This window comes from Burkholderia sp. PR2 (assembly GCF_052372875.1).
GTDB lineage: Bacteria > Pseudomonadota > Gammaproteobacteria > Burkholderiales > Burkholderiaceae > Burkholderia > Burkholderia diffusa.
In genome coordinates this window covers 285,822-343,492 of the sequence record NZ_JBQRWH010000001.1, presented here as the reverse complement: position 1 = coordinate 343,492, position 57,671 = coordinate 285,822, and the positions used below count along the sequence as shown (strand labels likewise).

The following is a 57,671-nucleotide window of genomic DNA, read 5'->3' as shown; positions in this document are numbered from 1 at the left end:
TCGGCCGCCGTGATCGGCTACGCAGGCGGCCTGCTGTGCCTGATGCTGCAAGGCGCATACGCGAACAACCTGAGCTGGGAGCACGCGGGCGACAGCCTGTTGATGACTGTGCTCGGCGGCGTCCACCAGTTTCTCGGGCCGCTGTGGGGCGCGATCGCGTTCATCCTGCTCGAGGACAAGCTCAGCAGCCTGACCGAGCACTGGTGGCTGATCTTCGCGCCGATCATCATCGCGTTCGCGTTCTTCTCGCCCGAGGGTATCCACGGCATCGTGCAGCGGTTGCTGCGACGCCCGCGCTGGACCCTCGTGCGCGACACGATTCCCGCGCGTCCCGACACGATCGCGCCGTATCGCGCCGGCGGCATCGACACCGATTCCGACAAGCCCGTGCTGAGCGTGCGCGGGCTGTCGAAACATTTCGGCTCGCTCGTGACCGCCGAACAGATCGACCTCGACGTCCATCCGCGCCGGCTGCACAGCTTCATCGGCCCGAACGGCGCGGGCAAGACCACGTTCTTCAACATGCTGACGGGCGTGCTGTCGCCGACGGCCGGCACGATCACGTTCGACGGCCGGGACGTGACGAAGCTCGCGATGTTTCGCCGCGTGCGGCTCGGCATGAGCCGCTCGTTCCAGATCCTCAGCGTGTTCCGCAACCTCACCGTGTTCGAGAACGTACGCGTGGCCGTACAGGCCGCGCAGCACGATCGCCTCGGCATGTGGCGCGACGCGCACACGCTCGGCGAACAGAATGCGCTGACCTGGTCGCTGCTCGCGGCGGTCGGGCTGGACGATCGCGCGGCGCACGGCTGCGAAAGCCTGTCGCATGGCGAGCAGCGCCTGCTCGAAATTGCGCTGTCGCTCGCGACCCGCGCGCGCCTGCTGCTGCTCGACGAACCGCTCGCGGGGCTTGCCGAGGCCGATCGCGTGCGCGTGGCGGCGATCATCCGCGAGCTGGCCAACCATCATGCGGTGCTGCTGATCGAGCACGACATCGATCGCGTGCTGACGATCTCCGATCGCGTCAGCGTGCTCCATCGCGGCCGGCTGATCGCGGACGGCTCGCCTGCCGAAGTCGCGCGCCATCCCGAGGTGGTCGAAGCCTATCTCGGCCACGCGAAGGGCGAGCGGCCGGTCGATGCGCGGCTGGCCGCACGACGCGGCGCGCAGCACGAAGAAGCCGCGCCGGCGCGACGCCCGCTGCTGCGCCTCGAAGGCGTGAAGGCCGGTTACACCGGCAACACGATCCTCGACGGCATCGACCTCACGCTCCACGAAGGCGAAGTCATCGCGATCCTCGGCCGCAACGGCGTTGGCAAGACGACGACGTTGCGCGCCGCGACCGGCGTCGCCGAAGTCACGGCCGGGCGCATCGTGTTCGACGGCCACGACATCACCGGGCGCCCCGCGCACGAGATCAATCGCCTCGGGCTCGCGATGGTGCCCGAAGGCCGCCGGCTGTTCCCCAACCTCACGGTTGCCGAGAACCTGCGGCTCGCCGCGCGCAAGGGCGGCGCGAGCGTCGACGAAATGTTCACGCTGTTCCCGCGCCTCGCGGCGCGCAAGGATGCGCGTGCCGAACACCTGTCCGGCGGCGAACGGCAGATGGTGGCGATCGCCCGCGCGCTGATGGCGCCGGCGAAGGCCATCCTGCTCGACGAGCCGTTCGAAGGGCTCGCGCCCGCCGTCGTGCAGGAAGTGCTCGACGCGGTCGTCAAGCTACGCGAGCGCGCGAGCGTCGTGATCGTCGAGCACCAGGCCGACATGGTGCTGCCGATCGCCGATCGCGCATACGTGCTCGTCAACGGTCACGTCGCGCACGAAAGCAGCGCGGTCGCGCTCGAACAGGACCCCGCCACCCAGGCGAAATTGCTCGGCATCGTACACAACGAAGCCGGTTCCACCCAGGAGATGAAAACAGCATGATTGCCCCCTTGACCCCGACCACCCCGGTTTCGCTCGACGAAGGCCTGAGCGGTGCGACCCGTGTCCACTTCATCGTCGGCGATCCGATCGCGCAGGTCCGTTCGCCCAAGGGCGTGACGGCCGCGCTGCGCGAGGCCGGACTCGACGCGCTGGTCGTCCCCGCGCACGTCGCGCCGGACGATCTCGCGGCGTTCTTCGCGGGCATCACGCCGATGCGCAACGTCGACGGCGTGATCATCACGGTGCCGCACAAATTCAGCGCCGCCGGCTTCTGCACGAGCCTGTCCGACGAAGCAGCATTCCTCGGCGCGGCCAATACGCTGCGCCGCACCGCCGACGGTGGCTGGCACGGCGGCATGTTCGACGGCACCGGCTTCGTCGCCGCGCTCGGCGACGCAGGCTGCGACCTGCGCGGCAAGCGCGCGCTGCTGGTCGGCGCGGGCGGCGCAGGCTCGGCGATCGGCCATGCGCTGGTGATGGCGGGCGTCGCATCGCTCGACGTGCGCGACAACGATGCCGCCCGCACCGCGTCGCTGGTCGACCGGCTGGCGACGCTGCAACGCGGCACGGTGCGCGTCGCCGCCGCGGACGTCGCGCCCGAATCGTTCGACGTGATCGTCAATGCGTCGCCGATGGGCATGCGGGCGGACGATCCGCCGCCCGTCGACGTATCGCGCGTGCCGGCCACCACCTTCGTCTGCGACGTCGTCACGAAGCCGCCGCTCACGCCGTTCATCGAAGCGGCGCGTGCCCGCGGCTGCCGAACCGTCACGGGCACGCAGATGTTCTCGCGGGTCTGCGACCGGATGGTCGCGTTCCTGATCGATACCGCCGCCTGAGCGCGTGCGGGCGGGGTGCGAGCGCCGTGCGCGGCGCGCCCCGCCGAATCCCGTTCGCCACCACGGGCAGCGGCCACATCATCGACGCGACCGCCACGCTCGGCGACGGCTTCAACTCGGCGCCGTCGTCCACGCGCAGCCAGTTCGCGGCCGGCGTCGGCATCGTGCACCGCTTCTGAACGTCGCCGCACGCCGCTTCACCCACTTTTTAGAACACTATTCCACTTTGCCACTTATTGGAATAACATTCCATAATTATCGGAGCATCTTCCGCCGCGCATCGAATCCGGGCGCGCGACGGAACGACATGAAGGAGACGTGGACATGGTTGCGGTGCAACAGGACTGGGACGAGGAAGTGGACCTGCTGGTATTCGGCGCGGGGGCGGCGGGCATGACCGCCGCGCTCGTCGCGCATCACGAGGGGCTTGCGGTCCTCGTCTGCGAAAAAACAGCCGTGGTGGGCGGCATCACGTCCACGTCGGGCGGCACGACGTGGGTGCCGGGCACCCGCCTGAGCGTCGACGCGGGCGTGCCCGACAGCGTCGACGATGCGCGCCGCTTCCTGCAGTCGGTGGTCGGCGCACGCGGCGGCGACGACGCACGCGAAGCCTTCCTGCAGAGCGGCCCCGATGCGATCGACGAGCTCGCGCGCATCAGCGAAGTCAAGTTCGTCGCCGCCGCCGCGCATCCCGATTACGTGAACGGCCCCGGCGCGGCCTATGGCGGGCGGGCGCTCGTGCCCGCGCCGTTCGATGCGCGCGTGCTCGGCCGCGCATTCGCGCGCGTGCGCCCGCCTCGCAAGGAGTTCATGGGGCTCGGCGGGATGATGGTCGCGCGCGCCGACCTCAATGCGCTGCTCGCGCCGTTCGCATCGGCCGCGAACTTCAAACGCACGGTCGCGGTCGTCGGCCGCTATGCGATGGACCGCCTGCGTTTTCCGCGCGGCACGCAGCTCGTAATGGGCAACGCGCTCGCCGCGCGGCTCTATTACAGCCTGCTCAAGCGCCAGGTCGAGATTCGCTTCGACACGCCACTACTCGAACTGGTACGCGACGACGGCCGCGTCACCGGCGCCATCGTCACGACGCCGGACGGCGGCCGCAGGCGAATCGGCGCGCGGCGCGGCGTGGTGCTCGCGACCGGCGGCATCACGCGCCATCCGTCGCTGCGCCAGCAGTTCTTCCCCGCCGCGGCCCGGCCGCTGTCGCTTTCGCCGGCGACGCACACTGGCGACGGCGTCGACCGCGCGCAGCGCGTCGATGCGCGGGTCGAAAACGGCGGCGACAGCCCGGGGCTGTGGATGCCGTGCTCGATTCGCCATGCCCCGGGCGGCGACGGCGACAGCGTCTGGCCGCACATCATTCTCGATCGCGCGAAACCCGGCCTCATCGCGGTCAACAGCCGCGGCGAGCGCTTCGTCAACGAGTCGGACTCGTATCACGACTTTGTGATGGGCATGCTGCGCGACAGCGGCAACGGGCCCAGCGTGCCGGCCCATCTGATCGTCGATGCGGCGTTCATCCGGACCTATGGCCTCGGCCTGCTGATGCCGGCGCGCAGCGCAGCGCGCATCGCGGCGTTCGAGCGTGCCGGCTATCTGGTCAAGGGCGCGACGCTGGCCGAGCTGGCAGCGAAATTGCAGGTGGATGCGAACGGCTTGGCGCGTACCGTCGCGACCTACAACCGCGACGCCACCAACGGCGAGGATCCGGCGTTCCAGCGCGGCAGCAGCCCGATGAGCCGCTTCAATGGCGACCCGGCGCAACAGCCGAACCCGTGCATTCGCCCGATCGGCGCCGGGCCCTACTATGCCGTGACCGTATGGCCCGCCGACCTCGCGTGCAGCGCGGGGCTGAGCGGCACGGCGAACGGCGAGGTGGTCGACGTCGACGGGCGCGTGATTCCCGGCCTGTTCGCGTGCGGCAACGATCTCGCGTCGATCTTCCGCGGCACCTATCCGGGCCCCGGCACGACGCTCGGCCCGGCCATCGTATTCGGCTGGCGCATCGCGAAATTCGTCGCGCGACGCGACGCGGGGTCGACGGGCACATCGGCCGCGACCACCGCGCATCGCTCGACCTGCGACAGCGCCCACGGCTGACGAACGCGCCGGCACGGCACAGGCAAGCCGAGCCGGCTCAACCCATCGAGGAGGAATCGTTCATGCAATGTATCGTCAACCGCCACGCGTTGAACATGCCGAAACTGGGGCTCGGCACGTGGCCCATGCTCGGCGACGACTGCACGCGCGCGGTCGCGCTCGCGCTGGAGTCGGGTTATCGGCACCTCGATACCGCGGCCGCGTACGAGAACGAAGCGGCGGTCGGCGAGGCCATCGCGGCGTCGAACGTCCCGCGCGAGCAGATTCACGTGACCAGCAAAGTGTGGTGGGACCAGTTGAGCCCCGAACGCATGCGGAAATCGCTCGACAACACGTTGCGCGCGCTGCGCTCCGACTACGTGGACCTGTTCCTGATCCACTGGCCGGCGCCCGACTGGAATCTTGCCGAGACGATCGACACGCTCGTGTCGTTCAAGGAGCAAGGACGCGCCCGGGCGATCGGCGTCGCGAACTTTCCGCTTCCGCTGTTGCGCGATGTCGTTGAAAACCGGCAGGCACCGCTGGCCGCGATACAGGTCGAGTACCACGTGCTGCTGGGTCAGGCGCGGCTGCTGCAATTCGCGCGCGAGCACGACATGGCGCTGATCGCGTACAGCCCGCTCGCGCGCAACCGCGTGTCGGAGATTCCGGAGCTGCAGCGGATCGCCGACAAGCATCGCGTGCTGCCGACCCAGGTCGCGCTGAAATGGCTGCTTGACCAGCCGAACGTGGCCGCCGTGCCGAAGGCGGCCGGACAACGCAATCAACTCGCCAACCTGGCATCGCTCGACGTGGGCCTGGACGACGCCGATCGTGCGCTGATCGGCGGCCTGCCGAAGAACCAGCGCCTCGTCAGCCCGGCGTTCGCGCCGCAGTGGGACCCGGCTGAATGAAGAACCGGGGTGGGGCATTGCGCACGCCCCGAGGTCCGGCGCTCAATGGATTCAGCAACCAGAGTGCGACTCCGTTTTCGAGATTACAGAGTCGCGCCCGTTGATAGGACAGATGCTTTTATCAGGTGAATGGCCAACAAACGGTATGCCGAACCTCCCGTTCTGCTGGCGACTCGAGAGTGATACGGTGAACGCCGAATGGCTGCATCGCGTGCGCTGCCTGCATTCGCAAAGGCACGCCGCTCCCGCGCTGTCCAAGCACCAGCCGCGCGACCTCCGCTGCCCACGCTCGCTCTATTCGAGCGAGATCATGTCAACGCGCCGCTCCCGCCCCCCCCCCAGACCACGCGCTTCCCGCGTGATCGCCGCCGCAGCGCTCCCGATCCCGACGAGCGCCAGTTGCGAAATCCGACAACACACTTTCAACCATCCAGACAACAATCGAAGAAAAAAAGGGCGAGCAAAATCCGCGGCTCGCCCTTAAAATGCACCGCTTAGTTAATTTCTACAGCTAACCAGGCTGCACGATCAGGATCTGCGAAGCCCGCATCCGCGCATGCATGCAACGCGGCGCCGCCTCCATGTGATCGAACAGGGCCACCCGCTGCGCCCTCTTCCTGCCTTCGATGCAGCCCAGGCGCAACCGGATAGAAGACACTCATGTCCAAGCAATCAACTGCAGGGCCGATTCATGCTTCGGCCCGAATCGGCCTGATCGCCGCGGGATTGGTCTCGCTGCTTCTCGGGCTCTATTTCATCATCGGCGGCGGCATGCTCGTCGCACGCGGCGGTAGCTGGTATTACCTGCTGGCAGGGCTCGCGCTGTGCGCGACCGGCGTCCAGCTCGCCCGCCGTCGCTCCAGCGCGGTCGCGATCTACCTCGTCATGCTGATCGCCACGGCGCTGTGGGCCGTCTGGGAAGTCGGCTTCGCGTTCTGGCCACTCAACGCGCGGATCTTCATGTTCTCGATGATCGGCATGCTGCTCGTGACGGTCTGGCCGCTGCTGCGCCGTGCCGAAGGCAAGGCGCCCGCACGAGGCGCGGCATGGGGCATCGCCGCCGTGCTGCTCGCCTGCAACGGCGTGTTCGTCTACGGGATGTTCGTGCCGCACGGCACGTTCGGCACCGAGACGCCCGCGCCGGCGGCGGGCATCGCAGGCACCGAGGACTGGACGGCATACGGTCACTCGGCCGGCGGCGACCGCTTCGCGGGCTACACGCAGATCAACCGCGACACGGTGAAGAACCTGCAGGTCGCATGGACGTTCCACACCGGCGACACGCCGCTCAGCCCGGACGGCGGCGGCTCGGAAGACCAGGAAACGCCGCTGCAGGTCGGCAAGACGCTGTTCCTGTGCTCGCCGCACAACACGGTGATCGCCGTGGACGCCGCAACCGGCACCGAAAAATGGCGCCATGCGTTTCCGACCAAGACGACGGTCTGGGTGCGCTGCCGCGGCCTCGCCTACTTCGACGCGGACAAGCCGCTCGTGCAGCCGACCGTCGCCGGTTCGACGCCGGTCCTGCCGATCGCCGCGTCCGGCGATCCGGCCGTGTGCCGCCGCCGCATCTTCATGAACACGATCGATGCGAAGCTCGTCGCACTCGATGCCGACACCGGCAAGCTCTGCGACGCATTCGGCGATCACGGCATCGTCGACATGAAGGCCGGCCTCGGTAACGCGAAGAGCCCGCTGTACGAACTCACGTCGGCGCCGACGGTCGCGGGCACAACGGTGGTCACGGGTGGCCGCGTGGCCGACAACGTGTCGCTCGACATGCCCGGCGGCGTGATCCGCGGCTTCGACGTGATGACCGGCAAGATGAAGTGGGCGTTCGATCCGGGCAATCCGGACGATCACGCGGAGCCGGCACCGGGCAAGATCTTCACGCGCTCGACGCCGAACGTGTGGGCGCCGATGACCTATGACGCGACGTCGAACACGATCTACATGCCGGTGGGCAATGCGGCGATCGACCTGTGGGGCGTGAAGCGCACCGCGCTCGACGAGAAGTACGGTGCATCCATCCTCGCGCTCGACGCGACGACGGGCGCGGAAAAGTGGCACTTCCAGACCGTTCACCACGACCTGTGGGACTACGACGTGCCGATGCAGCCGACGCTGATCGACTTCCCGATGGAAGATGGCAAGCGCGTGCCGGCGCTGATCGTCGGCACCAAGATGGGCCAGCTGTTCGTGCTCGATCGCGCGACCGGCAAGCCGCTGACGAAGGTCGTCGAACATCCGGTCAAGACCGCGTCGATTGCGAACGAGCCGTATTCGAAGACGCAACCGCTGTCCGTCGGCATGCCTCAGATCGGCGCGGACGTGCTCAAGGATTCGGACATGTGGGGCGTCACGCCGATCGACCAGTTGATGTGCCGCGTGATCTTCCGCGGCATGCGCTACGACGGCCTTTTCACTGCACCGGACACCGATCGTTCGCTCAGCTTCCCGGGTTCGCTCGGCGGCATGAACTGGGGCGGCCTCTCGTATGATCCGAACGCGGACATGATCTACGTGAACGACATGCGCCTCGGCCTCTGGGTCCATCTGGAAAAGGAAAAGAACCGCAGCGGTACATCCAACGGCAACGAATCGGTGAACGCAGGCATGGGTGCGGTGCCGCTCGGCGGCACGCCGTACTCGGTGCTGAAGGACCGCTTCTTCTCGCCGCTCGGCATCCCGTGCCAGAAGCCGCCGTTCGGCAGTCTCACCGCGGTCGACCTGAAAACCCGTAGCATCGCATGGCAAGTCCCGCTCGGCACCGTGAAGGACACGCGCCTCTACGGCGTGCCGATGCACATGCCGTCGCCGATCGGCATGCCCACCATCGGCGGCTCGCTCACGACGGGCGGCGGCCTCGTGTTCTTCGCCGCGACGCAGGACTACTACCTGCGCGCGTTCGACAGCTCGACGGGCAAGGAAGTGTGGAAGGCACGTTTGCCGGTGGGAAGCCAGGGCACGCCGATGAGCTATACCCTCAACGGCAAGCAGTACATCGTCATCTCGGCAGGTGGTGCGCGCCAGTCGCCCGATCGAGGCGACTACGTGGTTGCCTACGCATTGCCGGACAACAAGTAAGCGCCTGATTCGACCGGATTGCGTGCGGCATGGTGCGGCAACCCTCGCCGCACCACGCCGCACGCGACGCGTCGCCCCACTGCCGAGGCTGCCCGCCTCCCTTGCCCATGAGTCATTCCCTTCCCGCTTCCCGCCCCCGACGTCACGATGCCGCGTCGGAAAACGGCCGAGCGCGCCGGCCGGCGGCCGGCACACGTGTCGCGCTCCGCATTGGTGTCGCAGCGGCGGCCATTGCCGCGCACGCATCCGTGGTCCATGCACAAAGCAGCGTGACGCTGTACGGTGCGATCGACACGAGCATCGAAATCACGAATCCGGGCTCCGGCTACGTCGCGCGGATGGATTCCGGTGCATATCGAGGCTCGCGCATCGGCGTGCGCGGCGCCGAGGATATCGGCAACGGCGTAAAGATCCTGTTCGATCTCGAGAACGGCTTCGGCTCGACGGACGGCAGTCAGGCCGTCGCCGGCACGTTGTTCAACCGCCAGGCCTGGATCGGCGTGAGCTCGCGCTACGGCACCGTGCGGATCGGCCGCCAGTATTCGCCGATCTACATCCCGTTCAAGGGGCAGCTCGATGCGTTCGGTGCTGGCACGATCGCGTCGGGCCTCGACAATCTGTCGAAAATCACGCCGTACGAAAGCAACGCGATCACGTACCTTTCACCCGAGGTCCATGGCTTCTCGACCACGATCATGGCGTCGTTGCGCGCGCCAACCGACGGCGATGGCAATGGACTGGCAGGCCACATCGAGACGTTCTCGTGGCATGACGGCCCGCTCCGCATTTCATATGCGCACCAGCAAACCCACGGCAGCGGCGCATTGCGCGCCAACCTCGGCGGCGCCTCCTATGCATTCGGCCCGGTGACCGGCTTCCTGTCGTATTTCAATGGCGACGGCGGAACGCCCCGCTACCACAACGACGGCGTGTCGGCCTCCGCGCGCTATGCGGTGAGCGCGCGTTTTCGCACGTCGCTGGGGTACACGTGGCTGCGTGACCGGTCGGGCGGCGACAACGACGCCGACCAGTTCAGCGCCGCGTGCGAATACGATCTGTCGAAGCGCGTCCTGCTCTATGCAAGCGCGGCCTGGCTGCATAACCGTGGCCAGGCCGCGTTCACGCTGAAAGGCGTGAACGTGATCGGCCTCACGCCGTCGTGGCCGGGGGCGTCGGTGCGCGGAATTCAGTTCGGGATGATCGACCGTTTCTAGAAGCCACCGCCAGTTGCCGCAAGCAAGGCGAGCAACTGATTCGCTGCCTGCAGCGCCTGCACGGACGTGAATCCCGCCAGACGCGTTCCCGGGTTCCCGAACGGATGCTGCGCGCGATCGCCTCGAGCGTGGCGATCGTATCGACCGACTCCGCTTCGGTGCTGCCGTTCCACTGCTCCCGGCCGAGCCGGACGGCGCGCACGAAGCGCTCGGTTTCCGCGAGGAGGCCGCTGTCGCCCGGCCGCACGATGGTTTCCCGCGGCGTCGTGGACGAAACGCCGCGGCGCAGATGAATCTCGGGCGGTCCGTCTTGTGGCGGGCTGTTGAGGAAGGTCGTCTCGAGGATGCCGTCGGTTCCCGTGATCCGCCGTGACGGGGAAACGCCGTGTTGAAGCTGCATGCGATCTGGCCCAGCACGCCGTTCGGCAACGCGAGGCAGGCAGTCACGGTGAGATCGACCTTCGTATCTGATCAGCGCGCAGCGGCACTGAACCGCACCGAATTGGGTGGAGGCGCGTATTCTTGAGAGAATCGAGCCATGAACAAGAAGGCAAGCACGTTTTCCCCGGATGTTCGAGAGCGTGCAGTGCGACTGGTACGCGAGCAGCGTAGCGAACATCCTTCGATGTGAACGGCAGTCGAATCGATTGAACCGATGATCGGCTGCACGCCGCAGACGCTTCTGGATTCGGTCAATTCAGACATGAATGCCCCCGGAAATTTGGTGGGTGAGATTTGGTTCTGGGGACTTGAGGGCACGCATCGTCAGATAAATGAAAGCCTCGCCGGTTGCGGGCATGACGCTTGCGCCCACCCTCAGTATCTTTCTCCATGCGCGGCCGGCGCCGATAATGCGTACGGCAGCGGCCGACGACACCGCACCGAGGCAAGGAGGCTCCCCGCATGACGACGCTGTTCAAGCCGGGCGACCACGTCCGCTGGAATTCCGAAGCCGGTTACGTGACCGGCACGATCATCGCGATCCACACGCAGGATTTCGACTACAAGGGCCATCGCCACCGTGCGTCGCCCGACGATCCGCAATACGAGATCAAGAGCGATCGCACCGACCACATCGCCGCGCATCGCGGGCGCGTGCTCGAACGCATTGCCGACAAGGACGACACGTGACGCTCCCGTTCTACACGATCGGCCATTCGAACCGCACGCTCGACGCGTTCGTCGGGATGCTCGACGCGGTCGATATCGCGCTGCTGGCCGATATCCGGAAGATGACGCGTTCGCGCACCAATCCACAGTTCAACGAAGCAACGCTCCCCGCCGCACTGGCCGCGGTCGACATCACGTACGAGCACATCGCGGCACTCGGCGGACTGCGCGGCAAGTCGCGCGGCGTTCCCGACGAGGTCAACGGCTTCTGGACGAACCGCAGCTTCCATCGATACGCCGACTACGCGCTGTCGCCCGAGTTTCGAACGGGCCTCGACCGGCTGATCGCGCAAGGGCACCGGCAGCGCTGCGCGATCATGTGTTCGGAAGCCGTGTGGTGGCGCTGTCATCGGCGCATCGTGTCCGATTACCTGATTGCGCGCGGCGAAACGGTGCTGCACATCATGGGCCCGAATCGCGTGGAGCCCGCGCGCCTCACGGTCGGCGCGGCGATCCGGGACGACGGGACGATCGTCTATCCGGACGTCGAAGGCGACGCGCCAGCAGACGAAGCCGGCGCGCAGCCAACCGCGTGACGCGTCACCGATCGTGCGCGTGATGCCGTGACGGCATGAAAGCGTGACGGTGCGTCATGCCCGACGCAACGCCCACGTCGATCGACCGTGCCCGCTGCGCACCCGATACGCTGCACGCTCACCCCGCTTTGCGCCGCCGCGATCCTGCATTACCATCGTGCGTCCACCGCGCGTACGCGCGCGCCCCGCCACCTCTGCACTCCCGCACCGATGCTCGCCCTCATCATCATCGCCGGCCTGTGGGCCGGCCTGCAGAACGCCCTCGCGGGCGGCGGCTCGTTCGTCACGCTGCCCGCGCTGATCGTGTCGGGGATGTCGCCGCTCGCGGCGAACATCACGTCGACGGTCGCGCTGTTCCCCGGCCAGGTCACGACTGGCTGGGCGAGCCGGAACATGGTGCGCGGCGCGGGCAAGCTGTCGTTTCGCGCGCTGTTCGCGATCAGCGTGGTCGGCGGCGCGCTCGGCGGCCTGCTGCTGCTGAAAACCCCGTCGTCGATCTTCTCGCACCTCGTGCCGTGGCTCGTGCTGTTCGCGACGGTCGTGTTCGCATGGGGCAGCTTCTTCCGCAAGCCCGGCGCCGGCACACAGCATCTCGGCCCCGTCACCGCCGCGATCTCGCAATTCCTGATCGCGATCTACGGCGGCTACTTCGGCGGCGGCATCGGGTTCCTGATGATGGCCGCGCTGACGATGGCCGGCCTGTCGCCGCGTCACGCGATGTCGACGAAGAATGCGCTCGCTGGCGTGATGAACGCGTCGGCGGTCGTGCTGTTCCTGACCTCGCCGCACCTGCACTGGCGCGAGGCCATCGCGCTCGGCGGCGGCGCGATCGTCGGCGGCCTGCTCGGTGCGTGGGCGCTACACCGCGTGAACGAGCGCGTGCTGCGGATCGCGATCGTCTGCATCGGCGCCGCGCTGACCGTCGGGCTGTTCGTCAAACCGATCTGACGCACACGCGCAGAGCGCGCGGATGGCACGCACGCCGTCGGTCGCGGCGGATTCGCAATCAATGGGCAAGCGGCCGTGCGCCGAGCGCTGGCGGAGTCACGCGCCCGCCTCGATGTCGCGGGCGCTTGCGACGACTTGCGCGCCGAGCGCTTCGATCCTTGCAGGCGGGTGCGTTCAGCCGAACGGCCGCACGCCGATCAGCGGGCCGTGCAGGAACAGCGCGAAGACGGCCCATACGACGAGCCCGGCGACGATCGTCACGGCATCGCCCGACAGCCTGCCCGCCGGATAGCGGACGCCGTCGAGGCGATCGCGTGCGCGCCACACGACGAAATCGACCAGCGACCACACGAAGAATGCGCCGAACAGCACGACCGCGTGCAGCGTGCCGTTCGCGAGCAGGTGCGCGATCGCCCACACCATCACGCCGGCCACCATCGGATGGCCGACGAGCGTCTTGATACGGTTGCGCGGCACGTAGGACGCGGCGATCAGCACGAACGCGATCGCGGTCAGCATGCCGGTGAGATGGCGAATGCCGACGGGCGACACCCACAGCAGCGTCCCGCCCTGGCGCGCAATCCCGTAACCCCAGACGATCAGCACGAAGCCGACGATCGACACGATCGCATAGGGGCCCTTCCAGCGTTTCTCGCCGATCCGCTCGATGGTCGCGGATCGCCAGCCGTCCGCGACGATCCGAATCGAATGCACACCGAGGAAGATCGCTAAACCGAGAATCAGGACGAGCATCGGCTATCTCCGTCTGGAACGATGAGTTGGGAATCATTCGCGCGGCTTTCGATGCGCCGTTCGCGAGGCCGGCAGCGAGACCGGCTCGGGTTGCGCCGGGCATGGACGCAATCGCGCCGATCATAAACGCCGGGGCCGCCGTTGTGAAGCAGCTGGAACATGCGGTGCGTCAAACCCGGCGCTTGCGTGCACCCGCGGTGGCTCGAAAGCAAGGAAAGGAAATGCGCGGCCGTACGCTCGGCGCTAGGTGCGCTTGCGTGTCGCTTCCGGTTTCGGCGCCGGCTTCGACTTCGGCCGTGCCTTGCGCTTCGGCGCCCCGGCCAGCAGCGCCGCGCGATACGCGCCGCGACACCAGTCGAACAGCGCGCCCGTGTCCTCGAGCACGTCGGCCGGCGTTTCGTAATAGCCCTCGAGTGCAACGGTGCGCGTGGGACGCTCATACGAGAACGGCCCCATCCCCGCCGCGACGAACGCGGGACGGTTCACGTCGTCGACGCGCAGGAACAGCGACCCGCGCGACATGAAACCGAACATCACGCCGTCGAGCCGCATCGCGGCGCCGCTGAAGAACCGCACGACCTGTACGTTGCCGAGCGGCGCGAGCCGATACGCGATCTCCTCGCCGTGCGCCTTCTCCGATTGCCAGCTCATGCGAGCCCCGTGCAGCGCTGCGTCCACACGTCGAGTTCCGCGTCGTCGAAACCCACGGCCGCCGCGCTCTCGCGGATCTGCCGCCACGTCGCACGATCGACCGGAATGCCGTCCGCGCCGCGCGCGGCGCGGCTCGCCTCCTCCGGCTCGCCGGGCATCCGCACCGGCGCGTCGCCCGCCCGCGGCGACGCCTTCGCCCATTCGACGAACGCATCGGCTTCGCGCTCCGCATCGGCCGCGTCGAACGCGTTCGGATCGATCAGCACCGACAGCATCCCGTTGACGATCGCGCTCGTCTTCTGCAGCGTGCCGCCGTAGGTCGTATGCCCGCCGACCAGCGCGCCGCCGAAGATCTCGCACATCGCCGCCAGCGCATAACCCTTGTGCAGTCCGAACGGCAGTAGCGAGCCGAACGGCTGCTCGTGCATGACTGCCGGATCGTCGGTCGGCCGGCCGCGATGATCGATCAGCGACCCGGCCGGCACGCGCTTGCGCTGGTTGTATGCCACCCGCGTCTTGCCATACGCGATCGCGCTCGTCGCGAAATCGAGCAGCAGCGGCGGCCGGCCCGCGCGCGGATACGCGGCGCAGAACGGATTCGTGCCGAAACGCGGATCGGTGCCGTGCAGCGGCGCGACGAGCAGGTCGCCCGGCACGTTGACGAAATGGAACGACACGAGCCCCGAGCGCGCGCACTGCTCGGCCCAGTGCCCGATGCGGCCGAGGTGATGGACGTCGCGCAGCCCGATCGCGCAGATGCCCATGCGTCGCGCGCGCTCGATCCCTTCGACCATCGCCTCGAACGCGATCACCTGGCCGAAGCCGCGCCCACCGTCGATCGTCAGCACCGCGCCGCCGTCGCGAACGATCGACGCGTGCCCGTTCAATTGCAGCTGCCCTTCCCGCCACGACGCCACGTAGTTCGGGATCATCCCGATCCCGTGCGAATCGTGCCCCGCCAGATTCGCGCCGACCAGGTGATCGGCAACGAGCCGCGCCTCGCGCTCGCTGCTGCCGGCCCGCTCCCAGAGTGCCGCGACGAATGCATGCAGCGGTTCGGCGCGCATGCTCAGCGGGTCGGTATCGGAAGTCGGCAGCGCGGTCATCGGCAAGGCTCCGTGAGGTCGGGGTGAATCCGGGTGAATCCGGTCGAATCCGTTCGGGTCGGGCAGCGCGAACGCTCAGCGCGCGGACGCGATCACGTCCGCCACCGCCGCGGTCAGCTTCTTCGCGTACGGCACGTGCAGGAACTCGTTCGGGCCGTGCGCATTCGACTTCGGCCCGAGCACGCCGCACACCATGAACTGCGCGGACGGGAAGCCGGCCTGCAGCACGTTCATCAGCGGGATCGTGCCGCCGAGACCCATGTACGCGCAGTCCGCGCCGAAGTGGCGACGCGACGCGGCGTCGAGCGACGACGCGAGCCACGGCGCGAGATCCGGCGCGCTCCAGCCGGTCGCGGCGCCCGCGTCCGGCTTGAACGTGACCTTCGCGTTGTACGGCGGATCGAGTTCGAGCAGTTCCTTCAGCTGCTGCACGGCCTGTGCGGCGTCGACGAGCGGCGGCAGGCGCAGCGACAGCTTGAACGCGGTGCGCGGACGCAGCACGTTGCCCGCGTCGGCGAGCGCCGGCAGACCGGCCGCGCCCGTCACGGACAGCGACGGACGCCACGTCGAATTCAGCAGCGCCTCGCGCGGATCGGTCGTGGTCGGCAGCACCGGCTTGCCGTCCGCGCCGCATGCCCACGGCAGCCCCTTCCACACGGCGTCGCCGAGGATCGCGGCGGCCGTGTCGGCTTCGCGTACGCGGCTGTCAGGAATCTCGCAATGGAACACGCCCGGCAGCAGGTTGCCGTTCTTCGCATCTTCCAGGCGCTCGAACAGCTGGCGCATCACGCGGAAGCTCGACGGCGCGATGCCGCCGAAGACGCCGGAGTGCACGCCTTCCTCGAGCACCTCGACCTGCAGGTCGCCGGACACCAGCCCGCGCAGCGACGTCGTGAGCCACATCTGGTCGTAGTTGCCCGCGCCCGAATCGAGGCACACGACGAGCGACACCTGGCCGAGCCGGTCGCGCAGCGCGTCGACGTACGGCAGCAGGTCGTAGCTGCCCGACTCCTCGCAGGTCTCGATCAGGCCGACGCAGCGCGGCCGTTCGACGCCCTGCTCGTCGAGCGCGCCGAGCGCCGCGAGGCTCGCGTAGATCGCATAGCCGTCGTCCGCGCCGCCGCGGCCGTACAGCTTGCCGTTCTCGTACTTCGGTGTCCACGGGCCGAGGTCCGCGCGCCAGCCGTCGAATTCGGGCTGCTTGTCGAGGTGGCCGTACAGCAGGATCGTGTCGGTGCTGCCCGAGCGCGTCGCAGGCGTTTCGAAGAAGATCACCGGCGTGCGGCCGGGCAAGCGCACGATCTCGAGCTTCAGGCCTTTCACCGGCTGGCGTTCGGCCCACTGCGCGGCATCGGTGACGACCCGCTCGAGATACCCGCGCTTCGCCCAGTCGGGGTCGAACGCGGGGCTCTTCGCCGGGATCGCGATGTAGTCGGTCAGTGCGTGGAGAATTTCATCGTTCCACTTGCGCTCGACGAAGGTAACGAGCTTGTCATGGTCGAGGACGGGGGTAGTGTCGACGGAGGTCATGGTGGGGTGCCTGGATAGGGCTGACGAAAAACCGGATGATACGCCGATGCCCCCGCCCCAGGGCGCTTTCCGTGGCCGTATTCAGGGGCCCGTTCGGGCCCGTTTCCCGCAGCGCCTGGCGCGCCCGCTCAAACGGCCTGCGGGAAGGCGGTATCGTCATCGGAATCACCGTTCGGTTAAAACAATCACGGGCGACGGCGAGCGCATTTCGAGTACTCGATAATAACCGACCAATTCGATCAAGACTTTCCGAGTCATTCAGCCCATAAATTGAATTAACCAGTTCGGCAAAAAACAATTATCCGTTCGATTTTCACGATACCTCGGCCGCGAACATGTCCCCGACCGGCTTGAGCGCGACGCCCAGCGCCATCCAGCCCCATCCGCCCCCATCCGGTCGCACCAAGACATTTCATCCTCATCAATGATGATAATCAATATTCAAGATATTAAATTACATCGTTTACTCTTACTCGAATTCAATTAAGAGATAAGATGCTGTCGTTCAATAAAACGACGGACCATTCCGGAATCGTCGACGGGCGCCGGGCCGCGCCACCTCAACCGCATCACGATCATTCAAGGAGCCTCGCATGTCCGATGCCAGCTCGTCCCCCTCCCGCTCCACCGTCGCGCCAGCCGCGACCGCCACGCCGAAAATCGGCGTCATCCCCGCCACGCTGATGGTTGCCGGCAACATGATGGGCTCCGGCGTCTTCATGCTGCCCGCGAACCTCGCCGCCACCGGCGGCATCGCGATCTTCGGCTGGCTGATCACCGTCGTCGGCGCCGTGTCGCTCGCGCTGGTGTTCGCGAAGCTCGCGGCAATCGACCCGGCCGCCGGCGGCCCGTATGCGTATGCGCGCAAGTCGTTCGGCCCGTACATCGGCTACCAGACCAATCTGATCTACTGGCTCGCGAACGTGCTCGGCAACGTCGGCCTGGCGGTCGCCGGCCTCGGTTATCTCACGCACTTCTTCCCGATGCTGCGCGACCCGCTGGTATTCGCGCTCGCGCAGATCTTCGTGATCTGGCTGTTCACCTACGCCAACATCCTCGGACCGAACGTGGTCGGCCGCGTGCAGTCGGTCACGACGATCTTCGCGCTCGTGCCGATCCTCGGGATGGCCGTGTTCGGCTGGTTCTGGTTCAGCAAGGACGTGTACTTCGCCGGCTGGAACGTGTCGGGTGCGAGCAGCTTCGGCGCGATCGGCGCGACCTTGAACTTCACGCTGTGGGCGTTCATCGGCGTCGAGAGCGCGTCGGTGTCGGCCGGTGTCGTCGAAAACCCGTCGCGCAACGTGCCGATCGCGACCGTCGGCGGCGTCGTGCTCGCGGCCGTCTGCTACGTGCTCAGCTCGACCGTGATCATGGGGATGATCCCGAACAAGGCACTGCTCGCGTCGAGCGCGCCGTTCGCGGATGCCGCGCGCCTCGCGCTCGGCGACACCGCCGCGAACGCGGTCGCGATCTGCGCGGCGCTCGGCTGCCTCGGCTCGCTCGCGGGCTGGACGCTGCTGGTCGGCCAGACCGCGAAGGCCGCGGCCGACGACGGTCTGTTCGCCGGCGTGTTTGCCCGCGTCAACTCGAAGAACGTGCCGTCGGCCGGCCTTGCGATCGTCGCGGTCATCATGTCGGTGCAGGTGCTCGCGACGATGTCGCCGAGCGCGAGCGAGCAGTTCGGCAAGATCGCGTCGATCGCCGTGATCATGACGCTCCTGCCATACATCTACTCGTGCATCGCGATCAAGGTGCTCGGCTACGGCAAGATGCCGTCGCACCAGTTCACCTTCTACACGATCGTCGGCCTGATCGGCGCCGTCTACGCGCTGTGGGCGATGGTCGGCTCCGACGGCCAGCAGACGCGCTGGTCGCTGATCTTCGTGATCGCGACGATCGTGTTCTACGAGCTGTCGATCAACCGTCAGCGCGAAATCGAGGAAACCCACATCCATCCGGGCGGCCGCTCGCCGCGCTGGGTGCGCTACCTCGCGCTCGGCATCACCATCGCCGCGCTCGTCGCGACCTTCTGGATCTCCGTGGGCCGACACACGGCCGACATCCTTCACGCACGCTCGCCGGCCGCGGGCGTCCAGGCAACCCAGCAAACGGGGGAATGACCCATGACCGCTTCCTTGACCCAACCGGCGTTCCGTCGCCTCGGCATGAAGGCGTTGCTCGTGCAGCACGACATCGACGAACGCACGGCCACCGGACGCGCGGCCACCGCGCTCGTCGAAGAATTGCGCACGCGGCTCGTCGACGTCGTGATCGCGACCTCCGCCGACGACGCGCGCGCGGTGGTCGACGCCGATCCCGCGATCCAGTGCCTGCTGCTCAACTGGGAGCTCGGCAACGATCCCGCCCATGCGCCCGCCCAGGCCGTGCTCGACGCGATGCGCGCGCGCAATGCGACGGTGCCGGTGTTCCTGCTCGCGAGCCGCGCGAGCGCAGCCGCGATTCCCGTCGACGCGATGCGCAAGGCCGACGACTTCATCTGGATGCTGGAGGACACCACCGCGTTCATCGGCGGGCGGATCGTCGCCGCGATCGAACGCTACCGCGAAACCGTGCTGCCGCCGATGTTCCGCGCGCTCGCGCAGTTCTCGCGCGTGTACGAATACTCGTGGCACACGCCGGGCCATACGGGCGGCACCGCGTTCCTGAAATCGCCGGTCGGCCGCGCGTACTTCGAATTCTTCGGCGAGGCGCTGTTCCGCTCGGACCTGTCGATCTCGGTCGGCGAACTCGGCTCGCTGCTCGACCACTCCGGTCCGATCGGCGAAAGCGAACGCTACGCGGCGCGCGTGTTCGGCGCGCACCGCACGTATCACGTGACGAACGGCTCGTCGATGTCGAACCGCGTGATCCTGATGGCGAGCGTCACGCGCAACCAGGTCGCGCTGTGCGACCGCAACTGCCACAAGTCGGCCGAGCACGCGATGACGATGTCCGGCGCGATTCCGACCTACCTGATCCCGTCACGCAACCATTACGGGATCATCGGGCCGATCATGCCGGAACGGCTCACGGCCGCCGCCGTGCGCCTCGCGATCGACGCGAACCCGCTGGTGCGCGGGCGTGACGGCATCGATCCGACGCCGGTGCATGCACTGATCACGAACTCGACGTACGACGGCCTCTGCTACAACGTCGCGCGCGTCGAGGAACTGCTCGGCCAGAGCGTCGACCGATTGCATTTCGATGAAGCGTGGTACGGCTACGCGCGCTTCAACCCGATCTACCGCGATCGTCACGCGATGCACGGCGATCCGTCGCAGCACGACGCAAGCAAGCCGACCGTGTTCGCGACGCAGTCGACGCACAAGCTGCTCGCCGCGCTGTCGCAGGCGTCGTTCATCCACGTCCGCGACGGCCGCAATCCGATCGAGCATGCACGCTTCAACGAGGCATACATGATGCATGCGTCGACGTCGCCGAACTACGCGATCATCGCGTCGAACGACGTGAGCGCCGCGATGATGGACGGCCCCGGCGGCGAGGCGCTGACGACCGACGCGATCCGCGAGGCCGTGTCGTTCCGCCGGATGCTCGCGCGGCTGCATGCGGAATGCGAGGAGAGCGACGACTGGTTCTTCAACGGCTGGCAGCCGGACACCGTGGTCGATCGCAAGACGGGCCGGCGCGTGCCGTTCCATGAAGCGGACGAAACGCTGCTCGCCACCGATCCGTCGTGCTGGGTGCTGCATCCGGGCGAGACGTGGCACGGCTTCGGCGAGATCGAGGACGACTACTGCATGCTCGATCCGATCAAGGTGTCGATCGTCACGCCGGGCGTCGCGCCGCACGGCGGGCTGATGCCGGTCGGCATTCCGGCGTCGGTCGTCACCGCGTATCTCGACCGGCACGGGATCGTCGTCGAGAAGACGACGGACTTCACGATCCTGTTCCTGTTCTCGATCGGCGTGACGAAGGGCAAGTGGGGCACGCTCGTCAACACGCTGCTCGACTTCAAGCGCGACTACGACGCGAACGCACCGCTCGAACAGGCGCTGCCGGAACTCGTCGCGCGCTATCCGGACCGCTACGGCAAGCTCGGCCTGCGCGATCTGTGCGACCTGATGTTCAGCGCGATGAGCGACCTGAAGACGACCGAGATGATGTCGCGCGGCTTCTCGACGCTGCCGCAGCCCGACTTCAGCCCGGCCGAGGCGTTCGAGCATCTCGTGCACAACGACATCGAGATGCTGGAGCTGTCCGAGATGGAAGGCCGCACCGTCGCGACAGGCGTCGTGCCCTATCCGCCCGGCATTCCGCTGCTGATGCCCGGCGAGAACGCAGGGCCCGCCGATGGCCCGCTGCTCGGCTACCTGAAGGCGCTCGAGCAATACGACCTGCGCTTCCCCGGCTTCACGCACGACACGCATGGCGTCGAAGTCGAGGACGGCGTGTACCGGATCGCGTGCATCAAGAAAACCGCGCGCGACACCAACACGCGCTGAGCATGCGCGCCGCGACGCCGCGCCGGCAGAACGCGGCCGGCGTCGCGACGCGTGACGACTCGCCGGTCATGCCGGCAAGCGACCGACCCACTCGGCGAGCTGCGCTTCGCCTTCTTCGTCGAGCTTGCCCTTCAGTTCGCCGTACCACGGCGCGATCGCATCGGCCGGCTGCGTGGCCTTCAGGATGTCGAGACTGTTCTCGAGGAACGACGAAAAGAACGGAATGCCGCGCATGTAAAGGAAGGTCGAATCGGTGATGCGCACGTGGCCGTACACGTCGCGCACCCACGCGAGATGCGGCAGCGCCTCGCGCAGGTGGCCGCTTTGCATCAGCGCGGAAATGAAGTTCACGCGCGCGGCGACGTCGGACTGCTCGTGCGTGTCGTGATTGATCTCGGCGGCCTTTTGCATCCACGCCTCGCCGCGCTCCACTTCGCCGCACATCACCGACGTCGTCGCGAGCTGCACCGCGTTGTGCGCGCTCGGCTCGCGGTCGAACAGCGCAAGCCAGTACGGAAACGCTTCCGGATAACGCTCCATCGCCGAGTACGACAGCGCGCACAGGCGCGCCGCATCGGCCAGTCGCTCCGCGTGCGGCGCGGCGGCCGCGATCACGGCGTCGTGCCGGCCGGCCTGGAATGCCTTCAGCGCGGGCGCGAGCTCGGGCGCGATGTCGGGGCCGTTCTGATCGTCCGCGCCTTCGGACGCGTCGGGTGCGTCGTTCGCGGACGGCGCGGGCGTCGCCGCTTCATCACGCGGTTTCTTTCCGAACAGCTTTCCCAGCAGGCCCATGGCGATTGTCCTTGTCGTTGTGATGGATGAATGGCGGCTGGTTGCAGCGGCGCACGAAGCGCGGCGCGCGTGAACCGGATCGCCGCACGGCGACCGCCATCTTACGCGCGCTCGAAGTCAGCAGGAAGTGAACGGCGGCAGGGCGCTGATGTAGCGAAGCAAGGCGCGACGCTCACGCGTCCGCGGGCCTCACGCCGCGATCCATCCCGCGCCGGTACGCGGCAGGGCTCGTCGCCGCGACGCGCCGGAAGTGCCGGCGCAACGACTCCTCGGAACCGAACCCCGCGCGCGCGGCAATCTGCGCGAGCGACATCCCGGGATGCGCTTCGAGCATGTCCTTCGCGACGTTCACGCGCTCGCGGATCAGCCACGCGAGCGGCGACATCCCCGTCGCGTCCGCGAACTGCCGCTGCAGCGTGCGCGTGCTCATCGCCGCCTGCGCGGCCAGCGACGCGAGCGTGTGCGGCTCGGCCGCATGCGCGCGCATCCAGTCGATCAGCTTCGCGAGCCGGTCGCTGCCGCCCGGTGCGACCGGTCGCGGCACGAACTGCGCCTGGCCGCCGTCGCGATGCGGCGGCAGCACGAGGCGCTGCGCGACCTGGTTCGCAATCGCACCGCCGTGGTCGCGGCGCACGAGATGCAGCAGCATGTCGAGCCCCGCCGCCGAGCCGGCCGACGTGACGATCTGCCCTTCGTCGACGTACAGCGCGTCGGGATTCACGCGCAGCGCCGGATAGCGCGCCTGCAGGCGCTCGGCGTAGCGCCAGTGCGTCGTGACGGTGAGCCCGTCGAGCACGCCAGCCGCCGCGAGCACGAACACGCCCGAGCAGATCGAACAGAGCCGCGCGCCGCGGCGATGCGCGGCACGCAGCTTCTTCAGCAGCGGTTCCGGCGGCGGTTCGTCCGGATCGCGCCAGCCGGGAATCACGATGGTGTCCGCGCGATCGAGCATCGCGAGCCGGTACGGCGCGGCGACCGTGATGCCGCCCGCCGCGCGCACGGGGCCCGGCTCGCTCGCGCAGACGGCGAAGCGATACCAGTCGACGCCGAGTTCCGGGCGTTCGAGCGCGAACAGTTCGACCACGCAGCCGAATTCGAAGGTGCAGAGGCGATCGTAGGCGAGCGCGACGACGAGATGATTGTGCATGGCGCGATGTTACCGGAACTTGTCGATCGCGCCACTGCCGCGATGGCCGCCGAACCGCGATACTGCCCTTCATCCCGGCGCATTCCGCGCCGTCTTTCAGGAGCGCGTTTCATGTCTTACGTCACCGACGTCCCCGCCGCCGACAGCGCCGCCGCCCTCGCGCACTTCGAAGCCTCGCTGAGCTTCGAGACCGATTGCTGGGACGTGCACGACGCGCTTGCGTCCGGCTCGCCCGATTTCGTGCTGCTCGACGTCCGGGGTCCGGAGGAGTTTGCCGCCGGCCACGTGCCCGGCGCGCGCAACCTGCCGCACCGCAAGATCGTCGCCGGCAAGCTCGCCGACCACCCGGCCGACACGCTGTTAGTCGTCTACTGCGCCGGCCCGCACTGCAACGGTGCCGCGCGCGCGGCGATCCGGCTCGCGCGCCTGGGCCGCCCGGTGAAGCTGATGATCGGCGGAGTCACCGGCTGGCTCGACGAAGGTTTCGCGTTGTGCAACGAAGTGCAACCGGAGGACGTCGCCGCGCGCTGATCGTCATTAAAAACGCAACAATCAATTGCCGGCACACGAACGGAAAAAGCGCGACAATCGGCCACATTGCAGTTCTCGGATGGAGCAGCAACATGGAACACGCAGTCCTGATTCAGATGGCCGGCTCGGTCGCGGCGATCGCGCTCTATTTTCTTCCGGCCATCGTCGCCGACCGGCGCGGCCGGCACGACAGGCTGACGATCGCAATGTTCAACGCCCTGTTCGCGTGGACGGGCATCGGCTGGCTGATGACGCTCTACTGGGCATGCCAGCCGAACCCGCAAACCGACGTCGCGCAAGCCATCCTCGCGAAGCGCCGCGGCATCAGCATGCGGACTTTCTCGACCGGCCTCGTCGAACGCGTGCAGCGCCGCGTCGCCGCCCAGGAGCAATGGGCCGAGAAGCAAGGTTGCCGCTAGGCAGTCCCTCTGTTCCCTTTACTTTGCCTTACCTCGCCGTGCCGAACTTCGGCATCCTGACGTTGGTCGAGGCCCGGTAGTCCCACACCAGCCTCTCGCGCGGCGCCTCACCGCCCGCGCGCAGCCACGCCCCGAACGCCCCCGCCGTCACCGCCCGCGCGATCCGCTCGCCCGGGCAGCCGTGCGGCCCCGTGCCGAACCCGAAGTTCGGCCCCGGCGCGCGGCCCGGCAGCAATCGGTCCGGCTCGCGGTGCACGGCCGGATCGCGGTTCGCCGCCGCGAGCACGACCAGGATGGCCGCACCGGCATCGACGGTCACGCCTTCGATCGTCGTGCGCGACGCGACGAAGCGGCGCGTGTTCTGCACCGGCGAATCGAATCGGCCGACCTCGGCGACGAATGCCTCGAGCATCGCGGCATCCGGCAGCGTGCGCTCGGCACCGGTTGCGTCCCACGCGACCAGCACATTGCCGAGCCACGCGGCCGTCGCCTCGCACGTCTGCGACAGCAACCCGACGAGATTCGCGACGAGCGCGCCGCTCGCGTGCCAACCCGCGGCACCGGCCGCCTGCTGAATCGCCGCGACCCATGAGCCGTCCTGCGCGCGTGTGCGCGCGACACGCTCCGTCATCCGGTCGAGCAGTTGCCGCGCGGCCTCGCTCGCGCGGGCCAGTGCCGCGTCGTCCGACAGCGGCGACAGCGCGGCGACGAAGTCGACGACCAGCGCGGCGATTTCGTCGAGCTGCGTGTCGTCGAAGCCGAGCAGATCGGCGACCGCGCAAACGGGCACCGTCAGGCACCACGCGTTCAGTGCATCCGCGTCGTACGGCATGCGCAACCGGCTGCCGGCGAGTTGCGCGGCCCGCTCGCGCAATGCGTCGACGTCGATCGGCGCGAACGCCGCGCGCAGCGCCTGCTTCGGCACGTCGTGCCGCAATGCGCCGTCGTTCATGCGCACCAGTTCGCCGAACAGCGCGCCCGCCGTCGTCCCACGCAATGCGGGCGGTACCGGCGCGTCGAGCGGCCTGACGCGGCACGCCGGGTGGCCGAGCACGGCCGTCACGCTCGCCGCCCGGCTCGCGACCCACAGGCCGAGCGAGGCGTCGAACGCGAGCGGCGGCCCGTCGACGAGCGTCGAGTAGTAAGGGTAGGGATCGCGGTGCGTGACCGCGGCAATCGGATTGGTCGGGTTCATGCGTGCAGTATCGGCGCGCCGGGCCGCCGCATGTTTCAGGTTGACGTGAAATGTCGCGGATGTCGCGCTCATGCTCATGCCGGCACCGCGGAGTGCTGCGACGCAGCAACCCACGGGCGGCAAGCGACGCGGCGCCGTGACGGACGTGGCGTCAGGCTGCCGACCGGTAGCGGTGCGCCTGCATGCGCAGGCGGACGCGCCCGGCGGAAATCGCACGCGGTTCGGGCACCACCGTTTCGTGATGAAACATTTCCTGCCGGAAGCGGCCGCCGTCGTCGAACCACTGGCAGATCAGCCAGTCGGCATCGTCGAACACGACCGGCCCGGCATAGGTGACGGTCATTCGCGGCCCACCGGTTTTCAGCGTCACGACATCGCCGACGCGAAAGCCGTTGCTGTGATTTTCTCGGATTTTCATCGCTCTCTCGATTTTTTATATATTCATTTTCCGGCGGCCCGCTGACAGGTCATTCGGATACGCGGCAGATTACCAATCCAATAAATAACCGGCAACTCCCGAATACCCGAAAACATCGACCTGAAAATCGCAACACTACGCGGCACCGATTCGCGTGGCGGGCTTCTGACACCATAATCGGCGCGGCTTGCGCGCCGATTATGGTCAAACAACCGGAGTGCAGAGAATAAACGATGAATTTCGCGCCGTCATCGAACTTCAAATCGGCGGTGGTTTCGATTGATTACTGTCAATCGGTTTCCGGCTGGAAACGTTCCCACGTTTTATCGGCGCTCATTGTTCGAACCGCACGGGCGAATTGTCCGGCGCCGAAAACCAGCGATTGAGGTCGCGTCCCGGCACCGCCGCTTGCGTAAACGTGAACGTGCCGTCGCGCGCCATTTCCGTTGCAGCGCGCAGGAACGCGCCGAATGCGGCCCGCGCCAGCGCGCCGCCGACGCTGACGCGCTTCACGCCGAGCGCCGCGAGCGCCTCGAGGCTCAGCAACCCGCCCTGCAGCCCCATCACGACGTTGACCGGCGCGCCGACCGCGCGCGTGACCGCCGCGATCTCGTCGGGATCGGTCACGCCGGGTGCGTAGAGCACGTCGGCGCCCGCGTCGCGGTATGCGACCAGCCGCGCGATCGTGTCGGCAAGGTCGGAGCGGCCGTGCAGGTAGTTTTCACAGCGCGCGGTCAGCGTGAACGGAAACCGGAGCGAGCGCGCCGCGTCGACCGCCGCCGCGATGCGCTCGACCGCCACGTCGTGCGGGTAGATCGGCGCGTCGGCACGGCCGGTCGCATCCTCGATCGAGCCGCCCACCGCGCCGGCGTCGGCCGCCAGGCGAATCGTCTCGGCGACCGTGTCAGGCGCGTCGCCGAAGCCGTTCTCGAGATCGGCGCTGACCGGCAGGCCGCCCGCGGCGACGATCTCGGCGATGTGGTCGAGCATTTCGTCGCGATCGATCGCGTTGTCGGGCCGCCCTCTCGAAAAGGCGAAGCCGGCGCTCGTGGTGGCAAGCGCTTCGAAGCCGGCCATCGCGAGCAGCCGGGCGGAACCGGCATCCCACGGGTTCGGGATGATGAAGGCGCCGGGCCGCGTGTGCAGCGCGCGGAAGGTTTCGGCTTGGCGAAACTGCACGTTGGAATCGGACATCGAAGTCTCCTCGGAATGGAGACGTCAGCATACGCGCGCGCGGTACCGCGACGGTTCAGGGCGCGCTGAAATATCGATGTGGATGCCGGGGCCTCGCGCGCGGCGCGGTGTGCCGCCGGTCACGCCGCCGCGCGGGGACCGAGCGTCTTCGTCAGGAAAATGCGCGCATGCCCGGTCGGGTAATCCGGCAGCTCGCCGAAACGGACATAGCCGCGCTTCTCGTAGAACGGCCGCGCCTGAAAGTCGAACGTGTCGAGCCACGCGCCGTGACAGCCGCGCGCGACGGCTTCCGCCTCGGCGAGATCCATGATGCGCGAGCCGGCCCCCTGGCCGCGCGCCGCATCGGGCACGACGAGCAGGTCGACATGCAGCCAGCCGAACGCCGTGCTGCCCCACAGGCCGCCCACGACCGTGCCGTCGGCGTCGGTCACGCGCACGGCCAGCGGCCGGAAATCGATCGGGCCGGCCTGGCTTTCGTTGAACCGGACGAGCGGCGCCGCGATCTGCTTGCGGACGTTCGCGTCGCCGGCGTCGGTCACGTCGTAGGTGAGCGTCATCGGTTACGTCGAATCAGGAAGAAAACGGGAGATGGCAAGACGGCCGGACCCGCGCGCGGCTACACCACGTAGGCGCCCTTCGCATGCAGTTCCGCTTCCGTGCGCTCGAGCGCCGTGATCGCATCGCTGCCTTCCAGCGCCAGCAACTGCGCGACCAGCGCCTCGGCCATCGCATGCGCGGCGACCAGCGACGGAAAGAACGACGGGCTGTCGTGCGTGAAGATCAGCTGCGCGTCCGCATGCAGCGCGATCGGCGACACCGCGCTGTCGGTGATCGCGACGATCTTGCTGCCCTGCGCCTTCGCCGCCTGCGCGACACGCGTCGCTTCCGCGGAATACGGCGCGAAACTGATGATCACCGTCACGCTCTGCTTCGCGATCGTGCGCAGCTCCATCTCGAGCGAGCCGGCGACGCCGTTGAGCAACGACACGGTCGGCCGGAACAGCCGGTAGCCGTACACGAATCCGAACGCGACCGGATAGCACGACCGGAACCCCGCGACGTGCACGTGCGACGCCTTGCGGATCAGCTTCGCGGCGTCGGCGAGCGCGTGCTCGTTCTGGGCGGAGGTGGCGGCGAGATTGTGCTGCTGCGCGGCAAGCAGGTCGTGCGCGAGCGACGCCTTCGCGTCGGGCCGCACGAGCGAACGCGCTCGCTGCGTGAGCGGCTCGGGACGCGTGCGCACGCGCGCGACGCACAGGTCGCGCAGCTCGTTCCAGCCGGGGAAACCGAATTGCTGCGCGAGCCGCACGAGCGACGCGGGTTGAACCTGCGCGCGCTGCGCGACCTTGCGCATCGACGAGGTGGCAACCTCGTCGGGATGATCGAGCAGAAATGCAGCGCCCGCCTGGAATTGCGGGCTCAGTTCGGAAAATTGCGCCCGGATCAGGGACGCGAGTTCATCGAAATTGGCAGCCATCTTGGTGAGAACGGGAACCGATCGTCCATGGTATCACCGGCCCCGTGTGCACCGGTGCAGCGGTCAGCGCAGCACTTCGACGTGATCGGCGTCGACCTTCACCTTGCCCGACCACTTGCGCTCGAACTCGCCGGTCAGCTTCACTTCGCTCTTGTCGCTGACGGGCTGGCCGGCCGCCCACAGCTTTTTGTCGATCTCGACGCGGATCGTGCCGGTTGCATCGGCGAACTCGTAGTCCTCGCCGCCGGTATGCTTGACGATGCGCCCCTGGAGTTGCACGTGCTGGTCGTCCTTGCCGTTCGCGAGCAGTTCCTTCACGGTCGTCGTGGTCAGCGTGGACGGCCCCGTGTATTCCGCGTAGACGGCGGCGGGCAGCACGGCAAGCGCGACCGCCAGGATTCTCGTCAGGTGTTTCATGATCTCGTTCCTCCAGTTGTTCGAGTACGTCGCGCTCCCGTTGAACGCGACGGCCCGAGATTACGGAGCGTAAGATTAAGCAAACCTGAAGGTCGTCCCCCGCGGCATGCCGTCGCGGCGTTTCGGTGCGCGAACGCACGGAAGCGCCCGTGTTTAAGCTCGGCCTAAGGCACCTGCGCTTATCATGGGAACCCCGGGCGCCACGCCCGCCAACAGACACGAATCCATGCGCGTACTGCTCGTCGAGGACGATCCGCTGATCGGCAGCGGGCTCGAACAGGGCCTCAAACAGGAAGGCTTCGCGGTCGACTGGGTCAAGGACGGCGACGCCGCGACGCTCGCGCTGCGCTCGACCGGCTACGGCCTGCTGCTGCTCGATCTCGGGCTGCCGAACCGTGACGGCCTGTCGGTGCTCGCGTCGCTGCGCCGCCGCGACGAAACCCTGCCCGCGATCATCATCACCGCGCGCGACGGCGTGCCGGACCGCATCGCAGGCCTCGACAGCGGCGCCGACGACTACCTCGTCAAGCCGTTCGTGCTCGAGGAACTGCTCGCGCGCATTCGCGCGGTCAACCGCCGCCACGCGGGGCGCGCGCAGACGACGCTCGCGATCGGCCCGCTGCGTCTCGATCCCGTCAAGCACCTGGTGTGGCTCAACGACGACGAAGTGACGCTGTCGCCGAAGGAATTCGTGCTGCTGCAAGAACTGATGCGCGACCCCGGCGCGGTGATCTCGCGCGAACAGTTCGAGGAACGGCTGTACAGCTGGGGCGAGGAAATCGAGAGCAACGCGGTGCAGGTGCACATCCACAACCTGCGCAAGAAACTCGGCCACGACATGATCCGCACGGTGCGCGGCGTCGGCTACCGGATCGGTGACGGCGCATGACGCGTCTGCAACACGCGATCGCGCGCTGGCGCAGCGCATCGCTGCGGCGGCGCCTGTTGATGTGGCTGCTGCCGGCCGCGTGCGTGATCGGGCTGGTCGCGAGTGCGGGCACCTACTGGGGCGCGCTGCGCGAGCTCGACGATCTCCTCGACGACCAGATGCGCAGCATGTCGAAGCAGATCGTCGTCGGCCCGGACGGCGAACTGTCGTTCCGCAATCACGGCGACGGCAAGCACGAATTCGAGGCCAGCGATCCCGACGCGGTGCTGCTGCAGGTCTGGCGCAACGGCACGCTGGTTTACTCGACCGATCGCAAGTCCGAGCTGCCGCCGCCCGCGCAGACGGGCATCGGGAGCGTCGACGTCGGCGGCCAGCCGTGGCGCACCTACGTGACCGAACGCGGCGGCACGACGATCCGGCTCGCGCAGGCGCGCCATGCGCGCTGGGAAGCGATCGCGGGCATCGCGGTGCACCTGCTGTGGCCGGTGTTCTCGATGCTGCCCGTACTCGCGATCGGGCTGTGGTTCGGCATCGGCGCGGGGCTTCGGCCGCTGCGCACGATCGCATCCGGCCTTAAGCGCAGGAATGCGAACAATCTCGAACCCGTCGACGTCGCGTCGATGCCGAACGAGGTCCGCCCGCTCGCCGAAGCGATCAACGACCTGCTCGCGCGGCTCGACCGCTCGTTCACGCTGCAGCGGCACTTCATCGCCGATGCCGCGCACGAGTTGCGCACGCCGATCATGGGGCTGTCGATCCAGTCGCAATTGCTGCGGCGCGCGTCGACGGCCGACGAGCGCGAGCAGATCCTCGCGCAGATCCAGGCCGGCACGACACGCCTCGGCCACCTCGCCGAGCAGTTGCTGACACTCGCGCGCCTCGAACCGGACGCGCAGGCGTCCGCCGCGGCATCCGCGAGCGTCGATCTCGCCGCGCTGTGCCGCTCGGTGGTCGCCGACCGCACGCGCGTCGCGGATGCGCACCGGATCGACCTCGGCGCGATCGTGGCGTCGCCGGTGATGGCCACGGGCAACATGGACACGTTGCGCGTGCTGCTGAACAACCTCGTCGACAACGCGATCCGCTATGCGGGCGACGGCGCGCGCGTCGACGTGTCCGCGCGCCTCGACGGCGCGACGCCCGTGCTCGAAGTCGCCGACGACGGCCCCGGCATTCCGGAAGCCGAGCGCAAGGACGTATGGGAGCGCTTCTATCGCGGCGAAGGCGCGCAGGCTGCCACGTCGTCGGGCAGCGGGCTCGGCCTGTCGATCGTCAAGCGGATCGCCGAACAGCATCGCGCGACGGTCGCGCTCGGCACGACGCAAGGCGGGCGCGGGCTGACCGTGACGGTGCGTTTTCCCGTGCCGGCCTGACGCTCGCCCGACGGGCGGTTTTTCCACAGATTGTGTTGGCAAGCTTGTGGACAACCGGCCGCTAACGACGACAAGCGATTGATCCGAAAGGGTTTGTCGGTCGTGCGCAGCGAATGCGCCAGACCGCGCCGCACACGCTCACGTCCGGACGCGACATCGCGTACCGATCCCCTCTCCTGCCACGCCCGCCCGGCCGTGGCGATCCACGACAAGATTGACAACCAGTTACCCATTACGTAAATTGGTTGTCAATTTATCGCACATCCCGACCATGACGAAACCCGCCAAGCTGACTGCCGTCGCGCTGTCCGTCTTCCGCCTGAACGGCCTGTTGATCGAATGGGGCAATACCTTTGCCGCGCCGCACGGCCTGACCAGCGCGCGCTGGCAGGTGCTGGGCGCCATCTCGATGGCGCCGGAAGCCCCGAACATCCCGCAGATCGCCGACGCCATGGGCATCACGCGGCAGGCCGTCCTGAAACAGATCAACGTGCTCGTGGAAGAAGGGCTGGTGCAACCGCTGCCGAACCCGACGCACAAGCGCTCTCCGTTGTACGCGCTGACCCCGCGCGGTACCGCGGCCTACCACGCGGTGGTCGGGCAATGGCAGCAGCATGTCCGCGACATCGCCGGCCAATTCAGTTCGGCCGATCTCGATGCGGCGATTCGCGTGCTGTCGACGATGTCCGGCGCTCATGCGCCGAACGGGCAGGCGTGATCGCGCCATCGACCCAATTACTTGCAGGAGTGCTCCATGCCTCGTTTCAAGCCGATGGACCCGGCCTTTCCGATCCAGCAACAGCTCGGCATCGACGCGCAACCCGTCGTCCTCGTCAACGTCTTCACGCTGGATCCGGCCGACGAAGCGGATTTCCTGGCCGTGTGGAAGGACGACGCCGAGTTCATGAAACGGCAGCCCGGATTCATTTCGACCCAGCTTCATCGCGCACTCGGCGACAGTCCGACTTACTTCAACTACGCGATCTGGGAATCGACCGACGCGTTTCGCGCGGCCTTCACGCATCCGGCGTTCGTCGCGAAACTGTCGGCTTATCCGTCGTCCGCCGTCGCGAGCCCGCACCTGTTCCAGAAAGTCGCCGTGGCAGGCGTGTGTACCGCGTGAGCCGATGCGCGAGCCGGTGCGACGCACGGTTTGCACGCGGTGCCGCGCCGCGCGATCGCCACGCGGACTTCTCCACAGAAAATGTTGGCAAGCTTGTGGATATCCTGCGCACCGCGACGCTAAGCCCTTGATCCGACGGACTTTGGCACGCGTGATGCAGACGCGACGCGCACCGCGCCCGTCACACGCGCCGGTTCGCCGCACTTCGCATCACGATGCCACGTCGATGCGCGTTCGATACACGGCGCGATCGCCGCGCCACTTACCCACAGAAAATGTTGGCAAGCTTGTGGATATCCTGCGCATGCATCGCCTAACCCGTTGATCGGCCAATGATTCATGCGCCGCGCCACCGTTGCGGCAGCGCGCGGTCCGCTCACGCGCGCAATCGGACGATCCGGCGCAACGGCGCGCCCTGCACGCGGCTTGACGTGCGTGCATGCGACGCGTCAGGATCACACGAGCCGCACGCGGCGTGCGGGCCGTTCGGCCCGCATCGTACAACGACACATCATCCGAGGAAGGCCATGGAACACTTCACCGCAGGGCAGTTGATCGTCTCGCTCGTGCTCGTCGCGATCGTCGTCTATCCGTATGTCCGGATCGTTCGGCGTACCGGGCATTCAGGCTGGTGGATCCTGACGATGTTCGTCCCGGTCCTGAACTTCATCATGTTGTGGGTTTTCGCATTCGCGCGCTGGCCCTCGGTCGACGATCGGCATGGCTGAACATCAAGCGGGCTTGTCCACAGATTGTGTTGGCAAGCATGTGGATAGCCTGCGCATACCGCGATCAAGCGCTTGATCCGAAAGACTTTGTCCCCGTCGCTTCGAATGCGTCACGCGGCCGGCAACGTGCCGTTCGCGCATCGTCGTGCGATGCGACGGACCGCATGTCGCGCGCGCCACACCGCTTGTCCACAGATTGTGTTGGCAAGCGTGTGGATAGCCTGCGCATACCACGCACAAGCGCTTGATCCGAAAGGTTTTGTCCGTGCCGCTTCAAACCGTGCAGGCAGGCCTGCGGCACGCGAGCGCTGTGCCCGCTGCGCGACGAACGAGACCGCTCGCGGGCTTGTCCACAATTTTTGTTGGCAAGGATGTGGATATCCTGAGCATGCGTGACCTAAGTCGTTGATCGCACAACGTTTCGACGTGCCGGTCACGCCGGCGGCACGGCGCGCCTCCATCGCTTCGTCCAGCCATCGATGAACGCACGCCGCGCCGCCCGCTCAGGCGAACGTCGCGAGCGCGATGCGCGCGGCGGCCGCGATCACGTCGTCCTTCGCCTTCGCATCGGCACGCGCCTGCGTGTAGTACACGACGAGCACGATCGGCGCGCGCGACGGCGGCCAGATCACGCCCGCATCGTTCGTCGTCCCGTAGTCGCCGGTGCCGGTCTTGTCGGCCACCTGCCACCCGGCCGGCACGCCCGCGCGAATCCGCTTGTCGCCGACCTTGTTGCCGCGCAGCCACGCGACGAGCTGCGCACGCTGCGCGGGCGGCAGCGCGTCGCCGAGCGTAAGCACGCGCATGCTCGCGGCCATCGCGTCGGGCGTCGTCGTGTCGCGCAGGTCGCCCGGCAACGCGGTATTCAGTTCGGTCTCCCAGCGATCGAGCCGGAACGTGTCGTCGCCGATCGAGCGTGCATACGCGGTCACCGCCGCCGGCCCGCCGATCAGCTTCATCGCCAGGTTCGCGGCCGAGTTGTCGCTGTACTGGATCGCCGCCTCGCACAACTCGGCGACGGTCATCCCGGTGCTGACGTGCTTGCCCGACACCGGTGAGTAGTTCACGAGATCGGACTGCGCGATCGTCACGCGCTGCTGCAGCAGCCCCGGGTGCTCGACGCTCTGCGCGAGCACCGCCGCGCTCAACATCGCCTTGAACGTGCTGCAGAACGGGAAGCGTTCGTCCGCGCGATGCCGCGCGTGCCGGCCGCTCGCGGTGTCGATCGCGCACACGCCGAGACGGCCGCCCGCGGCGCGCTCGAGCGCGGCAAACGACGTCGCGGACGAAACGTCCTGCCCCGCGGCCGGCGGTGACGCGCACGCGGCGACGGTCAGGACGAGCGGCGCCGTCGCGGCGGCCAGCAACAGGGTTCGACGTTGCGATGAGTAGGTCATGTCGTGTCTCTCGTGGTGGAATGGATGCGAAACGGCCGGCCGGCGAGACAGCACTATCGTGACTTTACGGTTGCCTGACAAGCAACGATAATTGAGCGCTGACACAAGAAATTCTTATGACTAAGCTCCGCCCTCATCTTCCGCTCAATGCGTTGCGCGCATTCGAATCGTCGGCGCGCCACCTGAACTTCACGCGTGCCGGCCTCGAGCTGAGCGTGACCCAGGCTGCCGTGAGCCAGCAGGTGCGCTCGCTCGAGGAGCGGCTCGGCTGCGCGCTGTTCACGCGGCTGCCGCGCGGCCTCGGGCTCACCGACGAAGGGCGCGCGCTGCTGCCGGTGCTCAGCGACGCATTCAGCCGGATCGAGACCGTGCTCAAGCAATTCGAGGGCGGACGCTTCCACGAGGTGCTGACGCTCGGCGCGGTCGGCACCTTTGCCATAGGCTGGCTAATGCCACGGCTGAAGCGCTTCGGCGACACGCACCCGTTCGTCGAGCTGCGGCTGCGGACCAACAACAACGTCGTCGACCTCGCTGCCGAGGGCCTCGATTTCGCGATCCGCTTCGGGGAAGGCAACTGGCCGGCGACGCGCAACGAGCGGCTGCTTGACGCACCGCTCACCGCGCTGTGCGCGCCGGAGATCGCGCGGCGCCTCGCACGGCCGACCGATCTCGCGAACGAAACGCTGCTGCGCTCGTACCGCACCGACGAATGGCTCGGCTGGTTCGACGCCGCGCAGCTCGAACCGTGGCCAGTGAACGGGCCGGTGTTCGATTCGTCGCGACTGATGGTCGAGGCCGCGATGCAGGGCGCGGGCATCGCGCTCGCGCCGGCCAGCATGTTTGTGCGCGAACTGCAGCTCGGCCTGCTCGCGCGGCCGCTCGACATCGACGTGCGCGCGGGCGGCTACTGGCTCACGTCGCTGAAGTCGAAGCCGCTCACGCCGGCAATGACGCTGTTTCGCGACTGGATCGTTGCGGAAGCGGCCGACGCGGCGCCGGTCGAATGATGAGGCCCTGCTTGTCCACAGATTTTGTTGGCAAGGATGTGGATATCCTGGGTACCCGGGGCCTAACCCGTTGATCGCGCACGAATTACCGCGCCGATGCACGCATCGGGCAGCCCGTGCCATCTGGAGCTTGAACGCAACGACCGCCGCGCGCCGGATCATCAACCATCAGGAAGCAATCACGTCAGACTTATCCACAGATTTTGTTGGCAAGCCTGTGGATATTCCACCAATGTGACACGTAACATCCTGATACAAAAGGGGATTCAGTAGATCGAGCCAGACAGGTCAATGACGCGGCATCGTTTGCGACCTCGCGGCGCGCACCCTGCGCACCGGCACGGGGGCCGGACGGTTCTCCACAGATTGTGTTGGCAAGCTTGTGGATATCCTGCGCACCGGCCGGCTAACTCATTGAGCGCACGGGGTTTTGTGCGCGCCGCGCAAGATTGTGCAGCACCGGCGCAGGCCGTGCGGCCGACGCCGGCGCTGCCGGTTCATCAATGCCGGTCGAGCCCGCTGCGCAATTCGCTCGCCTTGTCGCGCAGCGCCTCGTATCCGGAGCGCGCATGTTCGGGCAGGTCGGGATCGCCGATCAGCGCGCCGAGCGTTTCGATCAGGCTGAACAGGATGCCCTTCGCCGCGCCAGCCGCGATGCTCTGCGACTCGATCGACTTGTGCAGGTGGTCGACCGCCGCTTCCAGATTCTCGAGCTTCTGCTCGCCGTCGTCGGGCCGTTTATCGGTCGTCATCGTAGGTGCCTCCGCCATCGTTCAAGGGTCATGTCACGATTCTATGCCGCTGCGCGCGGACGTGGCGCGACATCGCGCAACGTCCGTGCAGGCTGCCGCATCATTACAGCACCGCGACCACCTTCACCCGCCCCGGCTGCGCGGCCGCCGCGAACACCTGGCCGTCGACGCGCCGGAACGTCAGCGATACGGTCTCGTCGCCGACCCGCAGTTCGTCGATGCGCAGCCAGTCGACGCCTTCAGGCAGCGTCGGGCGTTCGACACGCACTTCGTGGCGCGCCGCGTCGACGCTCACGCCGAGACACGCCTGCAGCATCATGAACGGCGCACCGGCCGCCCACGCCTGCGGCAGGCATGCGACCGGATACGCCGTCGGCGGCTCGCCGCGCCGGCGCGGGAACCCGCAGAACAGCTCCGGCAGCCGCATCTCGAAGCTGACCGCGGCTTCGAACAGCGCGCGCAGCAGGTTCACCGCGGCCGTCTTGTCGCCGTAGCGCGCGAGCCCGCGCGCGATCAGCGCATTGTCGTGCGGCCACACCGAACCGTTGTGATAGGCCATCGGATTGAAGCGCGGCTGGCCGGCCGCGAGCGTGCGAATGCCCCAACCCGTCTGGAACAGCGTCGAGCCGAGCACGCTGGCGACCGCCGCGCCGCGCCCGGCGTCGGGCAGTCCGAACGCGAGCAGATGGCCTGCGTTTGACGCCAGCACGCGGCACAAGTCACCGTGACCGTCGAGCGCGATCCCGTAGAACTCGGACTCCGGCATCCAGAACAGTGCCTCGACCTGGTCGCGCAGCGTCTTCGCGCGCAACGCATAGCGCGTCGCGTCAGCCGCGTGTCCGCGCCGGTGCGAGCACATCGACATCGCATCGAGCGCCGCGCACGCATAAGCCTGAACTTCGACGAGCGCGATCGGGCCGTCGGGGAAGCGGCCGTCCGCGTGGAACACCGAATCGTGGCTATCCTTCCAGCCCTGGTTCGCGAGGCCGCGCTCCGACGTGCGCTGGTAATCGAGCAGCCCGTACGGATTGCGGTCGCACTTGTCGATCACCCACTGCGCGGCGCGCTCGAGCGCGGGCCACAGCTCGTCGATCAGCGCATCGTCGCCGGTGTGTTCGACGTACGCCCCCGCGAGCACGATGAACAGCGGGGTCGTATCGACGCCACCGTAATACAGCGCGAACGGCACCTCGCCCGTCGCAGCCATCTCGCTGCGGCGGAATTCGTGCATGATCTTGCCGGGCTCCGCATCGCGGAACGCGGACGTCTCGCGCGCCTGGTGCTCCGCGAGAAAGCGCAGCACGCCGCGCGCGAGCGACGGCTGCAGCCACAGCATCTGCAGCGACGTGATCACCGCGTCGCGGCCGAACGGCGTCGAGAACCATGGAATGCCCGCATACGGATACGGCCCGGTGTCGAGCTGCGTCGTGAGCAGCCCGAGATCGGCGAGCGACCGGTCGAGCCATGCGTCGAACAGCGGATTGCTGGTATTCACGCGCGCCATCGCCTCGCGCCGCGAGCGCATCTCGCGATGCACGCCGACGAGCGCGGTGCGCAGCGCGACGCGGCCGCATCCCGGGCCTTCCCCGTCGCGCGCGGGGCCGAGCGTCGCGTCGACGGTCAGGTAGATCGACACGCACGCCTGCGCGGCGATCGTCAGCGTGTAATCGGCGCGATCGACCGACAGCGCGTCGGGTGCCGGCGAGAAATGCACGGTCACGTTGCGCTCGACCTTGTCGAGGCCGTCGTAACGCAGCCGCACTGCACCGGCGTCGACGCGCGGCGCGGCCACCGTGCCGCGCTTCGGGCGCTGCGTGCCGCGCACTTCGAACATGTCCTTGAAATCCGCCGCGAACGACAGCGACAGCGGCACCTCGGCCTCGCTCGCGCCGTAGTTCGTCAGCGTCAGCGCTTCGTGCAGCACGTCGCCCGCGAGCACGCGCATCCGTTCGATGTGGATCACGCCCTCGGGCGTCTCGCGGCCGCCGAGCGGCGGCAGCGGGCGGTTCGTCAGGTGTGCGGTAAACGACGCGTTGTCCGCGCTCGTCGCGCCCGACAGCAGCGACGGCGCACGGCCGCCGAAGGTCAAACGCCATGTCGACAGCACGCGCATGTCGTCGACGAACAGGCCGTCGTCATGGCCGCCGATGTCGCCGAGCGCATCGCTGACCACGAATGCGTCGCCGGATTTCAATACGTACTGGTTGTTGCGTGCGAGTGCCTGCGGATCGGCTTCGGGCGCGATGAACGCGGGGCCCGTCGCCTGGGTCGGGGGAACCGGCGCGACTTGCGGCGACTGCGTCGTGGTGGCTTCGGCGTGATTCGGCATCGATGCTCCTGTGTCGAGGCGCAACGCGCGGTGCGCGTCGCGTGTTTCGCACAGGATAGGCCAGAACCGGGGGGGCGCGCAGCGACGAAAAAGACGCGGCCCCCGCGGCGTTGCCGCCGCCGCACCGGGCCGCGCACAGGCACATCAGGCGACGGTCAGAACTTCCACAGGATGTTGCCGAGCACCGCGTTGTCACGCACGCCGCTGCCGTACTGGCCGCTGAACGTGAGGCCGAGCGTCAGGCGCTTCGTGATGGTCGCGTCGATGCCCGCTTCGAGCACCGCGCTGTCGCGAGCAATCGGCACGCCCGATACCTCGAACGACGTACCACCGTTCGCGAAGGTGAACGCCGACGACGGCTGCACATTGCCGAACGCGTGCCGCCAGCCGACCGTCCCGCGCGCGGTGAACGTGCCGAACTGCGACGCGGCACGCACGCCGAGCGTCGAGAAACCGACGTGGGTCGTCTGGCCGCCGGCCCGCAGCGCGGCCGCACCGCCGCTTTCCGTATAGCCGTCGGTATGCAGGTTCACGTAGGCAAGACCCGCGAACGGTTCGAGCGCGACCGGCCCGACCGGCAGCGCGTAGCCGACTTCGCCGAACACCTGCGCGGAATTCGCGTTGTAGCCGGCCGAATCGTGGTCGGAGAAGCCCGCGAAGCCCGGATAGCGGTCGCTGTTGATCCGATACCACGTGTACGACGCGCCGCCGCGCACGCCGAGCGCACCGTACTGCGCGCCGCCGTACAGCGACAGGTAGTAGCTGTTGACCGACGCCGACGAACTCAGGTCGTTGTCGAGCGAGCTGTGCGTGACGCCGGCGGCCAGGCCGGCACGCCACTTGTCGTTGAGCGCCATGTCGGCACCGGCGATGAAGCCCGTCATGCTGCGGTTGATCGCGGACGTGTTGCCGTCGCCCGCGAGCCTGCTGCGGCCGCCGAATGCCTGCCCCCAGACAACCGGCTGATAAGGCGTGCCGCCATGGCAGCCGGCCCGCGAGCCGATCCGGCGTTCCGGCGGCAACGTCGGGTCGGTGACACCGGCCGTGTTGTCGCCGCACAGCGCGGCGCCGCCCGACGACAGCGCCGCGAGCGGCCCCGATCCGGGCGCGAGGCCCTGGCGCACGCGATCGGTCACGGCATCGCGCACGTAGCGGCTGTCGAGCAGCAGCATGCTCTTCAGGCTCGCCTGCAGTTCGCCGTCGAGCATCCCGTACGCTCGGCGCGCGGTGGCCGCATCGGTCGTCAGCACCGTGTCGTACAGCGGGTTGCCCGCGCCGAGCGCACCGATCGCGGTCGCGACCGCGCGCTGGTTCGGCGTCGTCGCGACATCGGTCAGCGACGTGCCGTTCGCGACCAGTTGCAGGTACACGTGGTCCGGATCGTAGCTGAGCGTCGGCATCAGGAACGCGTAGTTCGAATTCACCTGACTGAACGTGCCCTGCACGCCCGACGACGCGCTGAGGATCGTGTACTTCGTGGTCGGCTGGTAGCTGGCCTGGTTCGCGAGCACCTGCACGGTGCCGCCGTTCAGCGTGGCCGTGCCGCTCGCCGCGACGCTGCCCGCCTGCTGCGGCGTGACCGCGACCTGCAGCGTCGAGCCCGGCTGGAACGTGACGTTGCCGGCGACGTTCAGCGCCGCGCCCGGCTGCGACACGGCCGCGAACGCGCCGCTCTGCACGACGAGGCCGCCGACCGTGCCGGTGCCCGTCAGCGTCGCGCCGTTCTGCACGGTCACGGTCGACTGGCCGAGCGAACCGTCGACGGCGAGCGTGCCCGCGGCGACGGTGGTGGGGCCGCTCAGCGTACTGGTGCCAGTCAGCGTCAGCTGTCCGCTGCCGGCCTGGGTCAGCGAGCCGGTGCCGGACAGCACGCTCGCGAGCGTCACGTTGGCGGACCGGTTGAAGATCAGCGCGCCGTTGTCGACGACGTTGCCGACCACGCTGCCCGACGAGCCGCCGTTGCCGAGCTGAAGCGTGCCACCCGCCGCGATCGTCGTGCCGCCCGTGTACGTGTTGCTGCCGGTCAGTGTCTGAATGCCGGTGCCCGCGACCGTCAGGCCGCCGGTGCCGCCGATCACCCCGCCGAACGCGCCGCTGGCGGTTCCGCCCAACGTCAGCGCGTTGCCGCCGAGACTCACGTTGCTGCCGGCCACGCCCGACAGCGCACCGAGCGTTTGCGCACCCGACGCGCCGCTCAGGTCGAGCGTCGCGCCGGTGCCGGCGAGGTTCACCATGCCGGTCGCCGCCAGGCTGCCGCCCGCCCCGAGCGCCAGCGTGCCCGCGTTGATCGTCGTGCCGCCGGTGTACGTGTTCGCGCCCGTCAGCGTCGTGGTCGCCGCGCCGTTCTTCACGAGCGCACCCGTGCCGGAGATCGCGCCGCTCAATCCGAGCGCCTTGCTGCCGCCGAGCGTCAGCGTCGCGCTCGTGCCGAGAGCGACCGCATTCGTCATCGACAGGTTTGCGTTCGTATCGAGCGTGGCCGCACCGCCGACGTTCAGCGCGCCGGTACCGAGTGCCGATGCGTTGCCGAGCACCAGGCCGCCACTGTTGAGGCTCGTGCCGCCCGAATAGGTGCTCGCGCCGTTCAGCGTCTGCGTGCCGGTGCCCGCCAGCGTCAGGCTTCCGGTCCCGCCGATCGCCCCGCTGAACGTGCCGCTGCCCGTCCCGCCCAGCGTCAGCGCGTTGGCGCCGAGATTCACGTTCGTGCCGCTCACGCCCGACAGCGCGCCGAGCGTTTGCGCACCCGACGCACTGCTCAGATCGAGCGTCGCGCCCGCGTTCGCGAGATTCATCGCGCCGGTCGCCGCCAGGTTGCCGCCCGCACCGATCGCCAGCGTGCCCGCATTGATCGTCGTGCCGCCCGTGTACGTGTTCGCGCCCGTCAGCGTCGTGGTCGCCGCGCCGTTCTTCACGAGCGCGCCCGTGCCGGAGATCGCGCCGCTCAATCCGAGCGCGTTGCTGCCGCCGAGCGTCAGCGTTGCGCCCGCGCCGAGATCGACTGCGTTGGTGACCGACAGGTTCGCGTTCGTATCGAGCGTGGCCGCACCGCCGACGTTCAGCGCGCCGGTGCCGAGTGCCGCGGCGTTGCCGAGCACCAGGCTGCCACTGCTGAGGTTCGTGCCGCCCGAATAGGTGCTTGCGCCGTTCAGCGTCTGCGTGCCGGTGCCGGCCAGCGTCAGGCTGCCGGTGCCGCCGATCGCACCGCTGAACGTGCCGCCGGCCGTCCCGCCCAGCGTCAGCGTATTGGCGCCGAGATTCACGTTCGTGCCCGCCACACCGTCCAGCGCGCCGATCGACTGCGGCCCCGTCGCAGCGCTCAGGTCGAGCGCCGCGCCCGCGTTCGTGAGATTCATCGCGCCGGTCGCCGCCAGGCTGCCGCCCGCGCCGATCGCCAGCGCGCCGGCGTTGATCGTCGTGCCGCCTGTATACGTGTTCGCGCCCGTCAGCGTCGTGGTCGCCGCGCCGTTCTTCACGAGCGCACCCGTGCCGGAGATCACGCCGCCCATCACGAGTGCGTTGCTGCCGCCCAGTGTGAGCGCCGTGCTCGCGCCGAGATCGATCGCGTTGCCGATCGACAGGTTCGCGTTCGTATCGAGCGTCGCCGCGCCGCCGACGGTCAGCGTGCCGGAACCGAGGGCCGCGGCATTGCCGAGCGCGAGGACGCCGGCGTTCAGCGTCGTGCCGCCCGTGTAGTTGTTCGCGGCGTTCAGCGTCAGCGTCGCCGCGCCGTTCTTCACGAGCCCGCCGCCGCCCGAGATCGTGCCGCCGAGCCCGAGATCGGTGCTGCCGACCAGTGTCAGCGTCGTGCCGGTGGCGACGTTGATGCCGTTCGCGAGCGACACGTTGGCGGTCGCATCGAGCGTCGACGAGCCGTTGACGTTCACCGCGCCCAAGCCCAGCGCCGTGTTGCTGCCGACGGCCAGGTTGCCGCCGTTCAGGTTCGTGCCGCCGGTGTAGACGTTCGTGCCGGTCAGCGATTGCGTTCCGGGGCCCGACAGCGTCACGCTGCCCGCGCCGCCGATCGTGCCCGCGTAGGTCGCATTGATGGTGCCGTTGAGCGTCAGCGAAGTGCTGCCCAGGTTCACGTTCGTGCCGGCCGCTCCCGCCAGCGCGCCGATCGTCCGTGCGCCCGACGCGCCGCTCAGGTCGAACGTCGCGCCCGCGCCGGTCAGGTTCACCGTGCCGGTCGCCGCGAGGCTGCCGCCCGTACCGAGCGCGAGCGTGCCGGCGTTGATCGTCGTGTCGCCCTTGTACGTGTTCGTGCCGTTCAGCGTCAGCGTCGCCGCGCCGTCCTTCACGAGGCCGCCGGCGCCGGCGATCGCGCCGGACAGCGCAAGCGCGTTGCTGCCACCGATCGTCAGCGTCGTGCCGGTGGCGAGATTGACCGCGTTGCCGAGCGTCACGTTCGTGCTCGCGTCGAGCGACGCCGACGCGTTGACGTTCAGCGCGCCCGCGCCGAGCGCCGTGTTGCTGCCGACCACCAGGCCGCCGCCGTTCAGGTTCGTGCCCCCCGTATACGTGCTCGCACCCGACATCGTCAGCGTGCCGCCGTCGTTCTTCGTCAGTGTGCCGCTACCCGTCACCGTGCCCGACAGCGTGAGCCCGGTCGCGCCCTGCACCGTCAGCCCGCCCGCGCCGAGATCCACGTTGTTGGCGACGTTCAGCCCGGCCGTGCTCGCCTGCAGCGTGCCGCCAGTGGCCGTGACGGTGCCCGTGCCGAGCGACGCGTTGTCGTTGATGATTGCGACGCCGCCCGCGAGTGTCGCGTCCTGCGCGGTCGACGCGCCGTTGACGGTCCAGTTGCCGCTCGTGACGTCGAGATGATTGAAGTTGATGTAATTGTTGACCGCGATCGTGCCGTTCGCCGTAGCGCCCTGCTGCAGCACCAGCGTGTTGTTGCCGCCCGCGCCGCCGTCGACGACGCCGGTCGCCGCGACGCCGAGCGTGAAGGGGCCAACCGTGATGTTGAACGCGCCGCCCGTGCCGCCCGCCGTATTGACCGACGAGCCGGTGACCGCGGTGAACGTGTTCGTGCTGTTGGCGCCCATCGACACGCCGCCGTTGATCGTGCCGGAGTTGACGAACGTGTTGCCGAGCCCGGGCGTGCCGCTCGAGCCGAGCGACACGCGCCCGGTGATCGTTCCGCTGTTCGACATGTTGACCTGGCCGCCACCGTAAGCGGCAACCACGGGCGCGTCCGCGCCGGACAGCGTCGCACCGGCCAGCGGCGTGGAGCCGATCACGCCGGTGTTCGTGATGCTGGAGACGCCGCCCGTGCCGTTCTGGACCGACAGCGCCATGCCCGTCACGCCGCTGATCGCGACGCCGGTCGAGCCCATCATCGTGCCGTTGTTGGTGACGGTCGTGGTGCTCGCCGACGCATTGCCGACCACCGTGCCACTCGACAGCACGCCGAGCCCCGAGCCGAGCACCGAAGGATCGATCGTGCCGTTGTTGGTCAGCGTGACGCCGCTGCCGGTCAGCGACATCGCGGTGCCGCCGACGCCGAGCAGCACGCCGACGCTCGCGCCGGGATTGACTGTGACGTTCAGGTTGTTGGCGCTGTTTGCATAGCTCGGCGCCAGCGGATTCGCGACGCCCGAGCAGGTCACCGTGGTGCCTGCCGTGCTGCAGGTCGCGTACGCGGGAACGATGCCCGCGCCGGACAATGCCAGAAAAACCCCCGTCGGCAACAGGAATCTCGGAAACGGCTCCCCGCTCTTCTTCGAATGCGCAATGTTCATGCTTCCCCTCGTGATCGGCATGGACGCTGAATCGGACCGGCGACAGCGGAAAATCCGGGACGCAAGCGTGCCCGCCGGCGATCGCGGAACGACGTCGGTTTATTCGTGGATGAATTATTGGTTAATCGATTCTCGTTTGAGGATGCAAAACTAACCGGATGCCATGATCGTGACCCTTGTTTTTATGCAGCGACTTTCTGGTTGATTTGATTACCGCCCCTGCTTTTGTCAGACAAGGCTATATCAAAAAAACATGGTTTTCCAGTCGATGTTTGGTTATCTGATAAGGGTCAATAGAATGCGTATTTTTTACTTGATGAAATGCGCAAAGTGACGGGTTTCCACGGATCTCCCGGTCACTCCGTCAAATCCGGCGCGAAGCTGCCGACGAGCTCGATCCGTGAAAATGCCGATACCTCATAGACGGCTGATTTTCGCGGTGCAATACAAGTGACGGCTGCGGCAGTCGGTTCGATAATCCGGATCCATTTCATTTGCCAATTTGAAAGCGCGGATTTTCAACATGCTTCCCGACAGTTTCGGATCAGGTCCATGCAAAGGCGGCATTTTGAAATGAAAATGAAAGCCGCAAAATCGACCGAATCCCGGCCGGCACGCCGTGTTATGAAAACAGGCTGATCAGATAAAGCATTGGCCGGAACGACATGGGCCGTGCATCGGGATCGAGCCACAGGCGCAGCGCATAGATCGCGTATGCGGGCACTTCCCGCCAGCTCGAATAGATATCCCGCCACTGGAAGCTGTGTGGATACGCGGCGAAAATGTTCGCGGGAGCGATGCCGACCCGCTCGAACGCGAGGCGCGCCCGCGCGAGGTGGTAATACTGGCTGACGATCAGCACGCGCGACATCCGGTGCGCCTGCATGTACGCGCGCGTGTGCTGCGCGGTCGCGAGCGTGTTGTCGCCCTGGTCGTCGACGGCGATCCGGTCGGCCGGCACGCCGCGCGCGACCAGATAGTCGCGCATCGCGGTCGCCTCGTTCAGCCCGGGGCCGTCGATCGCGCCGCTGACGAGGAACGCCGGGCACTGCCCGGTACGATAACAGCGCACGCCGACATCGAGCCGCGCCGCAAGCACCGGTTTCGGCGCACCGCCGTCGTCGAGCGCATTGCCGAAGATCACCGCGACGTCGGCCGGCTCGCTCGGCATCCGCATCCCGGTTCCGACGAGCACAACTGCTGCGACAATCCACAAACACGCGAACGCGGCCAGGACACGGCCGATCCGGGCCGCACGGCCCCGCTTGAAACGCTGGTTCAAAGGTATCGGACTCCTGGAGAAGCGTGCCGCCGGTTTGCACGGCACACGGCCCGGCATGCTGCCACGGCGCGCTCGCGCCTGTCCAGGTAACGAGGTCGACACGACGTGCCGAGCGTGTCCGGAGAACCCGGACGATGTTCGGCATGCAGGAAATTCGGGGTTCGAAAGGCCGGCAAGGAACGCCAATGCGCCGGCCCGGCCGGCGTCAATCCATCGGACACGTCGCGAGCCGCCCCTTCGCCTCCCCCGCGCCGCGCACCGCGCAGGTGGCCGGCTCGTCGGCGATCCGCGCAGTCAGTCCGGTCTCGTCGCGCAGCAGGCGTTCGAGGTCCGCGAGCAGCGCGCCGCCGCCCGTGAGCACCACGCCGCGATGCGCGATGTCGGTCAGCAGTTCGGCCGGCGCATTTTCCAGCACCGACTTCACCGCGCCGATCACCTGCTTGAGCGGTGCGGCCAGTGCGTCCGCCACGTCGTGGTTGGACAACTCGATCGACCGCGGCAGGCCGTCCGCGACGCCGCGCCCGATCGCGCGCGTCGACGTGCGCGGCACCGCGCTGGTTGCCGAGCCGATCGTATTCTTCACGCGCTCGGCGGTCTGCTCGCCGAGCAGCACGCCGTACAGGTTGCGCACGTGGTTGACGATCGCCGCGTCGAACTGGTTGCCGCCCACGCGGATCGCCTCGCGGTAGACGATGCCGCCGAGCGCGATCACGGCAACTTCGGTCGTCCCGCCACCGATATCGATCACCATCGAGCCGACCGGCTCGGTCACCGGCAGGCCCGCGCCGAGCCCGGCGGCGAGCGCTTCCTCGATCAGTTCGACGTCCGATACACCGGCCGCGAACGCGGCCTCGCGGATCGCGCGGCGCTCGACCGCCGTCGCGTCCGACGGCACGCACAGCGTGACCTCGACGCGGCGTCCGAAACGCGAACGCGTGCGCGACATGTCGATGAAGCGGCGGATCATCTGCTCGGCGGCGTGCGCATCGGCGATCACGCCGTGCCGCATGGGCCGCACGGCCTCCAGATGCCCCGGCTCACGGCCGAGCAGTGCCTTCGCGCGCTCGCCGACCGCTTCGAGCGTCGGTCGCGCGTCCATCGCGCCGCCCTTGCGAAAGCAGACGACCGACGGCTGGTTCAGCACCACGCCGCGCTCGTGCGTATAAATCCGCGTACTCGCCGTTCCAGGGTCGATCGCAACGGGTTGCGCAAACAACTTTCCGAACAGCGGTGTCGACATATCAAGCCTTTTTTTGAACAAACCGGCCGAAACGGCCAGGCCGCGTCTCCGCGGCGCGCTTTTACCGCCCCATCATGGACTTAGCGGCAAATCGTTCCGGTACTTTAGACAATTCCGATGATTTTTTCGCGACGAGATTGCCGAATGTGTGTTTCGGCAGGTCCGCGGCTACGCATCGGCCTCTCGCGTCGCGCTTGTAAAACACGGTAATCTCTCGGTCTTGCCTGCTCCCGGCAGGCGTCCGACGCCCGATCACGCCAGGTATTCCTCCATGACAGCGACCGCTTTTCCCCGCTGGCTCGGGGTGCGCCAACTGGGCGCAACGCTCGTTGCGCTCTGGTGCTGCACCGTTGCCGCGCAGCCCTTGCCGGCAGCCGACACCGCCCCCGGCACCGCGACGGCGGCCACTTCCGCCGCGCCGGCCGCCCCCGTCACGACGACCGCGGCCCCCGCCGCCAAGCCCGCGCCGACCTGCAACGCCGACGGCGGTCCGGCCGGCCGGCCGGCGATCGGCCTCGTGCTGTCCGGCGGCGGCGCCCGCGGGTACGCCCACCTGGGCGTGCTGAAAGTGCTCGAGGAGAACCGCATTCCGATCGATTGCATCGCCGGCACCAGCATGGGCGCCGTGGTCGGCGGCCTGTATGCGAGCGGAATGGCCGCCGACGAGATGCAGAAGCAACTGTCGGAGGTGAACCTGGCCGACATCGCGTTCGACGTGACCGACCGCGCGGACCTGCCGCAAAGCAGCCGCGAGGACGAGCGACTGTACATCAACAGCCTTACACTGGGCTTCGGCAAGAAAGGCGTGAAGGCGCCGGTCGGCCTCGTGCAGGGCAACCGGCTGCAGGCGCTGCTCGCGAACTGGACGGCCGCCGTGCCGACCAATCAGCCGTTCGACCAGTTGCCGATCCCGTATCGCGCGGTCGCAACCGATCTGCAGACGGGCCAGATGGTCGTGCTGGACCGCGGCTCGCTGCCGCTCGCGATCCGCGCGAGCATGGCGATGCCCGGCCTGTTCGCGCCGGCCGAGATCAACGGCCGCGCGCTCGTCGACGGCGGCCTCGTCAGCAACCTGCCCGTCGACACCGCGCGGCAGATGGGTGCGAAGGTCGTGATCGCCGTCGACATCGGCTCGCCGCTGCGCCCGCTCGACGCGCTCGCGTCGCCGGCCGACGTGATGCAGCAGATGGTCGGCATCCTGATCCGCCAGAACGTGACGTTGCAGCGCAAGCAACTCGCCGCGCAGGACGTGCTGCTCACGCCCGACCTCGGCGCGCTCGCGTTCACCGATTTCCAGAACGCGAAGCAGGCGATCGCCGCCGGCGCGGCCGCCGCGACCGCGGCGCTCCCGCGGCTCAGGCACTTCGCGCTCACGCCGGAACAGTACGCGGCCTACCGGTCCGCGCATGCGCAGCCGCTGCCGCCGCCGATCCGCATCACGCGGGTCGAGATCAAGACGACCGGCGGCGTGCCGAAGCGCGTCGTCAGCGACGCGCTGCACGTGAAACCGGGCGACACCTACGATCCGGCGACCGTCAGCCAGGACCTGCTCGGGCTGACGACCGGCGGCAATTTCGAGAGCGTGACGCAGCAGATCGTGAGCCACGGCGACGAGAACGTGCTCGAGATCGATGCGCGGGAGAAATACTGGGGGCCGAATTTCCTGCTGTTCGGCGTCGGGATGTCGAGCAGCTCGACCGACGAGGGCGGCTTCCGCCTGCACATCGGCTACCGGCGGCCGTGGCTCACCGAATCGGGCCTCGAGTTCCGCGCGGACACGACGATCGGCAGCGATCTGCAGTCGGCGCGCGTCGAATTGCGCCAGCCGTTGCCGGCCGCATACGGCTTGTACATTTCGCCCTACGCGGAATATCAGCGCCGCTACGTGAACCTGTACGACAACAGCGGCGAGGTGAAGCTGAATCAGTACTTGATGCAGACGGCGCGCACCGGGCTCGACTTCGGCCTGCCGATCGCCCGGCTCGGCGACTTCCGGATGGGTATCGGCTACGCGACCGGGCACGGCTCGCCGAACTACAACCTGCCGTTCCCGTTCGATGACGGCAGCTCGACGCTGATATGGCCGAGCTTCACGTCGCAGGCGCTGACCGCGCGGGCGCGGCTCGTCATCGATCAGCTCGACGATCCGATGTTCCCGCGCCGCGGCTACTACGGCGAATTCCGTGTCGAACGGTCGCTGTGGTCGCACAACAGCCAGTCCGCGGAGGACCTCGCCGATACGTCGAACACGCCTTACACCGAGCTCTACGGCAAGGCGATGATCGCGCAGCAGTTCGGCCGGCACAGCGTCAGCGCAACGATCGAGGGCGGCAAGAGCATCGGCGGCACCAACCTGATCAACGCGTTCAACTTCACGCTCGGCGGGTTCCAGCATCTGGCCGCGTATGCGGCCGACCAGCTGACCGGCAATGAACTCGCGTACGGTAACGTGACGTACATGAACCAGCTGATGACGTTCAACGCGTCCCCGATCAAGGCGCTGTCGGTCGGCGCCAGCGCGGAAGTCGGCAATGTGTGGACGAGCGGCGTGAAGGTCGGCGGCGGCACGCTCAAGCAGAGCTACACGTTCTTCACGAGCCTGTCGACCGCATTCGGTCCGCTGTACATGGGTGTCGCGCTCGCGCCGGGCGGCCGGCGCAACATCTACCTGCAGCTCGGCCGCACGTACTGACGGCGCTCAGATCGGCCAGCTGATCTCGAAACGCGCGCCGCCGAGTTCGACCGGATCCACCACCGCGATCCGGCCGTTGTGCGCGTGGAGCACCTGCCGCGTGATCGCGAGGCCGAGCCCGTAGCCGCCGGTGCGGCGGTCGAGGCGCACGAACGCGTCGAAGATCCGCTCGCGCTCGCTCTCCGGCACGCCCGGGCCGTCGTCCTCGACGAAGATCGCGATGTTGCCGTGCTCGAGCGCGATCCCGACGACGATCCGCGACGCCGCATATTTGCTCGCGTTGCGCAGCAGGTTGCGCATCGCGTACGACATCAGCCGCCGGTCCATCTTCACGCGCAGGTCCGACGCGATCGCGATGCGCGACTCGATCGCACGCTCCGGATACAGCAGCTGCGCGTCGCTGACCTGGTGCTCGAACCACGCGACCGGCGCGGTCAGTTCGAGGTTCGACTGCAGCGAGCTGTATTCGAGCCGCGCATACGTGAGGCTCATGTCGATCAGCTCCTCGAGCTCGGTCACGTCCTGCGCGATGCTCTCCAGCGCACCGTGGTATTCGGCGGCGGAGCCCGGTTCGCGCAGCATCTCGAGCGCGAAGCGCACGCGCGCGAGCGGCGTGCGCAGCTCGTGCGAGATCCCGTTCGTCAGGTCGCGCTGCGCCGCGATCAGCCGCTCCATGCGCATCGCGAGCGCATTCAGCGTGCGCGCGAGCGGGCCGATGATCACGCTGTGCGACTCCCGCGCGCGCGTGTTGAAGCGGCCGCCGGTGAAGTCGATCGCGCGCTCGCGCACCATCACGAGATCCGACCAGACCGGCCGCATCCACCGATATGCGGCGAGCGCGGGCGCTGCGAACACGAACGCCAGCACGATCCAGATGTCGCCCGGCAGCGCGTCGAACGCGTGCCACACGACTTCCGGCGACAGCACGACGCACAGCGCGAGCGCCGGCACGAGCGCGGTCAGCAGCACGAGGCCGAGCAGATGCAGGTAGGTCCGCACGTACAGGCGCGACCAGCTCGGAATGCGGTCGGCGCGCGTGTCGGTCCACGCGCGGCGGAAATGCAGCCAGCGCCATCTGACATAGCGCGGCGCCGAAAGCGGCGCTGCATCGGGGTGCGAACGGGTGCGTCGGATCATCGCGGCTTCCGGCTATCGTGCGATGCGAGGATGCGGCGGCCGACGGCGTCGTGCCGGGCCGGCGTCATTCCCACGCATGCTTGCTGAACTGGTAACCCTTGCTGCGGATCGTCTTGATCCGCTGCGGGTTGCCCGCATCGTCATGCAGCTTGCGGCGCAGCTTCGAGATGCGCCCGTCGATCGTGCGGTCGAGACCGTCGAACTCGACGCCGCGCAGCTGCAGCATCAGGTCGTCACGGCTGACGACTTCTCCCGCATGGCACACCAGCACCCACAGCAGGTCGAACTCGGCCGACGTGAGGTCCGGCGAGCCGCCGCCCGGCAGCACGACCGAACGGTCGGTGCGGTCGATCGAGAACTGGCCGAACGTGTAGCGCTCCGGCTGCGGCGCGGCACCCTCGGCCGCGCGCGCGGGGACGCGGCGCAGTTGCGCCTTGATCCGCGCGAGCAGGATGCGCGGCTCGACCGGCTTGTGCACGTAGTCGTCGGCGCCGAATTCGAGGCCGAGCAGTTCGTCGAACGGCTCGTCGCGCGCCGTCACCATGATGATCACGCCGTCGTACTCCTTGCGCGCCTCGCGGCAGATCTCGAAGCCGTCCTTGCCCGGCAGGTTCACGTCGAGAATGACGAGATCCGGGCGCGTGGACAGGATCGCCGGGACGGCGGCGTCACCGTGCAGCACAGTGTCGACTTCATAGTCGTTCTTGCGCAGGTAGCCGGCGATCAGTGTGGACAGGCGGGTGTCGTCTTCGACGAGCAGGATGCGAAAAGACATGGGCAACGGTCGGATCGTACGGGGAAACCGCGGCGGCGGCAGGCCTGCGCCGGCTGCCGGCCATCGGTCGAAACGTACCGCATGATACTGCGCCCACCGATTGCCCGTTTGAAGATCTGGAGAATAAGGGTGCGATGGTCGCCGCGCTTGACGAATCGGCGCCGAAACGGTTCCATACGGGCTCTCCGAAAACCGGGCCGCGCGCCCGCCCTGCCTCACACACGATGAATTACCAGTCGATCCTCGAACGCATCCATGCCGAACTCGCCCCCTGGATCGGCCAGGGACGTGTCGCCGACTACATTCCCGAGCTCGCTAAAGTGCCCGCCGACAAGTTCGGGATGGCCGTCGTGACGCTGGACGGAAACGTTTACACCGTCGGCGACGCGCAGGAGCGCTTCTCGATCCAGAGCATCTCGAAGCTGTTCGCTTGCACGCTCGCGTTCCAGCTGCTGGGCGATGCGCTGTGGGAGCGGGTCGGCCGCGAGCCGTCCGGCACCGCGTTCAATTCGCTCGTTCAGCTCGAAAGCGAGCGCGGCAAGCCGCGCAACCCGTTCATCAACGCCGGCGCGCTGGTCGTCACCGACGTGCTGTGCCGCCGCTTCGTCAAGGCCGAGACGGCGCTCGTCGAGTTCGTGCGGCGGCTGAACGGCGCGACCGACCTCGACTACGATTCGCGCGTCGCGCTGTCGGAACTGCAGCACGCGGAGCGCAACCGCGCGATGGCGCATTTCATGGCGAGCTTCGGGAACATGCAGATGCCGCCCGACACGGTGGTGGACGCGTATTGCCGCCAGTGTGCGATCACGATGAACTGCGTCGAGCTTGCGCAAGCGGCGCTGTTTCTCGCGAACGGCGGCGTCGCGCCCGTCACTGGCGAGCGGGTCGTCGATGCGAGTTCGGCGAAGCGGTTGTCGGCGCTGATGTTGACCTGTGGCACCTATGACGCAGCGGGCGACTTCGTTTATCGCGTCGGCTTGCCTGCCAAGAGCGGTGTCGGCGGCGGGATCGTCGCGGTGCTGCCGGGTGACATGGCCGTGTGCGTATGGGCGCCGGGGCTCGATGCGAACGGGAACTCGCTGGCAGGGACGCTGGCGCTGGAGTGGTTGACGACTTATACGGGAAGGTCGATTTTTTGAGCGGGCGAGGTTGGGCGCGCGTCGGCTGGCACGACGGCGGCAGGTGAATATCGGCTCGTGCCGGCGCGCTCAACGGGGAATTCGGCTATCGGCAGCAATCGACCGAGGTTGCGTAAAAACGCGTTCGATCACCCAGACTGAGCCAACCCGTTCCGATGAGAGGCGACGATGGGGCGTTTTGTCGAAGGCGAGGGCCTATTGGTCGTGTCGCGACCGAAATGAGCTCGCACATCCTGTGCCTATAACTTCACGCGCGTCATCACGATCCTCAGGTTCGAAAAAACAATGAATGCGATGAAGCTGGTCGGCGTGTGAGTCCACGTGCCGGCACCGCTGACCGTATTGACCGAGTTCCGGCACGCTTGCATCGGAATGGTTGACGACGTATAACGAGCGATCGATTTTCTGAGACACCGAAATGACTCATGGGAGAGCATCAGTCATGCAACCGGAACACGCTTCAGATCTCGCAACGACTCGCCACGCACACGCGGAAGGCCGCACGCACACACCGATTCCGCCGATCGTGCCGGCAAAAACCGCACTGGTCGTGATGCACTACCAGACCGACATTCTCGGTCTCTTTCCATCGGTCGCCCCTACCCTGCTCGCCAACACGCGCAAGCTGTGCGATGCAGCCCGGGCGGGCGGCGTCCACGTGTGTTTCGCCAATCTCCGTTTCAGCCCGGGCTACCCGGAAGTCAGTCCACGCAACAAGAACGGGCAAGGGATCAAGCAGCTCGGCCTCTTCGTCGACGACGGCCCATGCCCGGAACTCGGACGGCTGGACCACGAGCCGCTGACCGTCGCGCATCGCGCGAGCGTGTTCTTCCGCACCGACCTGCAGTCACGGCTCGTCGCGCAGGGCATCGACACGCTGATCCTCGTCGGAATTGCGTCGACCGGCGTCGTGCTGTCGTCGGTTGCGCATGCAAGCGATGCGGATTTCCGGCTGTATACGGTGAAGGACTGCTGCTACGACCCAGATGAGGTCGTGCACGAGCATCTGTTCGCGACGGCGTTCGAGACGCGCACGACGGTGCTGTCGCTCGCCGACGCACTGCTGCTGCTCGCATAGACGTGCAACACCCGCGCCACGCCGGCCGGAACGCTTCCGACCGGCGCATCCCGCGCAACTTCGCGCGTTACTTCGCGATATACACGCCCGACGTCGGGCACGTCCCCTGCGTATTCCCGTCCGTCACGAGCGACGCCGCGCTCGGAAACTGCGTGGTCGCATTCGTCTTGACCGCGATCCACGCTTCCGTGAAATAGCTGACGCCGTTGGTCTTCGTGCACTTCAGCGACACCGCGCTGCGCGTATTGCTGCCGAACGCGCCTTCGAACGCGGACAGCAGCTGGTTGCGCGTCACGGTCTTGCCCGCGTTCGCCTGCAGGAACGCGTTGAACGACGTGTTGCCGAGCCGGCTGACCATGCCGGCCGCCTCGTTCCAGTATGCGTCCGGCGATGCCGAATTCGAGCAGGTGCCATGCTTGAACCATTCGTGCTTGTCGAGGCACGACGCCACGCCCGGCATGTAGGTTGACAGCGTGTTGCGCGTCGCGGTGCTGACCGGATACGCATCCATGCTGCACCACTGGTGCGCGTTGTCGAGATCGACGTCGCTCTGCGGCACGCCGCAGTAGAACGGCTGGTTGCCGTCGTACCTGTTCGGCCACAGGCCGTGCAGCGACAGGCTCGTCGCCGCGTACGTGCCGGCGAGGTTCGTACACTCCGGCGTGTCGTGCGACGCGCAGAAGCCGGGCTCCCACGAAGCCGCGAGCAACAGGTAGTCGTAGCTGGTCTGCGCGACGGCGTGCAGCGAGGCGGATGCGACGGCGAGTGCGGCCGCGGCGCGGGCGAGCGTCTTGAGCATGGCGTTTCCTCGGAAAAGGCTTGCAGTCGCGGGATGCGCCGCAAGATTGTCGAATGTCTGCCCGCGATTGTTGTCCGCGCAACGTGGCATCAATATGAAGGTCGACGAAGGAATTCGTCGTGCAACGCCGAGCCCGTTATCGGCGGCACCGATCCCGACGCTCGCCTTCCTGCGCCTGCGACGCCGGCCTGCCCTGTCGCCATCTTCATCCTGCGACGGAGCATCCCAGGATGACGGCCTCCCGGCCAGGCAAGCCATACCGCGTCGAGATCGGGAACCGGGGAACCTTCAAACGGGAATCAGGATGCGGAATGCGCTCGTGGAGTTCACTGTTGTTCGCCAGGCAAGTTCCGATAGCGGGCAACCACGCCGGATCGTCCGGCGGCGGAACCTGTCGCGCCCGGCCCTCGTCCGGCACCGCACGATTATTTCACCGACGCGGCTTCCGATTCACCCGGTGACAGTGCCGCGCTGTCCTGCGCTCGCCACGCGCGGCGCGACGCCATGATCGCCTTCACGGCCGAGCGCGCGACCTTCCACCACGCGAACGGCCGCGGATCGGCGAGCATGCTGAGCGCGCGCGCATAGTCGAGCGTGAGGCCGGGCGTCCAGGCCATCGTCACCGCACGCTTGCGGATCTGCGCGGCGACCCACAGCTCGGGCGTGAGCAGCAGCCGGATGAATGCGCCCCACCCGGCACGCGTGCCCCTGAGCCGCCACACCGCGCCGTCGAGTGCCGCTTCGAGCGCGTTCGAGACGGTGCTCGAGCAGTTGCGGTGCGTGAGGTTGTACGTGACGGTCTGCCGATACGACGACCAGAATGCGGCCAGCTTCGCCGGATCGTAATTGCGGATCCGCACGCGCACGGTCGACGGACACCACGCTTTCGACTCGGTCGCATAGTCGGGCTGGAACAGGCCCGGCACGTCGTTCTCGCGCGTCGCGCGCAGAATCCGCGTGAATTCGTCCGGAGAACGATCGATTTCCACCGCCGGATAGAGGCTGATGTAGATGCCCTCGGGCGACTCCAGCGCCGCATGGCCAGTGGAGATCACGCCGTTGACGTCCACCGCCGCGATGTAGCGGTCGATCACAGGATAGCGCTGGGCTTCGGCCTTCGACGTGCCGGTCGGCGTCCATACGTGCACGGTCAGCGCGTGCTCGTGGTCGGCCGGCGGGCCGTCCCATTCCGATTGCGTGAAGCGCGGGACGTCGGGCGCCGCGTCGATGTCGGGCACGATCGACGGCGCCGGCGATGTGACGAACGCGGGATTGCGCGTCAGCCGCCGAACGCGCGCGGCAAGGCTCAGCATGTGCATCCCGCCAAACATCAGCAGCAGGCCGAGGCAGTACGGCACGGTACCCACATAGTGGGTCGGATACGGCTGATAGAAGAAGACGGCCAGCAGGATCTCGACAACGCCCCACGCGAATGCAACGTTCCAGCGCCGGTAACGCACCATCCATGCGGACGTGCACTGCAGCAGCCCGTCGACGAGGAACAGCGTGCCGAAGATCATCGACAAGAGGAAGTGGCCGTGATGATGGCCCGCGAACACGAGCCCGGCGGCCACGACGACCGCGATGCCCTTCACGTAGCGCAGGATGCGCTGCCCGCCGACGCCGCTGCCAGCCACCGCGAGCGTCGCGAGCCCCTCGATCAGGAACAGCCAGGCGAACAGTTCGATCGGAAAATGCAGCGCACCGTCGAGCGCGTCGACGAAGATGCCGACGCCCGCGACGACCCACAGCCAGCCCAGCACGGTCAGCCCGCGCGAGCGCGTTCGCAGATATTCGATGCCCAGCAGCAGCAAGACCAGTCGTACCATGGCGCCCTCGTATGTTTTTTCGGGATACGCGCTGGCCACGCGTCCCGCGTCGTGCCGACCGCGCGTTCGTGCGATGCGGAAGTCGGAAGCCAGAGCTGACCGGCGCATCATGTTTCAACATGAACAATGACAGCCGGCGCACTCCGCTTTCGCCGAATAATAAGATATGGAGGAGCCGGTTGAAAGCCTGGCGAAAACAATTCCGGTGAGTCCTGACGCCCGACGTCAAGCTCGTCGTGATCCAGGCATCCCCGGAACAACGGCCGATTGATTCATTTCGCAACGCGGCGCCAGCGCGGCCCGCATCCCGAACGGAGCACGAACATGCCCGCCTCACCGCTTCACTCCCCACCGCTCGGCCCGCAACTCAAGCGTTGGCGCACGCTGCATCGCGTGAAGCAGAGCCACGCGGCCGAGTTGTTCGGCGTCGCGCAATCGACGATTTCGCGCTGGGAAGCCGGCATCCAGCAGATGTCGCCCGACGAGCGCGCGATGGCCGAGCGGCTGCTTGCCGCGCGCCTGGATTCAGCGGGCGACCACGCGCTCGCCCGGCTGATCGCGAGCAGCACGGCCCGCATGCATCTCGTGTGCGACCTCACGCACCGTCTGCTCGCCTGCTCGCCATCGCGCGCGGCCGAGTTCTCGCGGCCGCTGCCGACGTTGCTCGGCACATCGCTGTGGCGCTACGCGACGCCGGAAATCGTCCGCATGGAAGCCGCGCTCGACCCGCTTGGCTGGCACGATCGCGCGGGGCCGCCGAGCGTCGAATTCGCGACCGGCGCAAATGCATCGCGCGTCGTGCCGATCCGCGGCAGCACCTGCCGATGGACACGGATGACGCTGTCGGACGGCTCCGCCGCGCGGCTCGTCGAAACGTTGTAGCAAGCGCGGCGCGCATATTTCATGCGTGGACGCATCGCGTCCGCGCGACGTACGCTTGAGGGCTCGAATCAAGCACTTCCCTGCCATGAACCTCGACACGATCCACGCGCGGCTCGATTTCCTGCGCGAAGCCGAACGCCTGAAAGACGTGCTGCGCAGCGGCCATACGTCGACCGGGCGCGCCGAAAGCACGGCCGAACACAGCTGGCGGCTGTGCCTGATGGCGCTCGTGTTTGCCGATGCGCTACCCGACGTCGACACGACGAAGCTGCTGAAGCTGTGCGTCGTCCACGATCTCGGCGAAGCGCTGCACGGCGACATCCCTGCGATCGAGCAGGCCGCGCATCCGGACAAGAACGCACACGAACGCGACGACCTGCTGACGCTGACGGCCGGGCTCGATCGCGTGCTGCGCGACGAGATCGTCGCACTGTGGGACGAATACGAGGCGGCGGCATCACCGGAAGCGCGCGCCGCGAAGGCACTCGACAAGCTCGAAACGATCCTCCAGCACAACCAGGGCAGCAATCCGCCGGATTTCGACTACGCGTTCAATCTCGGCTACGGCCGGCGCTACACCGACGCGGTGCCGTTATTCAGCACGATCCGCGCGATCGTCGACGCGGACACGCAACGCCGGATCGACGCTCGCGGCAACGGCGCGTAA

The 57,671-nt window shown here is 67.7% G+C and carries 48 protein-coding genes (1 of these 48 only partly in view); 25 read left to right on the top strand and 23 right to left on the bottom strand.

The features are described 5' to 3' along the window. From ACT2FV_RS01495 to ACT2FV_RS01465, 7 genes are all read left to right on the top strand, one after another. On the top strand, window positions 1-1,926 hold the 3' portion of the coding sequence (locus ACT2FV_RS01495; protein WP_151049788.1) for a branched-chain amino acid ABC transporter ATP-binding protein/permease. It extends 630 nt beyond the left edge of the window; 1,926 of the gene's 2,556 nt are visible here — the last part of the coding sequence; its start codon lies off the left edge, out of view; it ends in the stop codon at window positions 1,924-1,926. Beyond that, window positions 1,923-2,765 carry a shikimate dehydrogenase family protein gene (locus tag ACT2FV_RS01490; protein ID WP_444503031.1) on the top strand — a complete coding sequence of 281 codons (843 nt, stop codon included), beginning with the start codon at window positions 1,923-1,925 and terminating at the stop codon, window positions 2,763-2,765. Before ACT2FV_RS01495 ends, ACT2FV_RS01490 begins: the two co-directional genes overlap by 4 nt. Before the next feature lie 26 nt (window positions 2,766-2,791). Continuing rightward, the gene (locus ACT2FV_RS01485; protein ID WP_159086507.1) at window positions 2,792-2,944 is read left to right on the top strand and encodes a hypothetical protein; all 153 of its coding nucleotides are present in this window, start codon (window positions 2,792-2,794) and stop codon (window positions 2,942-2,944) included. A gap of 145 nt (window positions 2,945-3,089) precedes the next feature. Then, window positions 3,090-4,868, top strand: a complete 1,779-nt coding sequence (locus ACT2FV_RS01480) for an FAD-binding protein (RefSeq protein WP_444503030.1) — start codon at window positions 3,090-3,092, stop codon at window positions 4,866-4,868. Between the two features lie 62 nt (window positions 4,869-4,930). After that, window positions 4,931-5,761: an aldo/keto reductase gene (locus ACT2FV_RS01475; protein WP_124901212.1), complete on the top strand. Its 831-nt coding sequence runs from the start codon at window positions 4,931-4,933 to the stop codon at window positions 5,759-5,761. 660 nt (window positions 5,762-6,421) lie between these two features. Beyond that, window positions 6,422-8,848, top strand: a complete 2,427-nt coding sequence (locus ACT2FV_RS01470; protein ID WP_059685886.1) for a membrane-bound PQQ-dependent dehydrogenase, glucose/quinate/shikimate family — start codon at window positions 6,422-6,424, stop codon at window positions 8,846-8,848. A gap of 107 nt (window positions 8,849-8,955) precedes the next feature. Continuing rightward, complete coding sequence (locus tag ACT2FV_RS01465) at window positions 8,956-10,062, top strand: porin (RefSeq protein WP_082729783.1); 1,107 nt, start codon at window positions 8,956-8,958, stop codon at window positions 10,060-10,062. Here ACT2FV_RS01465 and ACT2FV_RS01460 read toward each other — a convergent pair. Continuing rightward, window positions 9,998-10,462 (bottom strand): hypothetical protein, encoded by a 465-nt coding sequence (locus ACT2FV_RS01460; RefSeq protein WP_444503029.1) that lies wholly within the window; start codon window positions 10,460-10,462, stop codon window positions 9,998-10,000. The two genes, ACT2FV_RS01465 and ACT2FV_RS01460, sit on opposite strands and share 65 nt — an antisense overlap. Before the next feature lie 503 nt (window positions 10,463-10,965). On the opposite strand from ACT2FV_RS01460, the gene ACT2FV_RS01455 reads away from it, so the two are divergent. The 3 genes from ACT2FV_RS01455 (at window position 10,966) to ACT2FV_RS01445 (ending at window position 12,716) form a co-directional block, all read left to right on the top strand. Continuing rightward, a complete protein-coding gene (locus tag ACT2FV_RS01455; RefSeq protein ID WP_059600140.1) occupies window positions 10,966-11,193 on the top strand; it encodes a hypervirulence associated TUDOR domain-containing protein in 228 nt (75 codons plus the stop codon). Beyond that, complete coding sequence (locus tag ACT2FV_RS01450; RefSeq protein WP_444503028.1) at window positions 11,190-11,768, top strand: DUF488 domain-containing protein; 579 nt, start codon at window positions 11,190-11,192, stop codon at window positions 11,766-11,768. Before ACT2FV_RS01455 ends, ACT2FV_RS01450 begins: the two co-directional genes overlap by 4 nt. A gap of 210 nt (window positions 11,769-11,978) precedes the next feature. After that, a complete protein-coding gene (locus ACT2FV_RS01445) occupies window positions 11,979-12,716 on the top strand; it encodes a sulfite exporter TauE/SafE family protein (RefSeq protein ID WP_124901207.1) in 738 nt (245 codons plus the stop codon). A 174-nt stretch (window positions 12,717-12,890) separates the two neighbouring features. On the opposite strand, the gene ACT2FV_RS01440 is transcribed toward ACT2FV_RS01445, so the two are convergent. The 4 genes from ACT2FV_RS01440 to ACT2FV_RS01425 form a co-directional block, all read right to left on the bottom strand. Beyond that, complete coding sequence (locus ACT2FV_RS01440; RefSeq protein ID WP_124621905.1) at window positions 12,891-13,469, bottom strand: NnrU family protein; 579 nt, start codon at window positions 13,467-13,469, stop codon at window positions 12,891-12,893. 243 nt (window positions 13,470-13,712) lie between these two features. After that, on the bottom strand, window positions 13,713-14,120 hold the full coding sequence (locus tag ACT2FV_RS01435) for a TfoX/Sxy family protein (protein WP_124901205.1): 408 nt from the start codon (window positions 14,118-14,120) through the stop codon (window positions 13,713-13,715). Next, window positions 14,117-15,226 (bottom strand): malate/lactate/ureidoglycolate dehydrogenase, encoded by a 1,110-nt coding sequence (locus tag ACT2FV_RS01430; protein ID WP_059600143.1) that lies wholly within the window; start codon window positions 15,224-15,226, stop codon window positions 14,117-14,119. The genes ACT2FV_RS01435 and ACT2FV_RS01430 overlap by 4 nt, the downstream gene beginning before the upstream one ends. Before the next feature lie 75 nt (window positions 15,227-15,301). Beyond that, a complete protein-coding gene (locus ACT2FV_RS01425) occupies window positions 15,302-16,756 on the bottom strand; it encodes a M20 family metallopeptidase (RefSeq protein ID WP_059600144.1) in 1,455 nt (484 codons plus the stop codon). Window positions 16,757-17,349: 593 nt separating this feature from the next. Here ACT2FV_RS01425 and adiC point away from each other — a divergent pair. Beyond that, on the top strand, window positions 17,350-18,876 hold the full coding sequence (adiC, locus tag ACT2FV_RS01420; protein WP_124621911.1) for an arginine/agmatine antiporter: 1,527 nt from the start codon (window positions 17,350-17,352) through the stop codon (window positions 18,874-18,876). A gap of 3 nt (window positions 18,877-18,879) precedes the next feature. Next, complete coding sequence (locus ACT2FV_RS01415) at window positions 18,880-21,219, top strand: Orn/Lys/Arg decarboxylase N-terminal domain-containing protein (protein WP_151049769.1); 2,340 nt, start codon at window positions 18,880-18,882, stop codon at window positions 21,217-21,219. 66 nt (window positions 21,220-21,285) lie between these two features. Here the strand turns inward: ACT2FV_RS01415 and ACT2FV_RS01410 are convergent, their stop codons facing one another. Beyond that, window positions 21,286-22,011 carry a hypothetical protein gene (locus ACT2FV_RS01410; RefSeq protein ID WP_444503027.1) on the bottom strand — a complete coding sequence of 242 codons (726 nt, stop codon included), beginning with the start codon at window positions 22,009-22,011 and terminating at the stop codon, window positions 21,286-21,288. Between the two features lie 172 nt (window positions 22,012-22,183). After that, window positions 22,184-23,158, bottom strand: a complete 975-nt coding sequence (gene ftrA / locus ACT2FV_RS01405) for a transcriptional regulator FtrA (RefSeq protein ID WP_444503026.1) — start codon at window positions 23,156-23,158, stop codon at window positions 22,184-22,186. 111 nt (window positions 23,159-23,269) lie between these two features. Between ftrA and ACT2FV_RS01400 the strand changes: the two genes are divergently transcribed. Next, entirely contained in the window at window positions 23,270-23,689 is a 420-nt protein-coding gene (locus ACT2FV_RS01400) for a rhodanese-like domain-containing protein (protein ID WP_444503025.1), read from the top strand. 92 nt (window positions 23,690-23,781) lie between these two features. Beyond that, entirely contained in the window at window positions 23,782-24,108 is a 327-nt protein-coding gene (locus ACT2FV_RS01395) for a superinfection immunity protein (RefSeq protein WP_059600150.1), read from the top strand. A 28-nt stretch (window positions 24,109-24,136) separates the two neighbouring features. Here the strand turns inward: ACT2FV_RS01395 and ACT2FV_RS01390 are convergent, their stop codons facing one another. The 6 genes from ACT2FV_RS01390 to ACT2FV_RS01365 all read right to left on the bottom strand — a co-directional run bounded on the left by ACT2FV_RS01390 (window position 24,137) and on the right by ACT2FV_RS01365 (window position 28,809). Next, window positions 24,137-25,303, bottom strand: coding sequence for a cytochrome P450 (locus tag ACT2FV_RS01390; protein WP_174906462.1), 1,167 nt, complete (start codon window positions 25,301-25,303; stop codon window positions 24,137-24,139). Between the two features lie 151 nt (window positions 25,304-25,454). Beyond that, the gene (locus tag ACT2FV_RS01385; RefSeq protein WP_059600151.1) at window positions 25,455-25,721 is read right to left on the bottom strand and encodes a YodC family protein; all 267 of its coding nucleotides are present in this window, start codon (window positions 25,719-25,721) and stop codon (window positions 25,455-25,457) included. 333 nt (window positions 25,722-26,054) lie between these two features. After that, window positions 26,055-26,915, bottom strand: a complete 861-nt coding sequence (locus tag ACT2FV_RS01380; protein WP_124901197.1) for an isocitrate lyase/PEP mutase family protein — start codon at window positions 26,913-26,915, stop codon at window positions 26,055-26,057. Between the two features lie 119 nt (window positions 26,916-27,034). Beyond that, a complete protein-coding gene (locus tag ACT2FV_RS01375; RefSeq protein ID WP_444503024.1) occupies window positions 27,035-27,472 on the bottom strand; it encodes a GNAT family N-acetyltransferase in 438 nt (145 codons plus the stop codon). Window positions 27,473-27,531: 59 nt separating this feature from the next. Continuing rightward, entirely contained in the window at window positions 27,532-28,392 is an 861-nt protein-coding gene (locus tag ACT2FV_RS01370) for a MurR/RpiR family transcriptional regulator (protein ID WP_151052200.1), read from the bottom strand. 63 nt (window positions 28,393-28,455) lie between these two features. After that, the gene (locus ACT2FV_RS01365) at window positions 28,456-28,809 is read right to left on the bottom strand and encodes a YgiW/YdeI family stress tolerance OB fold protein (RefSeq protein ID WP_124621929.1); all 354 of its coding nucleotides are present in this window, start codon (window positions 28,807-28,809) and stop codon (window positions 28,456-28,458) included. A gap of 226 nt (window positions 28,810-29,035) precedes the next feature. Between ACT2FV_RS01365 and ACT2FV_RS01360 the strand changes: the two genes are divergently transcribed. The 5 genes from ACT2FV_RS01360 (at window position 29,036) to ACT2FV_RS01340 (ending at window position 32,922) form a co-directional block, all read left to right on the top strand. Further along, window positions 29,036-29,698, top strand: a complete 663-nt coding sequence (locus ACT2FV_RS01360; protein ID WP_059685844.1) for a response regulator — start codon at window positions 29,036-29,038, stop codon at window positions 29,696-29,698. Continuing rightward, complete coding sequence (locus tag ACT2FV_RS01355; RefSeq protein WP_174919748.1) at window positions 29,695-31,071, top strand: ATP-binding protein; 1,377 nt, start codon at window positions 29,695-29,697, stop codon at window positions 31,069-31,071. The genes ACT2FV_RS01360 and ACT2FV_RS01355 overlap by 4 nt, the downstream gene beginning before the upstream one ends. A 271-nt stretch (window positions 31,072-31,342) precedes the next feature. Next, window positions 31,343-31,789, top strand: a complete 447-nt coding sequence (locus ACT2FV_RS01350; RefSeq protein ID WP_444503887.1) for a MarR family winged helix-turn-helix transcriptional regulator — start codon at window positions 31,343-31,345, stop codon at window positions 31,787-31,789. A 36-nt stretch (window positions 31,790-31,825) separates the two neighbouring features. Continuing rightward, entirely contained in the window at window positions 31,826-32,194 is a 369-nt protein-coding gene (locus tag ACT2FV_RS01345) for an antibiotic biosynthesis monooxygenase family protein (protein WP_059600158.1), read from the top strand. A gap of 527 nt (window positions 32,195-32,721) precedes the next feature. Then, on the top strand, window positions 32,722-32,922 hold the full coding sequence (locus ACT2FV_RS01340; RefSeq protein WP_044847905.1) for a DUF805 domain-containing protein: 201 nt from the start codon (window positions 32,722-32,724) through the stop codon (window positions 32,920-32,922). A gap of 503 nt (window positions 32,923-33,425) precedes the next feature. Here the strand turns inward: ACT2FV_RS01340 and blaPEN-bcc are convergent. Then, window positions 33,426-34,319, bottom strand: coding sequence for a PEN family class A beta-lactamase, Bcc-type (gene blaPEN-bcc, locus ACT2FV_RS01335; protein WP_444503023.1), 894 nt, complete (start codon window positions 34,317-34,319; stop codon window positions 33,426-33,428). A 116-nt stretch (window positions 34,320-34,435) separates the two neighbouring features. On the opposite strand from blaPEN-bcc, the gene penR reads away from it, so the two are divergent. Beyond that, a complete protein-coding gene (gene penR / locus ACT2FV_RS01330; RefSeq protein WP_444503022.1) occupies window positions 34,436-35,326 on the top strand; it encodes a beta-lactamase transcriptional regulator PenR in 891 nt (296 codons plus the stop codon). 500 nt (window positions 35,327-35,826) lie between these two features. Here penR and ACT2FV_RS01325 read toward each other — a convergent pair whose 3' ends face one another. The 5 genes from ACT2FV_RS01325 to ACT2FV_RS01305 form a co-directional block, all read right to left on the bottom strand. After that, window positions 35,827-36,078 (bottom strand): hypothetical protein, encoded by a 252-nt coding sequence (locus ACT2FV_RS01325; RefSeq protein WP_059600328.1) that lies wholly within the window; start codon window positions 36,076-36,078, stop codon window positions 35,827-35,829. Window positions 36,079-36,181: 103 nt separating this feature from the next. Then, entirely contained in the window at window positions 36,182-38,407 is a 2,226-nt protein-coding gene (locus ACT2FV_RS01320; protein WP_444503021.1) for an amylo-alpha-1,6-glucosidase, read from the bottom strand. Window positions 38,408-38,562: 155 nt separating this feature from the next. Further along, entirely contained in the window at window positions 38,563-44,151 is a 5,589-nt protein-coding gene (locus ACT2FV_RS01315) for an autotransporter domain-containing protein (protein ID WP_444503020.1), read from the bottom strand. 622 nt (window positions 44,152-44,773) lie between these two features. Continuing rightward, on the bottom strand, window positions 44,774-45,433 hold the full coding sequence (locus ACT2FV_RS01310) for a YdcF family protein (RefSeq protein WP_444503019.1): 660 nt from the start codon (window positions 45,431-45,433) through the stop codon (window positions 44,774-44,776). Between the two features lie 205 nt (window positions 45,434-45,638). Continuing rightward, window positions 45,639-46,673, bottom strand: coding sequence for a rod shape-determining protein (locus tag ACT2FV_RS01305; RefSeq protein WP_151050948.1), 1,035 nt, complete (start codon window positions 46,671-46,673; stop codon window positions 45,639-45,641). Window positions 46,674-46,944: 271 nt separating this feature from the next. On the opposite strand from ACT2FV_RS01305, the gene ACT2FV_RS01300 reads away from it, so the two are divergent. Next, window positions 46,945-49,365 (top strand): patatin-like phospholipase family protein, encoded by a 2,421-nt coding sequence (locus tag ACT2FV_RS01300; protein WP_444503018.1) that lies wholly within the window; start codon window positions 46,945-46,947, stop codon window positions 49,363-49,365. 6 nt (window positions 49,366-49,371) lie between these two features. Here ACT2FV_RS01300 and ACT2FV_RS01295 read toward each other — a convergent pair whose 3' ends face one another. After that, window positions 49,372-50,502 carry an ATP-binding protein gene (locus ACT2FV_RS01295; RefSeq protein ID WP_059600167.1) on the bottom strand — a complete coding sequence of 377 codons (1,131 nt, stop codon included), beginning with the start codon at window positions 50,500-50,502 and terminating at the stop codon, window positions 49,372-49,374. A gap of 64 nt (window positions 50,503-50,566) precedes the next feature. Next, window positions 50,567-51,277: a response regulator gene (locus ACT2FV_RS01290; RefSeq protein ID WP_124621947.1), complete on the bottom strand. Its 711-nt coding sequence runs from the start codon at window positions 51,275-51,277 to the stop codon at window positions 50,567-50,569. Between the two features lie 224 nt (window positions 51,278-51,501). On the opposite strand from ACT2FV_RS01290, the gene ACT2FV_RS01285 reads away from it, so the two are divergent. Both ACT2FV_RS01285 and ACT2FV_RS01280 read left to right on the top strand, forming a co-directional pair. Continuing rightward, window positions 51,502-52,416, top strand: coding sequence for a glutaminase (locus tag ACT2FV_RS01285; RefSeq protein WP_124621949.1), 915 nt, complete (start codon window positions 51,502-51,504; stop codon window positions 52,414-52,416). A gap of 442 nt (window positions 52,417-52,858) precedes the next feature. Then, a complete protein-coding gene (locus ACT2FV_RS01280; protein ID WP_444503017.1) occupies window positions 52,859-53,494 on the top strand; it encodes an isochorismatase family cysteine hydrolase in 636 nt (211 codons plus the stop codon). A gap of 67 nt (window positions 53,495-53,561) precedes the next feature. Here ACT2FV_RS01280 and ACT2FV_RS01275 read toward each other — a convergent pair whose 3' ends face one another. Next, entirely contained in the window at window positions 53,562-54,293 is a 732-nt protein-coding gene (locus tag ACT2FV_RS01275) for a ribonuclease T2 (RefSeq protein WP_124622007.1), read from the bottom strand. A gap of 425 nt (window positions 54,294-54,718) precedes the next feature. Continuing rightward, window positions 54,719-56,122 (bottom strand): HdeD family acid-resistance protein, encoded by a 1,404-nt coding sequence (locus tag ACT2FV_RS01270; protein ID WP_444503016.1) that lies wholly within the window; start codon window positions 56,120-56,122, stop codon window positions 54,719-54,721. 324 nt (window positions 56,123-56,446) lie between these two features. Here ACT2FV_RS01270 and ACT2FV_RS01265 point away from each other — a divergent pair, with 324 nt between their 5' ends. Together ACT2FV_RS01265 and ACT2FV_RS01260 are read left to right on the top strand one after the other, a co-directional pair. After that, on the top strand, window positions 56,447-57,004 hold the full coding sequence (locus ACT2FV_RS01265; RefSeq protein ID WP_444503015.1) for a helix-turn-helix domain-containing protein: 558 nt from the start codon (window positions 56,447-56,449) through the stop codon (window positions 57,002-57,004). Window positions 57,005-57,089: 85 nt separating this feature from the next. After that, a complete protein-coding gene (locus ACT2FV_RS01260) occupies window positions 57,090-57,671 on the top strand; it encodes an HD domain-containing protein (RefSeq protein ID WP_444503014.1) in 582 nt (193 codons plus the stop codon).

Excerpts from the sequence above, each read along its gene's own strand:
- ACT2FV_RS01395 (WP_059600150.1), top strand. The coding sequence starts at position 23,782 with ATGGAACACGCAGTCCTGATTCAGATGGCCGGCTCGGTCGCGGCGATC.
- ACT2FV_RS01265 (WP_444503015.1), top strand. The coding sequence starts at position 56,447 with ATGCCCGCCTCACCGCTTCACTCCCCACCGCTCGGCCCGCAACTCAAG.
- ACT2FV_RS01325 (WP_059600328.1), bottom strand. The coding sequence starts at position 36,078 with ATGACGACCGATAAACGGCCCGACGACGGCGAGCAGAAGCTCGAGAAT.
- ACT2FV_RS01320 (WP_444503021.1), bottom strand. The coding sequence starts at position 38,407 with ATGCCGAATCACGCCGAAGCCACCACGACGCAGTCGCCGCAAGTCGCG.
- ACT2FV_RS01355 (WP_174919748.1), top strand. The coding sequence starts at position 29,695 with ATGACGCGTCTGCAACACGCGATCGCGCGCTGGCGCAGCGCATCGCTG.
- ACT2FV_RS01315 (WP_444503020.1), bottom strand. The coding sequence starts at position 44,151 with ATGAACATTGCGCATTCGAAGAAGAGCGGGGAGCCGTTTCCGAGATTC.
- ACT2FV_RS01305 (WP_151050948.1), bottom strand. The coding sequence starts at position 46,673 with ATGTCGACACCGCTGTTCGGAAAGTTGTTTGCGCAACCCGTTGCGATC.
- ACT2FV_RS01435 (WP_124901205.1), bottom strand. The coding sequence starts at position 14,120 with ATGAGCTGGCAATCGGAGAAGGCGCACGGCGAGGAGATCGCGTATCGG.
- ACT2FV_RS01300 (WP_444503018.1), top strand. The coding sequence starts at position 46,945 with ATGACAGCGACCGCTTTTCCCCGCTGGCTCGGGGTGCGCCAACTGGGC.
- ACT2FV_RS01440 (WP_124621905.1), bottom strand. The coding sequence starts at position 13,469 with ATGCTCGTCCTGATTCTCGGTTTAGCGATCTTCCTCGGTGTGCATTCG.
- ACT2FV_RS01455 (WP_059600140.1), top strand. The coding sequence starts at position 10,966 with ATGACGACGCTGTTCAAGCCGGGCGACCACGTCCGCTGGAATTCCGAA.
- penR (WP_444503022.1), top strand. The coding sequence starts at position 34,436 with ATGACTAAGCTCCGCCCTCATCTTCCGCTCAATGCGTTGCGCGCATTC.
- ACT2FV_RS01390 (WP_174906462.1), bottom strand. The coding sequence starts at position 25,303 with ATGAACCCGACCAATCCGATTGCCGCGGTCACGCACCGCGATCCCTAC.
- ftrA (WP_444503026.1), bottom strand. The coding sequence starts at position 23,158 with ATGCACAATCATCTCGTCGTCGCGCTCGCCTACGATCGCCTCTGCACC.
- ACT2FV_RS01430 (WP_059600143.1), bottom strand. The coding sequence starts at position 15,226 with ATGACCGCGCTGCCGACTTCCGATACCGACCCGCTGAGCATGCGCGCC.
- ACT2FV_RS01460 (WP_444503029.1), bottom strand. The coding sequence starts at position 10,462 with ATGCAGCTTCAACACGGCGTTTCCCCGTCACGGCGGATCACGGGAACC.
- ACT2FV_RS01400 (WP_444503025.1), top strand. The coding sequence starts at position 23,270 with ATGTCTTACGTCACCGACGTCCCCGCCGCCGACAGCGCCGCCGCCCTC.
- ACT2FV_RS01275 (WP_124622007.1), bottom strand. The coding sequence starts at position 54,293 with ATGCTCAAGACGCTCGCCCGCGCCGCGGCCGCACTCGCCGTCGCATCC.
- ACT2FV_RS01260 (WP_444503014.1), top strand. The coding sequence starts at position 57,090 with ATGAACCTCGACACGATCCACGCGCGGCTCGATTTCCTGCGCGAAGCC.
- ACT2FV_RS01370 (WP_151052200.1), bottom strand. The coding sequence starts at position 28,392 with ATGGCTGCCAATTTCGATGAACTCGCGTCCCTGATCCGGGCGCAATTT.
- ACT2FV_RS01375 (WP_444503024.1), bottom strand. The coding sequence starts at position 27,472 with ATGACGCTCACCTACGACGTGACCGACGCCGGCGACGCGAACGTCCGC.
- ACT2FV_RS01340 (WP_044847905.1), top strand. The coding sequence starts at position 32,722 with ATGGAACACTTCACCGCAGGGCAGTTGATCGTCTCGCTCGTGCTCGTC.
- ACT2FV_RS01425 (WP_059600144.1), bottom strand. The coding sequence starts at position 16,756 with ATGACCTCCGTCGACACTACCCCCGTCCTCGACCATGACAAGCTCGTT.
- blaPEN-bcc (WP_444503023.1), bottom strand. The coding sequence starts at position 34,319 with ATGACCTACTCATCGCAACGTCGAACCCTGTTGCTGGCCGCCGCGACG.
- ACT2FV_RS01345 (WP_059600158.1), top strand. The coding sequence starts at position 31,826 with ATGCCTCGTTTCAAGCCGATGGACCCGGCCTTTCCGATCCAGCAACAG.
- ACT2FV_RS01385 (WP_059600151.1), bottom strand. The coding sequence starts at position 25,721 with ATGAAAATCCGAGAAAATCACAGCAACGGCTTTCGCGTCGGCGATGTC.
- ACT2FV_RS01470 (WP_059685886.1), top strand. The coding sequence starts at position 6,422 with ATGTCCAAGCAATCAACTGCAGGGCCGATTCATGCTTCGGCCCGAATC.
- ACT2FV_RS01415 (WP_151049769.1), top strand. The coding sequence starts at position 18,880 with ATGACCGCTTCCTTGACCCAACCGGCGTTCCGTCGCCTCGGCATGAAG.
- ACT2FV_RS01445 (WP_124901207.1), top strand. The coding sequence starts at position 11,979 with ATGCTCGCCCTCATCATCATCGCCGGCCTGTGGGCCGGCCTGCAGAAC.
- ACT2FV_RS01285 (WP_124621949.1), top strand. The coding sequence starts at position 51,502 with ATGAATTACCAGTCGATCCTCGAACGCATCCATGCCGAACTCGCCCCC.
- adiC (WP_124621911.1), top strand. The coding sequence starts at position 17,350 with ATGTCCGATGCCAGCTCGTCCCCCTCCCGCTCCACCGTCGCGCCAGCC.
- ACT2FV_RS01480 (WP_444503030.1), top strand. The coding sequence starts at position 3,090 with ATGGTTGCGGTGCAACAGGACTGGGACGAGGAAGTGGACCTGCTGGTA.
- ACT2FV_RS01360 (WP_059685844.1), top strand. The coding sequence starts at position 29,036 with ATGCGCGTACTGCTCGTCGAGGACGATCCGCTGATCGGCAGCGGGCTC.
- ACT2FV_RS01290 (WP_124621947.1), bottom strand. The coding sequence starts at position 51,277 with ATGTCTTTTCGCATCCTGCTCGTCGAAGACGACACCCGCCTGTCCACA.
- ACT2FV_RS01280 (WP_444503017.1), top strand. The coding sequence starts at position 52,859 with ATGCAACCGGAACACGCTTCAGATCTCGCAACGACTCGCCACGCACAC.
- ACT2FV_RS01270 (WP_444503016.1), bottom strand. The coding sequence starts at position 56,122 with ATGGTACGACTGGTCTTGCTGCTGCTGGGCATCGAATATCTGCGAACG.
- ACT2FV_RS01410 (WP_444503027.1), bottom strand. The coding sequence starts at position 22,011 with ATGGGCCTGCTGGGAAAGCTGTTCGGAAAGAAACCGCGTGATGAAGCG.
- ACT2FV_RS01365 (WP_124621929.1), bottom strand. The coding sequence starts at position 28,809 with ATGAAACACCTGACGAGAATCCTGGCGGTCGCGCTTGCCGTGCTGCCC.
- ACT2FV_RS01350 (WP_444503887.1), top strand. The coding sequence starts at position 31,343 with ATGACGAAACCCGCCAAGCTGACTGCCGTCGCGCTGTCCGTCTTCCGC.
- ACT2FV_RS01465 (WP_082729783.1), top strand. The coding sequence starts at position 8,956 with ATGAGTCATTCCCTTCCCGCTTCCCGCCCCCGACGTCACGATGCCGCG.
- ACT2FV_RS01380 (WP_124901197.1), bottom strand. The coding sequence starts at position 26,915 with ATGTCCGATTCCAACGTGCAGTTTCGCCAAGCCGAAACCTTCCGCGCG.
- ACT2FV_RS01295 (WP_059600167.1), bottom strand. The coding sequence starts at position 50,502 with ATGATCCGACGCACCCGTTCGCACCCCGATGCAGCGCCGCTTTCGGCG.
- ACT2FV_RS01490 (WP_444503031.1), top strand. The coding sequence starts at position 1,923 with ATGATTGCCCCCTTGACCCCGACCACCCCGGTTTCGCTCGACGAAGGC.
- ACT2FV_RS01475 (WP_124901212.1), top strand. The coding sequence starts at position 4,931 with ATGCAATGTATCGTCAACCGCCACGCGTTGAACATGCCGAAACTGGGG.